This is a genomic window from Plastoroseomonas hellenica (assembly GCF_018129085.1).
Lineage (GTDB): Bacteria > Pseudomonadota > Alphaproteobacteria > Acetobacterales > Acetobacteraceae > Plastoroseomonas > Plastoroseomonas hellenica.
Window position 1 is genome coordinate 1 of sequence record NZ_JAAGBB010000009.1, and the last position, 56,950, is coordinate 56,950.

Annotated in this window: 50 protein-coding genes (1 of these 50 cut by a window edge); 34 read left to right on the forward strand and 16 right to left on the reverse strand. The window is 70.2% G+C overall.

Annotated features, from left to right (window positions below):
- Positions 1-1,218 precede the first annotated feature (1,218 nt).
- Positions 1,219-1,836, reverse strand: coding sequence for a DedA family protein (locus GXW71_RS09020; protein WP_211852161.1), 618 nt, complete (start codon positions 1,834-1,836; stop codon positions 1,219-1,221).
- A 165-nt stretch (positions 1,837-2,001) separates the two neighbouring features.
- Positions 2,002-3,684: an ArnT family glycosyltransferase gene (locus tag GXW71_RS09025; protein ID WP_211852162.1), complete on the reverse strand. Its 1,683-nt coding sequence runs from the start codon at positions 3,682-3,684 to the stop codon at positions 2,002-2,004.
- A gap of 103 nt (positions 3,685-3,787) precedes the next feature.
- Between GXW71_RS09025 and GXW71_RS09030 the strand changes: the two genes are divergently transcribed.
- Positions 3,788-5,053 carry an RsmB/NOP family class I SAM-dependent RNA methyltransferase gene (locus GXW71_RS09030; protein WP_211852163.1) on the forward strand — a complete coding sequence of 422 codons (1,266 nt, stop codon included), beginning with the start codon at positions 3,788-3,790 and terminating at the stop codon, positions 5,051-5,053.
- A 9-nt stretch (positions 5,054-5,062) separates the two neighbouring features.
- Here GXW71_RS09030 and GXW71_RS09035 read toward each other — a convergent pair whose 3' ends face one another.
- Genes GXW71_RS09035 through GXW71_RS09050 form a run of 4 tightly spaced genes read right to left on the reverse strand, consistent with a single transcriptional unit; the run spans position 5,063 to position 10,182 of the window.
- Positions 5,063-5,422, reverse strand: a complete 360-nt coding sequence (locus tag GXW71_RS09035) for a hypothetical protein (protein WP_211852164.1) — start codon at positions 5,420-5,422, stop codon at positions 5,063-5,065.
- Positions 5,423-5,459: 37 nt separating this feature from the next.
- Positions 5,460-7,400 carry an acetyl/propionyl/methylcrotonyl-CoA carboxylase subunit alpha gene (locus tag GXW71_RS09040; RefSeq protein WP_211852165.1) on the reverse strand — a complete coding sequence of 647 codons (1,941 nt, stop codon included), beginning with the start codon at positions 7,398-7,400 and terminating at the stop codon, positions 5,460-5,462.
- Positions 7,401-7,414: 14 nt separating this feature from the next.
- Positions 7,415-9,022, reverse strand: coding sequence for a carboxyl transferase domain-containing protein (locus GXW71_RS09045; RefSeq protein ID WP_211852166.1), 1,608 nt, complete (start codon positions 9,020-9,022; stop codon positions 7,415-7,417).
- Positions 9,022-10,182 (reverse strand): isovaleryl-CoA dehydrogenase, encoded by a 1,161-nt coding sequence (locus GXW71_RS09050; RefSeq protein ID WP_211882407.1) that lies wholly within the window; start codon positions 10,180-10,182, stop codon positions 9,022-9,024. The genes GXW71_RS09045 and GXW71_RS09050 overlap by 1 nt, the downstream gene beginning before the upstream one ends.
- Positions 10,183-10,343: 161 nt before the next feature.
- On the opposite strand from GXW71_RS09050, the gene GXW71_RS09055 reads away from it, so the two are divergent.
- The 4 genes from GXW71_RS09055 (at position 10,344) to GXW71_RS09070 (ending at position 14,788) form a co-directional block, all read left to right on the forward strand.
- On the forward strand, positions 10,344-11,516 hold the full coding sequence (locus tag GXW71_RS09055) for a M20 aminoacylase family protein (RefSeq protein WP_211852168.1): 1,173 nt from the start codon (positions 10,344-10,346) through the stop codon (positions 11,514-11,516).
- Positions 11,517-11,612: 96 nt separating this feature from the next.
- Positions 11,613-13,409: a hypothetical protein gene (locus GXW71_RS09060; protein WP_211852169.1), complete on the forward strand. Its 1,797-nt coding sequence runs from the start codon at positions 11,613-11,615 to the stop codon at positions 13,407-13,409.
- A 121-nt stretch (positions 13,410-13,530) separates the two neighbouring features.
- Positions 13,531-13,770: a hypothetical protein gene (locus GXW71_RS09065; RefSeq protein ID WP_211852170.1), complete on the forward strand. Its 240-nt coding sequence runs from the start codon at positions 13,531-13,533 to the stop codon at positions 13,768-13,770.
- A 139-nt stretch (positions 13,771-13,909) separates the two neighbouring features.
- Entirely contained in the window at positions 13,910-14,788 is an 879-nt protein-coding gene (locus GXW71_RS09070; protein ID WP_211852171.1) for an MBL fold metallo-hydrolase, read from the forward strand.
- Positions 14,789-14,923: 135 nt separating this feature from the next.
- Here the strand turns inward: GXW71_RS09070 and GXW71_RS09075 are convergent, their stop codons facing one another.
- Together GXW71_RS09075 and GXW71_RS09080 are read right to left on the reverse strand one after the other, a co-directional pair.
- Complete coding sequence (locus GXW71_RS09075) at positions 14,924-15,310, reverse strand: DUF3597 domain-containing protein (protein ID WP_211852172.1); 387 nt, start codon at positions 15,308-15,310, stop codon at positions 14,924-14,926.
- 244 nt (positions 15,311-15,554) lie between these two features.
- A complete protein-coding gene (locus tag GXW71_RS09080; protein ID WP_211852173.1) occupies positions 15,555-16,574 on the reverse strand; it encodes a tripartite tricarboxylate transporter substrate binding protein in 1,020 nt (339 codons plus the stop codon).
- A 113-nt stretch (positions 16,575-16,687) separates the two neighbouring features.
- On the opposite strand from GXW71_RS09080, the gene GXW71_RS09085 reads away from it, so the two are divergent.
- The 15 genes from GXW71_RS09085 (at position 16,688) to GXW71_RS09155 (ending at position 32,096) form a co-directional block, all read left to right on the forward strand.
- Complete coding sequence (locus GXW71_RS09085) at positions 16,688-17,158, forward strand: Lrp/AsnC family transcriptional regulator (protein WP_211852174.1); 471 nt, start codon at positions 16,688-16,690, stop codon at positions 17,156-17,158.
- 39 nt (positions 17,159-17,197) lie between these two features.
- Entirely contained in the window at positions 17,198-17,851 is a 654-nt protein-coding gene (gene rpe, locus GXW71_RS09090) for a ribulose-phosphate 3-epimerase (RefSeq protein ID WP_211852175.1), read from the forward strand.
- The gene (locus tag GXW71_RS09095; protein ID WP_211852176.1) at positions 17,848-19,509 is read left to right on the forward strand and encodes a heparinase II/III family protein; all 1,662 of its coding nucleotides are present in this window, start codon (positions 17,848-17,850) and stop codon (positions 19,507-19,509) included. Before rpe ends, GXW71_RS09095 begins: the two co-directional genes overlap by 4 nt.
- The gene (locus GXW71_RS09100; protein ID WP_211852177.1) at positions 19,506-20,615 is read left to right on the forward strand and encodes a glycosyltransferase family 4 protein; all 1,110 of its coding nucleotides are present in this window, start codon (positions 19,506-19,508) and stop codon (positions 20,613-20,615) included. Before GXW71_RS09095 ends, GXW71_RS09100 begins: the two co-directional genes overlap by 4 nt.
- A 21-nt stretch (positions 20,616-20,636) precedes the next feature.
- Positions 20,637-21,572, forward strand: a complete 936-nt coding sequence (locus tag GXW71_RS09105) for a polysaccharide deacetylase family protein (protein WP_211852178.1) — start codon at positions 20,637-20,639, stop codon at positions 21,570-21,572.
- Between the two features lie 10 nt (positions 21,573-21,582).
- Positions 21,583-23,163 (forward strand): bifunctional phosphoribosylaminoimidazolecarboxamide formyltransferase/IMP cyclohydrolase, encoded by a 1,581-nt coding sequence (gene purH, locus GXW71_RS09110; protein WP_211852179.1) that lies wholly within the window; start codon positions 21,583-21,585, stop codon positions 23,161-23,163.
- A gap of 37 nt (positions 23,164-23,200) precedes the next feature.
- A complete protein-coding gene (gene rmuC / locus GXW71_RS09115) occupies positions 23,201-24,616 on the forward strand; it encodes a DNA recombination protein RmuC (RefSeq protein WP_246526413.1) in 1,416 nt (471 codons plus the stop codon).
- Entirely contained in the window at positions 24,613-25,857 is a 1,245-nt protein-coding gene (locus GXW71_RS09120; RefSeq protein ID WP_211852180.1) for a NupC/NupG family nucleoside CNT transporter, read from the forward strand. Before rmuC ends, GXW71_RS09120 begins: the two co-directional genes overlap by 4 nt.
- Before the next feature lie 69 nt (positions 25,858-25,926).
- On the forward strand, positions 25,927-26,319 hold the full coding sequence (locus GXW71_RS09125; protein WP_211852181.1) for a hypothetical protein: 393 nt from the start codon (positions 25,927-25,929) through the stop codon (positions 26,317-26,319).
- Between the two features lie 43 nt (positions 26,320-26,362).
- Positions 26,363-27,193, forward strand: coding sequence for a MurR/RpiR family transcriptional regulator (locus tag GXW71_RS09130; RefSeq protein WP_211852182.1), 831 nt, complete (start codon positions 26,363-26,365; stop codon positions 27,191-27,193).
- Positions 27,190-28,521, forward strand: coding sequence for an aspartate aminotransferase family protein (locus tag GXW71_RS09135; RefSeq protein ID WP_211852183.1), 1,332 nt, complete (start codon positions 27,190-27,192; stop codon positions 28,519-28,521). The genes GXW71_RS09130 and GXW71_RS09135 overlap by 4 nt, the downstream gene beginning before the upstream one ends.
- 13 nt (positions 28,522-28,534) lie before the next feature.
- Positions 28,535-29,557, forward strand: a complete 1,023-nt coding sequence (locus GXW71_RS09140; RefSeq protein WP_211852184.1) for an amino acid ABC transporter substrate-binding protein — start codon at positions 28,535-28,537, stop codon at positions 29,555-29,557.
- A gap of 228 nt (positions 29,558-29,785) precedes the next feature.
- Positions 29,786-30,409, forward strand: a complete 624-nt coding sequence (locus tag GXW71_RS09145; protein WP_211852185.1) for a HupE/UreJ family protein — start codon at positions 29,786-29,788, stop codon at positions 30,407-30,409.
- An 87-nt stretch (positions 30,410-30,496) separates the two neighbouring features.
- Positions 30,497-30,880, forward strand: a complete 384-nt coding sequence (locus GXW71_RS09150; RefSeq protein WP_211852186.1) for a c-type cytochrome — start codon at positions 30,497-30,499, stop codon at positions 30,878-30,880.
- Between the two features lie 19 nt (positions 30,881-30,899).
- Complete coding sequence (locus tag GXW71_RS09155; RefSeq protein WP_211852187.1) at positions 30,900-32,096, forward strand: CaiB/BaiF CoA transferase family protein; 1,197 nt, start codon at positions 30,900-30,902, stop codon at positions 32,094-32,096.
- Positions 32,097-32,135: 39 nt separating this feature from the next.
- On the opposite strand, the gene kdpC is transcribed toward GXW71_RS09155, so the two are convergent.
- The 4 genes from kdpC to kdpF all read right to left on the reverse strand — a co-directional run bounded on the left by kdpC (position 32,136) and on the right by kdpF (position 36,641).
- Positions 32,136-32,723: a potassium-transporting ATPase subunit KdpC gene (gene kdpC, locus GXW71_RS09160; RefSeq protein WP_211852188.1), complete on the reverse strand. Its 588-nt coding sequence runs from the start codon at positions 32,721-32,723 to the stop codon at positions 32,136-32,138.
- 2 nt (positions 32,724-32,725) lie between these two features.
- Positions 32,726-34,771, reverse strand: coding sequence for a potassium-transporting ATPase subunit KdpB (gene kdpB, locus GXW71_RS09165; protein ID WP_246526414.1), 2,046 nt, complete (start codon positions 34,769-34,771; stop codon positions 32,726-32,728).
- Positions 34,772-34,852: 81 nt separating this feature from the next.
- Entirely contained in the window at positions 34,853-36,550 is a 1,698-nt protein-coding gene (kdpA, locus tag GXW71_RS09170) for a potassium-transporting ATPase subunit KdpA (protein WP_211852190.1), read from the reverse strand.
- Positions 36,551-36,554: 4 nt separating this feature from the next.
- Entirely contained in the window at positions 36,555-36,641 is an 87-nt protein-coding gene (gene kdpF / locus GXW71_RS35400; RefSeq protein WP_211852313.1) for a K(+)-transporting ATPase subunit F, read from the reverse strand.
- Between the two features lie 240 nt (positions 36,642-36,881).
- Here kdpF and GXW71_RS09180 point away from each other — a divergent pair, with 240 nt between their 5' ends.
- The 14 genes from GXW71_RS09180 (at position 36,882) to GXW71_RS09245 (ending at position 53,024) form a co-directional block, all read left to right on the forward strand.
- Positions 36,882-37,772 carry a LysR family transcriptional regulator gene (locus tag GXW71_RS09180; RefSeq protein WP_211852191.1) on the forward strand — a complete coding sequence of 297 codons (891 nt, stop codon included), beginning with the start codon at positions 36,882-36,884 and terminating at the stop codon, positions 37,770-37,772.
- A gap of 96 nt (positions 37,773-37,868) precedes the next feature.
- On the forward strand, positions 37,869-38,672 hold the full coding sequence (locus GXW71_RS09185) for a class II aldolase/adducin family protein (protein ID WP_211852192.1): 804 nt from the start codon (positions 37,869-37,871) through the stop codon (positions 38,670-38,672).
- Positions 38,673-38,696: 24 nt separating this feature from the next.
- Positions 38,697-39,686: a Bug family tripartite tricarboxylate transporter substrate binding protein gene (locus GXW71_RS09190; RefSeq protein ID WP_211852193.1), complete on the forward strand. Its 990-nt coding sequence runs from the start codon at positions 38,697-38,699 to the stop codon at positions 39,684-39,686.
- A gap of 109 nt (positions 39,687-39,795) precedes the next feature.
- Positions 39,796-41,838 carry a hydantoinase/oxoprolinase family protein gene (locus tag GXW71_RS09195; RefSeq protein ID WP_211852194.1) on the forward strand — a complete coding sequence of 681 codons (2,043 nt, stop codon included), beginning with the start codon at positions 39,796-39,798 and terminating at the stop codon, positions 41,836-41,838.
- Complete coding sequence (locus GXW71_RS09200; protein ID WP_211852195.1) at positions 41,838-43,574, forward strand: hydantoinase B/oxoprolinase family protein; 1,737 nt, start codon at positions 41,838-41,840, stop codon at positions 43,572-43,574. Before GXW71_RS09195 ends, GXW71_RS09200 begins: the two co-directional genes overlap by 1 nt.
- Complete coding sequence (locus GXW71_RS09205; protein ID WP_211852196.1) at positions 43,567-44,718, forward strand: CaiB/BaiF CoA transferase family protein; 1,152 nt, start codon at positions 43,567-43,569, stop codon at positions 44,716-44,718. The genes GXW71_RS09200 and GXW71_RS09205 overlap by 8 nt, the downstream gene beginning before the upstream one ends.
- Positions 44,715-45,515 carry an enoyl-CoA hydratase-related protein gene (locus GXW71_RS09210; protein WP_211852197.1) on the forward strand — a complete coding sequence of 267 codons (801 nt, stop codon included), beginning with the start codon at positions 44,715-44,717 and terminating at the stop codon, positions 45,513-45,515. The genes GXW71_RS09205 and GXW71_RS09210 overlap by 4 nt, the downstream gene beginning before the upstream one ends.
- A 69-nt stretch (positions 45,516-45,584) precedes the next feature.
- On the forward strand, positions 45,585-46,574 hold the full coding sequence (locus tag GXW71_RS09215) for a tripartite tricarboxylate transporter substrate binding protein (protein ID WP_211852198.1): 990 nt from the start codon (positions 45,585-45,587) through the stop codon (positions 46,572-46,574).
- An 89-nt stretch (positions 46,575-46,663) separates the two neighbouring features.
- Positions 46,664-47,704: a LacI family DNA-binding transcriptional regulator gene (locus tag GXW71_RS09220; protein WP_211852199.1), complete on the forward strand. Its 1,041-nt coding sequence runs from the start codon at positions 46,664-46,666 to the stop codon at positions 47,702-47,704.
- 25 nt (positions 47,705-47,729) lie between these two features.
- Positions 47,730-48,875, forward strand: coding sequence for an iron-containing alcohol dehydrogenase (locus GXW71_RS09225; RefSeq protein WP_211852200.1), 1,146 nt, complete (start codon positions 47,730-47,732; stop codon positions 48,873-48,875).
- A gap of 8 nt (positions 48,876-48,883) precedes the next feature.
- The gene (gene leuC / locus GXW71_RS09230) at positions 48,884-50,314 is read left to right on the forward strand and encodes a 3-isopropylmalate dehydratase large subunit (protein WP_211852201.1); all 1,431 of its coding nucleotides are present in this window, start codon (positions 48,884-48,886) and stop codon (positions 50,312-50,314) included.
- A 4-nt stretch (positions 50,315-50,318) separates the two neighbouring features.
- Positions 50,319-50,918 (forward strand): 3-isopropylmalate dehydratase small subunit, encoded by a 600-nt coding sequence (leuD, locus tag GXW71_RS09235; protein ID WP_211852202.1) that lies wholly within the window; start codon positions 50,319-50,321, stop codon positions 50,916-50,918.
- Between the two features lie 14 nt (positions 50,919-50,932).
- Positions 50,933-52,009, forward strand: coding sequence for a 3-isopropylmalate dehydrogenase (leuB, locus tag GXW71_RS09240; RefSeq protein WP_211852203.1), 1,077 nt, complete (start codon positions 50,933-50,935; stop codon positions 52,007-52,009).
- A gap of 31 nt (positions 52,010-52,040) precedes the next feature.
- Positions 52,041-53,024: a Bug family tripartite tricarboxylate transporter substrate binding protein gene (locus GXW71_RS09245; protein ID WP_211852204.1), complete on the forward strand. Its 984-nt coding sequence runs from the start codon at positions 52,041-52,043 to the stop codon at positions 53,022-53,024.
- Between the two features lie 110 nt (positions 53,025-53,134).
- Here the strand turns inward: GXW71_RS09245 and GXW71_RS09250 are convergent, their stop codons facing one another.
- The 4 genes in view from GXW71_RS09250 to GXW71_RS09260 are tightly spaced (at most 39 nt apart) and all read right to left on the reverse strand, a layout consistent with a single transcriptional unit that may run on beyond the window.
- Positions 53,135-53,821 (reverse strand): response regulator, encoded by a 687-nt coding sequence (locus tag GXW71_RS09250; protein ID WP_211852205.1) that lies wholly within the window; start codon positions 53,819-53,821, stop codon positions 53,135-53,137.
- Complete coding sequence (locus tag GXW71_RS09255) at positions 53,818-56,460, reverse strand: sensor histidine kinase (RefSeq protein ID WP_211852206.1); 2,643 nt, start codon at positions 56,458-56,460, stop codon at positions 53,818-53,820. Before GXW71_RS09255 ends, GXW71_RS09250 begins: the two co-directional genes overlap by 4 nt.
- 31 nt (positions 56,461-56,491) lie before the next feature.
- Entirely contained in the window at positions 56,492-56,629 is a 138-nt protein-coding gene (locus GXW71_RS35605) for an AtuA-related protein (protein ID WP_456315984.1), read from the reverse strand.
- A gap of 39 nt (positions 56,630-56,668) precedes the next feature.
- Positions 56,669-56,950, reverse strand: the 3' portion of a protein-coding gene (locus GXW71_RS09260; protein ID WP_211852207.1) for a Bug family tripartite tricarboxylate transporter substrate binding protein. 696 nt of this gene lie beyond the right edge of the window; only the last 282 of its 978 coding nucleotides appear in the window; its start codon lies off the right edge, out of view — the gene reads right to left on this strand; the stop codon is at positions 56,669-56,671.

Consider the following 56,950-nt stretch of genomic DNA (forward strand, 5'->3'; position numbering starts at 1 on the left):
CAGGGCGCAGCACCCGGCGGCAGGCCGGGGCCCTTCGCGCCGGCGCCGGGCGTTCGGCTGCAGCCCGGCGCGCCGGTGCCGCAGCAGCAACGCCCGGGGCAGACGCCACAGCCGGGTGTCACGCCGGGTCAGCAGATCCCCGGGCGGCCCGGTGGCTTCGTGCCGGGTGCAGGCCCGGGCCAGCCGGGCGGCGTACCGCCGCAGGGGAGCTTCGGCCGCCCCGGTCAGCCTCCGGGCGGGCCGAACGCCTCCCTGCCCGGCCAGCCCGGTCCTGGGCGACAGGGGTTCGAGTCAGGACAGCGCCCAGGCTTCGGCGCCAATACGCCTGGCGCCGTGCAGACACCGCAGGCACCCGGCCGCCCCGGCTTCGAGCCAGGGCAGCGCCCAGGCTTCGGCACCAATACGCCTGGCGCCGTGCAGACGCCGCAAGCACCCGGCCGCCCCGGCTTCGAGCCAGGGCAGCGCCCAGGCTTCGGCGCCAATACGCCTGGCGCCGCGCAGACACCGCAAGCACCCGGCCGCCCCGGCTTCGAGCCAGGGCAGCGCCCAGGCTTCGGCACCAATACGCCTGGCGCCGTTCAGACACCGCAGGCGCCCGGCCGCCCCGGCTTCGAGCCGGGACAGCGACCGGGCCCAGGCAGCGCCACGCCGGGTGCCATCCAGACACCGCAAGCGCCCGGCCGCCCCAGCTTCGAGCCGGGACAACGACCGGGCCCAGGCGGTGCCACGCCGGGTGCCATCCAGCCACCGCAAGCACCCAGCCGTCCCGGCTTCGAGCCGGGACAGCGACCGGGCGCCGCCTCGCCAGGCGCCGTGCAGACGCCCCAGGCACCCAGCCGCCCCGGCTTCGAGCCAGGGCAGCGGCCGGGCTTCGGGGGTACGGCACCAGGCGGTCAGGGCTTCCGGCAACCGGCGCCGCAGCCGCAACCCCAGCGGCCAATGGCGCCGGCCGCACCACCGCCTGCAGCCCGACCATCGCCACCACCACCGGCACCGATCGCTCGGCCCTCACCGCCACCGGCGCCTATCGCGCGGCCATCACCACCACCGGCACCCGTCGCACGGCCTTCGCCGCCACCGGCCGCGCACCCCAGCCCGCCGCCACGGGCGAGCGCCCCGCCGCCGCAGAACCAGCGGCCGCAGCGGCGCCCTGAGGATCAGCGCTGAACGGAAGCCCGCCCGGCCGCGCAGGCGGCCGGGCGGCTGCCGTTCCCCACCTCAGCCTTGCGAGCGTGCCCGGCTGCGCCGCCAGGCCCGCAGCAGGTGCAGCGCGTAGCCGCCGACCACCAGCGCCACCACCACATAGCCGAGCGGCTCCACATAGCTGTCCACTTCGGCGTAGTGGTCTTCCAGCAGCAGGCCGAGGCTGGCCAGGAAGACCAGCCAGACGGCCGTGCCCAGGGCAGTCCAGAAGTAAAAGACCGGGCGCGGGATATGCACGAGACCGGCGGGCACCGAGATCAGCGTGCGGATCCCGGGCAACAACCGGCCGAAGCTGAGCGCGACCGGGCCGTATTTCCGCAGCACCTGCTCGGCCTCCCGCATGTCCTCCCCGGTGATCGCGAACCACTTGCCGTAGCGTTCGACCAGTGGACGGATGCGGTCGGCGCCGATCCGGCGCGCCAGCTCGTACCAGACCGCGTTGCCGACGAGGGTCCCCAGCACGCCGGCCACGACCGCGCCTACAAAGGACATCTTGCCCTGCGCGGAGGCGAAGCCGGCCAGCGGCATGATCACCTCCGAGGGGATCGGTGGGAACAGGTTCTCCAGGAACATCAGGAAGAAGACGCCAGGCAGGCCGAAATCGCCGACCGTGCGGATCACCCAATCGACCATCTCAGAGTCCGTTTGGGAATGGGGTGGAGGTGGTCTGGCGAGGCATTTTTCGCTCCTGTCGTGTCGGCTGACGTAGCCGATGCTGGTGGCATCGGCGAGGAGGCCGGCGCGGCGGGGGCGGAAAAGGACCGCCAGAGCGCCCCACAGCCATTCCCAAACGGACTCTCAATCCACCCTGTAGAGCTGCAGCGTGAGCCAGCGCCCGCGCGAGTAGTTGATGCCGGTGACCAGCCCCAGCTCACGCGGGGTGATGCCGCGGGCGGCGGCTTCCTCGCGGAAGCGCGCCTCGTCGCGGTTGCCGACGGCGACGATACGGCCCGGCGCCTCTGCCAGGAAATCCGCCGCCGCCGTGCCATCCCGCAGCAGGCGCGTGGCGCCGCCGGTCGCGAAGAGCAACGAGGGCTCGTGGAAGCCGGCGATCCCGAAGCGATCTGGCGGCACCGGGATCGGCAGGTCGGGTGCAGCGCCCGCGAGCGCCGCGGCGACGCGCGGTGCGATCCAGACCGGATCCAGCCGCGGCAGCACGCCGCCGAGAATGGCCGCGAAGAAGGGAATAGCGAGGATCGGCGCTGCCAGCGCCGCCCGCCCTTCATGGCCACCGCGCATGTACTGGGTGACCGCGAGCGCGAGCGCGATGCCGGCGGCGAGCGCCAGCAGCGCGAAGGGATCGATCTTTCCCGCCTCCAGGTAGTAGACGAGCCCGACGACCGCCAGCGGCAGCCCCAGCGCCACGCCCCAGAGCGCCGCCATGGCCAGCCAGCGCAGCCAGCGGCCCGGCTGCGGCGCCAGCGGATCGAGCACCCAGCGCGCCGCCAGCAGCGTCAGCGCCGGAAAGACCGGCAGGGTGTAGTGCGGCAGCTTGGTCGCCACTGCCTCGAACAGCAGCCAGACAGGCACCACCCAAGCGAGCAGGAAGCGCACGGAGGGCTGCAGCCGGGCATTCCAGGCGGCGGGCAGTGCCCGCAGCACGAAGAAGGCGGCCGGGAAGGCGGTGATGCCGAAGATCAGCGTATAGAGGCCGGGCGGCCCCCAGTGCTGCTCGCCCCCCGAACCGACCTTGCCCAGCATGTCGTCGCCGACCGCCTGGGTGAAGAAGCGGCCCTCGGTCGCGATGCCGATGGCGATGAACCAGGGCAAGGCGCAGGCGATCATCAGCGGGACGCCCCAGGCGGGGCGCAGCGCCCTGAGCCAGGGGGCGCCGGTCCGCCAGGAACGGTCGGCGGCGGCCAGCGTCAGCCCCGCCAGCAGCGGCACCATAGGCGCGATCGGGCCCTTGAGCAGCACGCCGATGCCGAGCGAAAGCCAGAACCCCGCGGCCTGCCGGGCGGTGAACGTCTCGGGTGCCAGATAGGCGCGGCCCATCAGCCCCATCGCCGCGGTGATGGCGGCAAGCAGGGCGGCATCGGTCTTGGCGATATGGGTTTCGACCACCAGCACCAGGCAGGAGGCGAGCAGCGCCGCGGCCACGAAGGCCTGGCGTCGCCCGACCAGCGCCCGGCCCCAGTGGAAACTCGCCAGCACCGCCAGCAGGGCGCCGATCAGGCTGGCGCCGCGATAGGCCCAGATATCGGATCGCGAGCCGAGACGCGTCGCTTCCAGCGCATGCACGATGGCGGCCTGGGCCCAGTGGATGCCGACCGGCTTCTTGTTCCGCTCCTCCTCGCCCAGGCGGATGCGGACATAGTCGCCGGTGTCGAGCATCTGGCGCGAGGCCTGGGCGAAGCGGCTTTCGTCCCGGTCGCCTGGTGGGATGGAGAAGAAGCCGGGCAGCCAGAGCGCCAGGCACAGCAATGCCAGCCAGAGACGCGGCCGCCGCGTATCCGGGAGCCGGTCGAGGAAGGTATCCACCGCTTGCCGCATGGCTGGCGGTGGTAGAGCAGATGGGGGGAAAGCGCGAGAGGGCGCTGCCCTTGCCTCTGGCGCTCCCTTCCTCGTCGCGTTAGGGGGCGCCATGTCCCGTGCCCCGAATGCTTCCGGCCTGCCGACGCGGCGAGCCGCCCTGGCGCTTCTCGATGCCGTGCTGGAGCGCCGCCGGCCGCTGGAGGAAGCGCTGGAAGCGCTGCCGCCATCGCTCGAGGCGCGCGACCGCGCGGCCGCGCACCGGATCGCGGCGGCCGTGCTGCGGCGCATGGGGTCGCTCGATGCGGTGCTGGAAGCCTTCCTGACCCGCAATCCGCCGCCGGTGGTACGGACGGCGCTGCGCATGGGGGCGGCCGAGCTGCTGCTGCTGGAGACGCCGCCGCATGCGGCGGTCGCCAGCACCGTGGGCGCGGTGCCGCGCCCCTTCGCGGGGCTGGTGAACGCGGTGCTGCGCAAGGTGGCGGCCGCCGGACCGGCGGCGCTGGAAGGGCTGGACGCTGCCAGGCTCGACACGCCCCCCTGGCTCTGGAGCGCCTGGCACACGGCCTATGGTGCGGCGGGAGCACGAGCGATCGCGGAAGCGCATGGGGCACCGGCACCGCTCGACCTTTCCCATCAGGGCGCCGCGGCGCTGCCGGAGGGCGCGGTGGCACTGCCGACCGGAAGCTGGCGGATGCCGGCAGGGACCCGAATCACCGAACTGCCGGGCTTCGCGGAGGGGCTGATCTGGGCGCAGGACGCCGCGGCGGCGCTGCCGGTGCGGCTGCTCGACCCGAAACCCGGGGAGCAGATCGCCGATCTCTGCGCGGCGCCAGGCGGCAAGACGGCGCAGCTCGCGGCGGCCGGGGCGCAGGTGGTCGCGGTGGAGCGCGACCCGCGCCGGGCGGCCCGTCTGCGGGAGAACCTGGCGCGGCTGCAACTGACGGCGGAGGTGGTGGAGGCGGACGCGGCAGCCTGGCGGCCGGATAGCCTCTTCGACGCGGTGCTGCTGGACGCGCCCTGCACCGCCACGGGAACCATCCGGCGGCACCCGGACGTCGCGCACCTCAAGCGAGCCAAGGACGTGGCGAGCGCCGCGGACCTCCAGCGGCGGCTGATCGCGGCCGCGGCGGCCCTGCTGAAGCCGGGCGGCCGGCTGGTCTTCGCCACCTGCTCCCTGCAATGGGAGGAGGGCGAGGCTCAAGCCGAGAGGGAACTAGCCGGCCTCGCCCCCCGGCCCTTTCCGGCAGACGCGCTGCCCGGCTTGCCGGGCGCCATCACACCGGAAGGGCATCTGCGCACCCGCCCCGATCTGATGGCGGAAGCGGGCGGCATGGATGGTTTCTTCGCCGCACGGTTCGAGCGCCGCCCGGGTTGAGCACCCGTTTCAGGCGCGCGCCGCCTCGCGCTCGAGCATGGTGCGGATCCGGCTCCGGTCGCCGCTCTGCACGCGAAGCTTGAGCACGACGCCGGCCGGGGCGGCTTCGATCGTCATGTGCTCGCGCGGCAGTGGTCCCTCCCGCGCCAGTGCCTCGAGCGCCAGCTTTGCCGCCTCGGCACTGGCGAAGGGCGCGGACAGTGTTGCCGCCCCGTCAGGTTCCGGAGCCGGGCCGGGCTTCATGTCCTCGACCGGCACGGCACGCGCGCCCTTGGAAGCCGGGTTCGCCGGCGGGTCGCTCGCGGGGAAGCTGTCGCGGATCGCGTCGTCGCGCTTCGGCTCAGCATGACTGGGCTTCTTCTGGGTCATGCGAGGGCAACGCGCCGCCATCGCGGTCGTTGCCCGCTCAATCGGGTGTGAGGACGATGAGTTCCTTGCCCTCATCGACGAGGGTGCCGAGCGGGGCATGCATTGCGGCCACGGTGCCGGCCGCGGGGGCGCGGAGCGTGAGCTCCATCTTCATGGCCTCGAGGACGAGAAGCGGCGCCCCCGCTTCGACGCGGTCGCCCACCGCGACCAGCACGCGGGTGACGCGGGCGGGGATGGGCGACGCGATGCGCGCGCCACCGGCGGCAGCGCCTTCCGGAGGCGCGAGCGGATCTTCGATCTGCAGCCGGTGCGGCACGCCGTCCAGGAGGATGGTGAGCATCTGCCCCTGGCGCAGGATCTTCGCCCGCCGGGTGACGGCGCCAAGCGTGAGCGCGCCATCATGGAGATGGGCCTCGGCGGAACCGGTGGGCAGATCGAGCCGGGCCCCGGCGGCCTGCGGGTGGATGCGGAGCGTGATGGCGTCGCCGCCGGGCAGGCGGAAATGCAGGTCCTGATAGGGCTCGGCGTTCACCCGCCAGCTATCGGCGGCCGACCAGGGATCGGCATCGGTGGCCGCACGCGCCGCCGCCAGCAGATGCAGGGCCGCGGCGGCGAGGAGCCAGTCCGCCGGCGCCTCCTCCGGCGCCAGCAGCGTTGCGGCGCGGGTGGCGATGAAGCCGGTGTCGACCCCGCCGGCGGCGAAATCCGGATGGCTGATGATGCGGCGCAGCAGGCCGAGATTGGTCGCGGGACCGGCGATCTCGTAGCCGCCGAGCGCGGTGTCGAGGCGACGCAGCGCCTCCGCACGATCGGCGCCATGGACGATCAGCTTGGCGATCATGCTGTCGTAGTAGGGCGTGATGGCATCGCCCTGGCGCACGCCGGTGTCGATGCGGGCGCCTTCGGGCTCGCGGAGATGCTGGATGGTGCCGGTCGCCGGCAGGAAGTCCCGCGCCGGATCCTCCGCGCAGATGCGGACCTCGATGGCATGGCCCTGCGGCGCCACGGGGGCTGCGGGCAGCGCTTCGCCGGCCGCGACGCGGAGTTGCCACTCCACCAGGTCGAGGCCGGTGACGCATTCGGTGACCGGATGCTCCACCTGCAGGCGGGTGTTCATCTCCATGAAGTAGAAGCGGCCGTGCTCGGCGATGAACTCGACGGTGCCGGCGCCGACATAGCCGACGGCGCGCGCGGCGGCGACCGCAGCCTCCCCCATCGCGGCGCGCTCAGCGGCATCGAGGCCCGGCGCCGGCGCTTCCTCGACCACCTTCTGGTGCCGGCGCTGGATGGAACAATCGCGTTCGAACAGCGAGACGGTCTTGCCGTGGCTGTCCGCGAAGACCTGGATCTCGATATGGCGCGGCCGCGCCAGGTATTTCTCGACCAGCACGCGGTCATCGCCGAAGGCGGCCCCGGCCTCGCGCTGCGCGGCCGCCAGAGCCTCGGGGAAGGCCGCGGCATCCGCGACCACGCGCATGCCGCGGCCGCCACCGCCGGCACTTGCCTTGATGAGCACGGGGAAGCCGATCGCGGCTGCTTCGGCGGCGAGATGCGCGGCATCCTGGTCCTCCCCATGATAGCCGGGGACAAGGGGCACGCCGGCGCGCTCCATCAGCGCCTTGGCGGCGGATTTGGAACCCATGGCGCGGATCGCACTCGGTGGCGGTCCAATGAAGACGATGCCGGCGGCGGCGCAGGCCTCGGCGAAATCGGCATTCTCGGACAGGAAGCCGTAGCCGGGGTGGATCGCCTCGGCACCCGCGCGGCGCGCCGCGTCGATGATGGCGTCGATGCGGAGATAGCTCTCGCGCGGGGGCGCGGGGCCGATGGCGTAGGCGGCGTCGGCCATGCGCACATGCAGCGCCGCCGCATCGGCATCGGAATGCACGGCGACGGCCGCGATGCCGAGGCGCCGGGCGGTGCGGATGACGCGGCAGGCGATCTCGCCGCGATTGGCGATCAGGATGCGGCGGAACATGCTAGGCTCCTCATCTACATCCGGAACAGGCCGAAGCGGGTCGGCTCGATCGGCGCGTTGAGCGCGGCGGAAAGGCCGAGCGCCAGGACGCGGCGGGTGTCACGGGGGTCGATGATGCCGTCATCCCAGAGCCGGGCACTGGCATAGGTGGGATGGCCCTGGGTCTCGTACTGGCTGCGGATCGGGGCCTTGAACGCTTCCTCCTCCTCGGCCGGCCACTGGCCACCGCGCGCCTCGATGCCGTCGCGGCGGATGGTGGCGAGGACGGAGGCGGCCTGTTCGCCGCCCATCACGCTGATCCGGGCATTGGGCCACATCCAGAGGAAGCGCGGCGCATAGGCGCGGCCGCACATGCCGTAATTCCCGGCGCCGAAGCTGCCGCCGAGGATGACGGTGAATTTCGGCACCGCGGCGGTGGCGACGGCAGTGACCATCTTGGCGCCGTCCTTGGCGATGCCGCCGGCTTCGTATTTGCGGCCGACCATGAAGCCGGTGATGTTCTGCAGGAAGACCAGAGGAATGCCGCGCTGGGCGCAGAGCTCGATGAAATGGGCGCCCTTCTGCGCGCTCTCGCTGAACAGCACGCCGTTGTTGGCGACGATGCCGACCGGAAAGCCCCAGATCCGGGCGAAGCCGGTGACGAGCGTCGATCCGTAGCGCGGCTTGAACTCATCGAACTCGGAGGCGTCGGCGATGCGGGCGATCACCTCCCGCACATCATAGGGGGTGCGGGTGTTCTCGGGGATGATGCCGAGCAGGTCTTCGGCGTCATGCAGCGGCGCCACCGGGGGACGGAGGTCGAGTGCCGGGCGCTTCACCGTGTTCAGCCGCGCGACCGCGGCGCGGGCGAGCGCCAGCGCATGCCCGTCATTCTCCGCGAACTGGTCGGCGACGCCGGAGATGCGGGTGTGGACATCGGCGCCGCCGAGATCCTCAGCGCTCACCACCTCCCCCGTCGCTGCCTTCACCAAAGGCGGACCGGCCAGGAAGATGGTGCCCTGGTCGCGCACAATGATCGCCTCATCCGACATCGCCGGCACATAGGCGCCGCCGGCGGTGCAGGACCCCATGACGACAGCGATCTGCGGGATGCCCTTGGCGGACATATTGGCCTGGTTGAAGAAGATGCGGCCGAAATGGTCGCGATCGGGAAAGACATCGTCCTGGTTCGGCAGGTTGGCGCCGCCGGAATCGACCAGATAGAGGCAGGGCAGCCGGTTCTGCTCGGCGATCTCCTGCGCGCGCAGGTGCTTCTTCACGGTCAGCGGAAAATAGGTGCCGCCCTTCACCGTCGCGTCGTTGACGACGATCATGCATTCGCGGCCCTCGACCCGGCCGATGCCCGTGATAATGCCGGCGGACGGCACCTCCCCGCCATACATCCCCTCTGCCGCGAAGAGGCCGACCTCGAGAAAGGGCGAGAAGGGATCGAGCAGCGCGCGGATGCGGTCGCGCGGCAGCAGCTTGCCGCGCGCCAGGTGCTTCTCCCGTGCCGCCGTGCCGCCACCTTCGCGGATGCGGCCGGATTGTGCGCACAGGTCCTCGATCAGCGCGCGCATCGCCGCCGCATTGGCCTCGGCCTCCGGCGCGCGCGGATCGTGCAGGCTCGGCAGCACCGGCATCAGGCGGTCTCGGTGAAGAGTTCGCGGCCGATCAGCATGCGGCGGACCTCGCTGGTGCCGGCGCCGATCTCGTAGAGCTTCGCGTCGCGCAACAGGCGTCCGGTCGGGTAATCATTGATGTAGCCGTTGCCGCCGAGCGCCTGGATCGCCTCCAGCGCCATCCAGGTGGCCTTCTCCGCGGCGTAGAGGATTGCGCCCGCGGCGTCCTTCCGCGTGGTACGGCCGGCATCGCAGGCCCGCGCCACCGCGTAGACATAGGCGCGGCAGGCATTCATCGTCGTGTACATGTCGGCGATCTTGCCCTGCATGAGCTGGAATTCGCCGATCGGCTGGCCGAACTGCCTGCGCTCATGCACGTAGGGCATCACCACATCCATGCAGGCCTGCATGATGCCGATCGGCCCGGCGGCGAGCACCACGCGTTCATAGTCGAGGCCGCTCATCAGCACGTTGACGCCGCGGCCGACGGCGCCGAGCACATTCTCCTCCGGCACCTCGCAATCCCTAAAGACCAGCTCGCAGGTGTTGGAGCCGCGCATGCCGAGCTTGTCGAGCTTCTGCGCCGTGGAGAAGCCGGCGAAGCCCTTCTCAACCAGGAAGGCGGTGATGCCGCGCGGGCCGGCGGCAGGATCGGTCTTGGCATAGACCACCAGCACATCGGCGTCGGGGCCGTTGGTGATCCACATCTTGTTGCCGTTCAGCACATAGCGGTCGCCGCGCTTCTCGGCCCGCAGCCGCATGGAGACCACGTCGCTGCCGGCACCGGGTTCGGACATCGCCAACGCGCCGACATGGCTGCCGTCGATCAGCTTCGGCAGGTAGCGGCGCTTCTGCGCCTGGTTGCCATTGCGGCGGATCTGATTGACGCAGAGATTGGAATGCGCGCCATAGGAGAGGCCGACCGAAGCCGAGGCCCGGCTGATCTCCTCCATCGCGACGCAATGCTCGAGATAGCCGAGGCCGACGCCGCCATATTCCTCCTCGGCGGTCACGCCGAGCAGGCCGAGGGCGCCCATCTTCGGCCAGAGATCCATCGGGAAGTCGTTGCTGGCGTCGATCGCCGCAGCGCGCGGCGCGATCTCGGCGGCAGCGAAGCCGGCGACCTGATCCCGCAACGCATCGGCGACCTCGCCCAGGCCGAAATCAAGCCCCTGTCCCATGTCGGCCATGCCGCGCGCCTCCTGCCCTGGCGGGAATCATAGGGGGCTGGACAGGGCGGTTGCAAACCCGTCGCGCAGATTGCGCCAGGACAACAGGCAGGCTTGCGCGCCGGGACGGCCCGGTGGAGCATCCGCGCCTTCATCGGGAGCCGCCGACACTCATGCCTGTGCACAACCGGATCGCCGACCTGCTGCCGGACATGACCGCATGGCGGCGCGACATCCATGCGAATCCCGAACTTGGATTCGAGGAGCATCGCACCAGCGCCATCGTCGCCGAGAAGCTGGAAAGCTGGGGCATCGAGGTGCATCGCGGCATCGCCGGCACCGGCGTGGTGGGCGTGCTACGCAACGGCACCTCCGATAAAGGCATTGGTCTGCGCGCGGACATGGATTGCCTGCCGATGACCGAGACCAACGGCCTGCCGCATGCGTCCACGGTCCCGGGGCGGATGCATGCCTGCGGGCATGACGGACACACCGCGACGCTGCTTGGCGCCGCGAAGTACCTCGCTGAATCCCGGAACTTCGATGGCGTGGTGCATTTCATCTTCCAGCCGGCGGAGGAGGGCGGCGGCGGCGGCCGGGTGATGGTCGAGGAAGGGCTGTTCGACCGCTTCCCTTGCGATTCGGTCTTCGCCCTTCACAACGATCCGGCGCTGAAGGTGGGCGAGGCCTCGGTCGTCGCGGGCACCGTGCTGGCAGCCTCCGACCGGTTCTGGATCACGGTGGACGGCGTCGGCGGCCATGCCTCGCGCCCCCATCAATGCGTCGATCCGCTGTTCGTGGGCTCGCAGATCGTGGTCGCCCTGCAGTCGCTGGTGGCGCGAGCGGTGGATCCGCTGCGCAGCGCGGTGGTGAGCGTGACGCAGTTCCACGCGGGTTCCGCCATGAACGTGATCGCGGAGACGGCGGAGCTGCGCGGCACGGTGCGCACTCTGCTGCCCGAGGAGCGGGACCTGGTCGAGGCCGGCATGACCCGCATCGTGGAAGGCATCGCATCGGCGCATGGCGCCACCGCGACGATCCGCTATCAGCGCGGCTACCCGCCGACGATGAACGACGCGGCGCAGACCGAGCGCGCGGCGCTGGCCGCCGCCCGCGTGCTGGGCGAGCGCCACGTGATCCGGGAGCGGCCGCCGATGATGGGCGCCGAGGATTTCTCCTACATGCTGCTCCAGCGCCCCGGTTGCTTCGTGCGGCTGGGCCAGGCGGGCGCGGACAAGGGGAGCGTGCCGGTGCACAACCCGAAATACGACTTCAACGACGACATCCTGCCCCTCGGTGCCAGCTTCTTCGCGAGCATCGTCGAGCAGGAATTGCCGCGGGGATGAGGTTGCAGGAACTGCCGCGGGGATAAGATTGCAGAAGGCGCGGGAAGGCGGAGCCCTCTGGCGCGCGCCGGCCTGCCCTGGCACCGTCCCTTCCCTATGCCCCGCCGCAACGATTCGCCGGACGGCCCGACGCCGCTGCTGCCCATCGCGCTGCTCCTGGCGCTGGTCTTCCTCCATTGGCGCATCGCGGCGGCGCCGGACGGCTTCCTCACCACCGGCGAGATGGCCGATCCCGATGCCTGGACGCGGTCGCTTCGCGTGCTGGCGCTGTATCTGGGCGCCGCGTGGCAGGATCCGATATTATCAGCGCTTTCGGCGCCGGACGGGCTGTCGCTGCATTGGACGCGGCCGCTCGACATCCTGATCCTGGCGCCGGCCTGGCTCGCCATGCGCCTCGGGGTCGATCCTCGGGACGCCATCCTATGGTCGGGCGCCTGGGTATCCCCGGTGCTGCACGCGGTGGCGCTCCTGCTCAGCGCCTGGGCGGCGCGCCCCCTCTGGCCCGGCATCGGCGCCTGGATCACCTGCGTTCTGCTGATGAGCAGCTGGGCCGTGCTTGGCTACAGCATGCCCGGGCGGGCCGATCACCACACCTTGCTGCTGGTCGCGGCCCTGCTGACGCTCGGCGCCGGCATGCGTGCCGCGGTGGACGAGCATCGCGGCCAACAGGCCTGGCTGGCCGGGATCGCCGGCGGCTTCGGCGTCTGGGTGAGCCCGGAAGCGATGCTGACGGTAGCGCCGCTTCTGGCCGGCTTAGGCTTGGCCTGGCTGATCGCCTGGGACGGCAAGCGGCTGGCATTGCAGGGCGCGCGGGTCGCCCTGGGACTGGCGCTCATGCTGGCGCTGGCGATCGCGACGGAGCGGCCGATCGCCGAATGGGGGCTGGCGGAGCCGGACAAGGTCTCCGTGCAGCACCTCGCCATCGCCGGCGCAGCCGCGGCCTGCTTCCTGCTGGCGGCACCGCTTGGGCGCCTGGTGCCCTGGGCCCGCGTCCCGGCCGGGCTGCTGCTGGCGGGGGCGGCCGGCTATGCACTGCTGCGGCTATGGCCGGACCTGCTGCGCGGGTCGTTGGGCGGCGCCGATGCGGGGGCGGTGGCGCTGCTGTTGCCGAACGTGCAGGAGATGCAGCCGGTCCGCTTCGGAACCAGGGAGCAGATCGGCGATGCGCTCTGGGTAATGGGGACGGTGCCCTTCGCGGTGCTGACGCTGCTGCTGGGCCTGGAATTCGCCGGCTGGGCACGCAGCGGGCGATGGCGCGCGGCGCTGATCGTGGCACTGGCGCTGGTCGCGGGAACCGGGGCGTCGCTGATGGCCCGGCGCTTCGCGCTCGATCTCGCACCGCCGGCGGCGATCGGGGCGGCCGGGCTGCTGATCCTCCTCGGACGGCTGCTGATGGGTGCGGCGCGCCTGATAATTTGTGCGGTCTTCGCCGCAATGCTGTTCGGATTGCCCTTCGTGGCGCCACTGCTGACGACGTCCGAGGCCGTATCGGCGCGCGGTTGCCCGGTGCCCGCGCTCGCGCGCTTCCTGTCGGCGGCCCCGCCCGCACCCCCGGGGTCGGTGATGCTGTCCGACAGCTTGAATATCGGGCCCGAACTCGCCTGGCGCACGCCCTTCCGGCAGGTGGCCGCGCCCTATCATCGCGGGGGCGCGGCGCTGCTCGACCTCAGCGCCGTCTTCGCGGCGACGGATGACGCGGAGGCCATGCGCGTGCTGGCGCGGCGGCAGGTGCGGCTGGTGCTGCTCTGCCGGGACACGCCGCCGCTCGGCTCCCCCTGGCCGGAGGAGTCGCTGCGCCGGCGGCTGCTGGCCGGGGAGCGGCCCGATGGCTGGACCGAGCTTCCATTGCCATCGGAAGTCTCGTCATCTTACCTTTTGTTTATACTGAATTGATGCAGTGCAGCATGGACGGGTTTTCATGTAACGGAATGCTGCAGGTGACCTGATTTCGGCGAAGATGCCCCAGGCGGCCTGCCCATCCTGGGACGGGTCGTTGCCAGGGGATTTGCCGATCATGCGCAAGCTGTTTCTCGCGTCGCTGGGCCTGCTGGGCCTGGCCGCCGTTTCGGGTGTGTCCACGCCCGCCGCCGCCGCTTCCTTCACCAATGGCCTGCTGCTGCCGGTCGCGGCCCCCGCGCCGATGGTCGAGCATGCCGCGCCGGTGCGGGACCAGATGACCGTCGCGCAGGACCAGTCCGATGCGCGCCGCCATCGCCGCCCGCGCCGCCATGTGCGCCGGATCGTGCGCCGCTGAGGCGAGCGGCATCGCGCCACACGAAGGGGCGGTGGCCGGGGGAGGCCGCCGCCCCTTCGCTTTTTTCGGCCCTCGTTAGGCGAGTAACTTTGCCTCTTCAGTGATGCCACCGGAGCAGGATCTGCTCTAGGATCGGCGCATGACCGACGCTGCCACCCCACGCCCCGAGGTCACCGCCTTCTTTGACCAGGCCACCAACACGGTGAGCTATGTCGTGAAGGACCCCGCCTCCTCCGCCTGCGCCATCGTGGATCCGGTGCTCGATATCGACTACGCGGCCGGGCGCCTCACCTATGAGAGCGCCGAACGCCTCATCGCCTTCGTGCGCGCGCATGGCCTGCAACTCGAGTGGCTGATCGAGACGCATGTGCATGCGGACCACCTCTCCGCCGCGCCCTATATCCAGGACCGGCTGGGCGGGCTGATCGGCATCGGCGCCGAGATCACCGTGGTGCAGGAGGTGTTCGGCAAGGTCTTCAACGAAGGCACCGAGTTCCGCCGCGACGGCAGCCAGTTCGACCGGCTATTCCTGGATGGCGACCGCTACATGATCGGCGGCATGGAAGCGACGACGCTGCACACGCCCGGGCATACGCCGGCCTGCATGACGCATGTGGTGGGCGATGCGGCCTTCGTGGGCGATACGCTGTTCATGCCGGATGGCGGCACCGCGCGCGCCGATTTCCCGGGCGGCGACGCGCATGCGTTGTACCACTCGATCCGCCGCATCCTGGCCCTACCGGACGCGACGCGGCTCTTCATGTGCCACGACTACGCGCCCGGCGGGCGCGAGTTCCGCTGGGAGACGACGGTCGCCGAGGAACGGGCGAACAACATCCATGTCCGCGACGGCGTCACCGAGGAGGAATTCGTGACGCTGCGCATGGCGCGCGACGCGTCGCTCTCGGCACCGAAGCTCATCATCCCGTCCATTCAGGTGAACATGCGGGCGGGAGAGCTGCCGCCGCCCGATGCCGACGGGCGACGGTTCCTCAAGGTACCCCTGCAGGGGCTGTAGCGCGTGACGACTTGAGGCGGATACGCCGAAAAATCTGCGTCACGCGATCAGACAACGAGCCAGGGCATGATGCGTGAGCGCTTGCGAGCGCATCATGCCCTGGGACGGTTTCCTCTGGAACGGTTTCCCCGCCGCTCAGTCCTTCAGCTCGGTCGGAACCTGGCCGCCATTCTCGGCGAGCTTGGTCATGACCTGGCGGTGCAGCCAGATGTTCATCGCGGCGCTGTCGTTCATGTCGCCGCTGAAGTGCAGCTCCTGCGCCAGCGCCTTGCGGTTCTCGAGTGCGCTGTCGAGGCCGAGGAGCTTCATCAGGTCGACGATGGAATGGCGCCAGTCGAGCTTCTGCCCGGCCTTCGACGCCAGCCCATCGAGAATCGCGGCGACATCCACCGGCGCGCCGGCCGGAGCTGCCGCTGGAGCCGCAGCCGGCGCTGCCGCCGGGGCCCCTGCGGCAGCGGGCGTTACGGCGGCAGCTTCGCGGGTACCGAAAATGCGGGAAACGATCGAACCGAAGATGCTCATGGGACTGCTCCTGCCGATCCGGGACCCGGGAATCGGATGCGCCGGCAATACACGCCACGGGCCGATCAGACATCGGACAATCGCGACGCGGTGCCGGCAAACTAGGAGGAGCGTCGCGTTGCTGTCGACGTGAACCGGCGCCGAAACGGGTTTTGCCGCAGTTCTTTCACGATTGTGACCTGATCGCGCCGGCGCGCCGTCTCACCCAAGGTCATCTCGCAGGCTGATGCCTTCGAGCCCTTTCCTACTCCACCCGCACCGCGGCCGCCCGCACCAGCGCCGGCCAACGGGCCGCTTCGCGGCGGACATGGGTGCCGAATTCGGCCGGGCCATGGCCGGTCACTTCGAAGCCCTGGCGGATCAGGCCATCGCGCACCTCGGACGTCGCCAGCGCCTTGGCGGTCTCCTCTGCGAGACGGGCGACGATGGCCTCCGGCGTATGGGCCGGCACCAGCAGGCCCTGCCAGGTGACCACGTCGAAGCCGGGATAGCCACTCTCGGCGACGGTCGGAATCTCGGGCAGGGCGGTGCTGCGGGTGGCGCCGGTCATCGCGACGGCGCGCAGGCGGCCGCTGCGGATGTGCTCGATGGCGGCCGGCAAGGTGACGAAGAGGGCATCCACATGTCCGGCGACGACATCGAGCACGGCGGGGCCGCCGCCGCGATAAGGCACATGGGTGTAGGTGACCCCGGCTTCGCGGGCGAAGAGGGCGCCGGCGAGATGCCCGATCGAACCATTGCCCTGGGAGGCGACGGTGAGCGCGCCATTCGCCGCGCGCGCGGCGGCGACGAAGCCGGCGACGTCCCGCACGGGGCTCGCGGGGTTCACGACCAGCACCTGCGGCGCACGCACCAGCTCGATCACCGCGGTGAAGTCCTGCACGGGATCGAAGCCGACGCGCGGGTAGAGGGATGGGTTGATGGTCAGCGGGTCGGAGCCGACGAGGATGGTCAGCCCATCCGGCCGGGCGCGGGCCACCAGCTCGAAGGCGATGTTGCTGCCGGCGCCGGTATGGTTCTCGGCGACCACCGGCTGGCCGAGCGCGGGCTGGATGGCCCGGGCGATGGTGCGGCCCAGAATGTCGAGGCTGCCGCCCGGCGCCACCGGCACGATGACCCTGACGGCGCGCTCCGGCGCCCAGGCATGAGCGGCGGCAGAGGGAAGAATGCCGGCCTGTGCGGCGCCCTGGGCGCGGGCGGCGGCAGGGACAAGCAGGGTGGCGGCGGCGCCCAGCAGGGCGCGGCGGCGGAGAACAGCGGTCACGAGAAGGGATTCCCAGCGAGAGTCTTGGAATATCCTTCTTTCAGATCGGAAAAATCGTGCAAGAGAAAGATTTTCTTGCCATTCTTGGCGCCAGACTTGGAGAATCAACCCCCATGCCGCCAGCCGCGGAGCTTGACCATATCGACCGCGCGATCCTGCGCCTGATCCAACGCGACGCCTCGCTCTCGCTGGCCGAGATCGCGAAGGAGGTCAGGCTGACGCCCACGCCCTGCTGGAAACGGATCCGGCGCATGGAACAGGCGGGCGTCGTCACCGGCCGTGTCGCGCTGGTGGAGCCGGCGGCAGTCGGGCTCGACGTCTCGGTCTTCGTCGCGATCGAGACGGGTGACCATTCCGCGGATTGGATCGATCGCTTCGCCGCGACGGTTGCGAAGATGCCCCAGGTGCTCGCCTGCTGGCGGCTCGGCGGCGATGTGGACTACCTGCTGCATGTCGTGGTGTCCGACATGGCGGCCTTCGATGCCTTCTATCGCCGCCTGACCGCGGAGGTGCCAAGCCTGCGCAAGGTGACCAGCCGTTTCGCCATGGAGCGGGTCAAGGACACGACAGCGCTACCGATTTGACTCTGTTGGCGGCGCGATGGGGGCGTTAGAATCAGCACTGTGTCCAAATCTGTGCGAATCGCCCCATCCCTGCTCGCCGCCGACTTCACCCGTTTGGGAGAGGAGGTCGCCGCGATCGCGGCTGCCGGCGCCGACTGGCTGCATCTCGACATCATGGACGGCCATTTCGTGCCGAACATCAGCTTCGGTCCCACGATCGTGAAGGCGCTGCGGCCGAAGAGTGCACTGCCCTTCGACGTGCATCTGATGATCGCGCCCGCCGATCCCTACCTTGCCGCTTTCGCCGAAGCAGGCGCCGACTGGATCAGCCTGCATCCGGAAGCCGGGCCGCATCTGCACCGCTCCTTGCAGACGATTCGGGCACTCGGCAAGAAGGCGGGCGTCGTGCTGAACCCGGCGACGCCGATCGAGGCCGTGTCGCAGGTGCTGGACCTGACGGACCTGATCCTGGTGATGTCGGTCAACCCGGGCTTCGGTGGACAAGGCTTCATTCGCAGCCAGCTCACGAAGATCGCGGCGTTGCGGGGCATGATCGATGCCTCCGGCCATGAGATCCGGCTGCAGGTCGATGGCGGCGTGACGGCGGAGACGGCGCCGCTCTGCATCCAGGCCGGCGCCGATGTGCTCGTCGCGGGGACGGCGGTGTTCGGCAGGCCCGACTACGCCACCGCCATCGCAGGGCTCCGGGGATGATCGAAGGCTTTTTCCGCAACGCCCGGCGGAATTTGGCGCGGCTGCGCCCGGTGCGCGTGTTGGAAGCGCCTTCCCGCCCCTTTCGGGACCTCTGGCCAGGCGATGCCGCGCGCGGCGCGCGGCTGATGCGCGGTGAGTTCGAGTGGGCCGGCACCGCGCGGCCGTTGCTGCCATCGGAGGATGACGGCACGCCGGGCACCGGCTGGGAGGATCAGGCGGGCACGCCACTCTGGCGCGCCGCGGCGCATGGCTTCCTGTGGCTGCGCGACCTGCGCACCCTCGGCACCGACGCGGCACGCATCCGCGCCCGCCTGCTGGCGGCCGACTGGCTCGCGGCCGGCGCCTCGGAGCCGGTGGCCAGCGCGCCGGAAGTGATGGGCGCCCGCATCTCCTCCTGGCTCGGCAACTGGGATTTCTTCGCGGCGACCGCGGAAGACGCCTTCCGCCACGCGATCATGCAGCGCCTGGCACAGGATGCGCGGGCGCTGGTCTCGGCGCTGCCGGCGGAAGCCCAGCATCGCGGCGCGCTGGTCGCGCTGAAGGGCGCGCTGGCGGCCGCCGTCGCCCTCGACGAGGAAAGCTTCCTCCAGCGCTGCGTGCGCTTCCTGCCCGCGGAGCTGGAGCGGCAGTTCCACCCGGATGGCGGCCATGTCGAGCGCAGCCCGGCGCAGCAACTCGAGGCGCTGAAGGACCTGATCGAGATCCGCAACCTGCTGCACGGCGTCGAGGTCGAGGCACCGCCGCACCTGACCGTGGCGCTGGACCGCGCGGCGCCGGCGCTGCGCAGCCTGCGGCATGGCGATGGCGGCCTGGCGCTGTTCAACGGCACGCGGGAGGAAAGCTCCTCCATGGTCGACCTGGTGCTGACCCAGGGCCAGGCGCGCAGCCGGACGCCCTTGTCGCTGCCGGAGACCGGCTTCCAGCGGCTGCAGGCCGGGCGCACGCTGGTGATCGTGGACTGCGGCGCGCCGCCCGGCGGGCGCGCGGGCAATATCGGCCCGGGCGGGGTGCCGCGCGGCGCCGACCGGTTGGCCCATGCCGGGACGCTCGCCTTCGAGATGTCGGTCGGGCGCGACCGCATGATCATCAATTGCGGCGCCGCGCCGGCGGCCGAAAGCGGCTGGTGCGATGCGCTGCGCGCGACCGCGGCGCATTCGACGCTGGTGCTCTCGGACACCAACAGCGCGGAGCTGCGCGATGGCGGGCTCGGCCGCCGGCCGGAGGTGGTGGAGGCCGACCGGCAGGAGGCGTCCGGCGCGCAATGGCTCGAGATGAGCCATGACGGCTATGCCAAGGCCTTCGGCGCGATCCACCGGCGGCGCCTCTACCTCTCGGAGTCCGGGGACGACCTCCGCGGGGAGGATGCGGTGGAGCTCGCCGAAGGCAAGCCGCTGCCCGGCTTCGCGGTGCGCTTCCACCTGCATCCCGGTGTCACCGCCAATGCCCAGCAGGACGAGACCGCGGTGCTGCTGCGCCTCGCTTCCGGCATGGGCTGGCGGCTGCGCGCCAAGGGTGCCCGGGTCGCGATCGAGGAGAGCGTCCATCTCGGCGGCGATGCCCGGCGCAGCCAGCAGATCGCGCTCTACGCCGATGAGAACGCCGCTTCCGTGCAATGGGCGATCAGCCGGGTGAGCCTGCCGCCGCCGCCCGAAGCGTGAAGGTCATCCAGGTCACCAACGTCGATTTCGCGCTCCGGCACTTCCTGTTGCCGCTGATGCGTGGTGCGCGGCTGCGCGGGCATGAGGTGATCGGTGCCGCGGCAGAGGGGCCGTTGCTCGAGGTGCCGCGCGCGGAAGGGTTCCGCATCGTGGCGCCGCCGATGGCGCGCAGCCTGAACCCGCTGGCGCAGTGGCGCGCCTATCGCGCGCTGCTGGCGCTGTTCCGCGTCGAGAAGCCGGATCTGGTGCATGCGCATATGCCGATCTCCGGCCTGATCGCACGGGCGGCGGCGAAACGCGCCGGCGTACCGCGCATCGCCTATACCTGCCACGGCTTCCTGTTCAACCAGCCCGGCCCGCTGTGGCGGCGCGGGCTGTCGTTGGCGCTGGAATGGCTCGGCGGGCGGATGACCGACCGCTTCTTCACCGTGAGCGCGGAGGAGGCGCAGGACGCACGCCGCCTGCACATCCATGCGCAGGCGACGGCGGTGCTGAACGGGCGCGATCCAGCCGTCTTCCACCCCGACGCCGACGCCCGGGCGGCCCTTCGCGCCGAGTTCGGCGCGGCGGAGGATGATTGCGTCGTCGTCGTCGTCTCCCGCCTGGTGCGCCACAAGGGCCACCCAGAACTGCTGCGGGCGATGGAACGGGTGCCGGGCGCGGTGCTCTGGGTGGTGGGGGAACGCCTGCCCTCCGACCATGGCGAGGATCTGGAGCCGCATTTCGCACGGGCGGAGGCGATGCTCGGGCGGCGGCTGGTGCGGCTCGGCTATCGGCACGATGTCGCGCGCATCCTGGCGGCGGCGGATGTCTTCGCCCTGCCCTCCCACTTCGAGGGGCTGCCGATGTCGATCATCGAGGCGATGCTGACCGGGCTGCCGGTGGTCGCGACCGATGTGCGCGGCCCGCGCGAGCAGGTGGTGCCGGAAGCAACCGGGCTGCTGGTGCCGCCGGCGGAGGATGGGCCGCTGGCCGAGGCGCTTGCCCGCCTGGCGGGCGATCCGGCGCTGCGGCTGCGCATGGGGGAGGCAGGACGCGCCCGGGCGCTTGATCTCTTCGACGAATCCCGGGTGGTCGGACGCACACTGGACCTTCTCGGCCTCTGAGCCGCACGGCAGGATCGAGGCATGACGCAGCTCCTGCCCGGCGGCATGCCGCCCGCCTCCCGCGACCTGCTCGGCCATGCCGGCCGCCCGCCGCATCCACGCTGGCCTGGGGATGCGCGGCTCGCGATCTCCTTCGTCGTGAATGTGGAGGAAGGCGCGGAGCTGTCGCTCGGCTCCGGCGACGAGCGGAACGAGCCGGTCCACGAGGTAAACCGGATCCTGGAAGGCGCGCCCGACCTCTGCATGGAAAGCCATTTCGCCTATGGCGCGCGGGTCGGCATCTGGCGGGTGCTGGACGCCTTCGATGCCTTCGGCCGCAAGGCGACTTTCTCCTCCTGCGGGCGCTGCATCGCGGCGACGCCGATCCTGGCCGCGGAGCCGGCGCGGCGCGGGCATGAGGTCAGCGCCCATGGCTGGCGTTGGGAAAGCCATGCCGGGATGGAGGAAGCGCTGGAACGCGCGGTGATCGCGGCGACCGTCGCTGCGATCGAGCGCGCCTCAGGCCAGCGCCCGGTCGGCTGGCACACCAAGAGCAGCGCTTCGGTGAACACCCGCCGGCTGCTCTGGGAGCATGGCGGCTTCCTCTATGACAGCGACGCCTATGACGACGACCTGCCGCGCATCCTGCCCGGCGCGCCGCCCGGGCATGTGCTGCTGCCTTATGCCTTCGACACCAACGACATGCGGTTCAGCCCGGGCGGCGGCTTTGTGCAGGCCCGGGATTTCTCGGATTACTGCATTGGCGCGATCGAGCGGCTGCTCAAGGAAGGCTCGGCCGGATCGCCGAAGATGCTCTCGATCGGCCTGCATCTGCGCTTCATCGGCCGTCCCGCGCGGATCGGAGGGCTGGAGGCGATCCTGGAACACATCGCGAACCGGCCGGAGATCTGGGTCGCCCGGCGGCGTGATATCGCCGAGCATTGGCTGACGGTTGCGGGCGCCGGCGGGCGGGCGTAATCCCCGCCGCATGAGCGATACCCCTCTGCCCCTCCGCCGCGCCCTGATCTCGGTCTCCGACAAGACGGGGCTCATCGAATTCGGCCGCTTCCTCGCCGCGCGCGGGGTCGAGGTGCTGTCCACCGGCGGCACCGCCAAGGCGCTGCGCGAGGCCGGCGTGCCGGTGAAGGATGTCTCGGAGCACAGCGGCTTCCCGGAGATCCTGGACGGGCGGGTGAAGACGCTGGTGCCGCAGGTGCATGGCGGCATCCTCGGCCGGCGCGACCTGGCGGACCACCTGGCGCAGATGGACCAGCACGGCATCGCGCCGATCGACCTGGTGGCGGTGAACCTCTACCCCTTCGAGGCGACGGTCGCGAAGGGCGCCGGCTTCGAGGAGTGCATCGAGAACATCGATATCGGCGGTCCCGCGATGATCCGGAGCGCCGCCAAGAACCACGCCCATGTCGCGGTGCTGACGGAGCCCCAGCATTTCGCGGAGGTACAGGCCGAGATCGAGGCCAAGGGCGGCACCACCCTCGCCACCCGCCGGCGGCTGGCCGCCGCCGCCTATGCGCGGACCGCGGCCTATGACGCGGCGATCAGCTTCTGGTTCGCGAAGCAGGAAGGGCAGGATTTCCCGCCCCGCCTCGCGGTCGCGGGCGTGCTGAAGCAGACGCTGCGCTATGGCGAGAACCCGCACCAGAGTGCCGGCTTCTACCTGGACGGCAGCGCCCGCCCGGGCATCGCGACAGCGGTGCAGGTGCAGGGCAAGGAGCTCTCCTACAACAACCTGAACGACACCGATGCGGCCTATGAGTGCGTGGCCGAGTTCGCGGAACCCGCGATCACCATCGTGAAGCACGCCAATCCCTGCGGTGTGGCGGTGGCAGGCGACCTCGCGACCGCCTGGGACCGGGCGCTGCTCTGCGACCCGGTTTCGGCCTTCGGCGGCATCGTCGCGGCGAACCGGGTGCTGGATGCGGCGGCGGCCGAGAAGATCACCGCGATCTTCACCGAAGTGGTCATCGCACCGGATGCGGACGAGGCGGCCCGCGCGATCTTCGCGAAGAAGAAGAACCTTCGCCTGCTGCTGACCGGCGGCCTGCCGGACCCGGCGGCGGCGGGCATGGTCTTCAAATCGGTCTCCGGGGGCTTCCTGGCGCAGTCGCGCGACGCCGGCCGGGTGGCCGAGGCGGGACTGAAGGTGGTGACCAGGCGCGTCCCGAGCGCCGAGGAGCTGGCCGACCTGATCTTCGCCTTCCGCGTCTGCAAGCATGTGAAATCCAACGCCATCATCTATGCCAAGGGGCTGGCGACCGTCGGCATCGGCGCCGGGCAGATGAACCGGGTGGAGAGCAGCCGCATCGCCGCCTGGAAGTCCGAAGCGGCGGCCAAGGCGGCCGGCCTGCCGGAGCCGCTCGCCAAGGGCAGCGTCGTCGCCTCCGACGCCTTCTTCCCCTTCGCCGATGGGCTGGAAACGGCGGCGGCGGCCGGGGCCACGGCGGTGATCCAGCCGGGCGGGTCGATGCGCGATGCCGAGGTGATCGCGGCGGCGGACGCGGCGGGCCTCGCCATGGTGTTCACGGGGATGCGACACTTCCGGCATTGAGGGTGCGAGTCGCGCGCCCCATCGCGAGGGAGTGCGGATGCCGCTGGAAAGCCTGCTGATCCTGGGGGTGCTGGCGCTGCTGGTGGTGCTGGTCGCGCTGCTGCTGATGCGGCGGCCGGCGCCCGACCCGGCGATCGGCGCGATGCAGGCGGCGCTCGATCGCCAGGCGGAGCGGATCGGCGCGATCCAGGGCGAACTCCGCAACGACATCCTGCGCGGCACTGCCGACATCGGCGAGAAGACTGCCGCCTTCACGCTCGATCAATCGAAGGCGGCGAATGAGGGCCAAGCCGCGACGCGCGCCGCGCTGGTGCAGCAGAAGGTCGAGCTGCTGGACCAGATCGGCCTGCTGAAGCGCGACCTGACCCAGGCCAATGGCGACCTCCGCACCGCGCTCGCCGAGGGCCTGGCGAAGCAGCAGAAGGCGCTGGCCGAGGAGATGGTCGCAGCGCGCAACCTGATCGACCGCAAGGCGGAGGAGAGCCGCGCCGCTGTCGAAGCGCGGCTGAAGGAGATGCGGGAGGCGAATGACGCCCGCCTCGCCGACATCCAGAAGAGCGTGAACGAGCAGCTGCAGAGCGCCGTCGAGAAGCAGATGACGGAGAGCTTCACCCGCGTCATCGACCAGTTCAACGCGATCCAGGCGATGATGGGGAATGTGCAGTCCGTTGCGTCGCAGGTGGGTGACCTCAAGCGGCTGTTCGGCAATGTGAAGACCCGCGGCGGCTGGGGCGAGACCCAGGTGAAGGCGCTGCTCGACGACATCCTGCCGGCCGGTTCCTATGAGACCAATGTGAAGCTGCGGGACGACAGCGCCGATGCGGTGGAGTTCGCGGTGCTGATGCCGACCACCGGCGAGCAGCGCGTCTTCCTCGCCGTCGACGCGAAATTCCCGGTCGAGGATTACGAGCGGCTGCTGGCCGCCTGGGACGCCGCTGACCCCATCGCCGAAGCCCAGGCCCGACGCGGGCTTGAGGTGCGGGTGCGCGGCGAGGCCGCGAAGATCGGTGCCAAGTACATCTGCCCGCCGCGCACCGTCGAATTCGGCATCATGTATCTGCCGACCGAGGGCCTCTATGCCGAGATCGCGCGGATCCCCGGCCTGATCGACGATATCGGGCGCACGCATCGGGTGATGATCCTCGGGCCGTCGCTGCTGCCGGCGATGCTGCGCACCATCCAGCTCGGCCATGTGACGCTCGCACTGTCGAAGAACGCCGAGGGCGTGCGCGACCTGCTGGCCGCGACCAAGGCCGAGATGGGCAAGATGGACCAGGTGCTGGGGAGCCTCGGCAAGCAGGTGGGCACCGTCTCCAACACCATCGGCCGCGCGCAGACCCGCACCCGCGCGATCGCGCGCAAGCTGCGTGGCGTGGAGGCGATGCCGGGCGAGAGGGCGGAGGAATTGCTGGAGATCGGCATCGACGCCGATGAGGAGGACGAGGCGCCGTGAGCCTCCTCCAGCTCCAGTCGGGCATCGGGCTGCTGCTGCTCGCCTTGCTCGCCTGGGTGCTGGGCGGTTGCCGGCGGGGCGTCTCCTGGCGGGTGGTGGTGGCCGGGCTCGCGGTGCAGGTGGCGCTCGGCGCCGCCCTGCTGCACGTGCCGGTGCTGCGCGCCGGCTTCGCGTTGGCGGGGGATGCGGTATCGGCGCTGCAGCGCGCGACGGTCGCCGGCACCACGCTGGTCTTCGGCTATCTCGGCGGCGGCCCGCTGCCCTATGCGGAAGTCACGCCGGGCGCCAGCTTCATCATCTTCTTCCAGGCGCTGCCCCTGGTGCTGGTGGTCGGCGCGCTCTCCGCACTGTTCTATCACTGGCGGGTGTTGCCGGTGGTGGTGCGCGCCATGGCCGGGCTGCTGCAGCGGAGCTTCGGCCTCGGCGGTGCCGCGGGCTTCTCGGTCGCGGCCAATGTCTTCGTCGGCATGGTGGAAGCGCCGCTGCTGATCCGACCCTGGCTGGGGCGGCTCACCCGGTCCGAGCTCTTCGTGGTGATGGTGGCCGGGCTCGCGACCATCAGCGGCAATACGCTCGTGATCTATGCGGCGGTGATCGCGCCGGTGGTGCCGGATGCGGCGGGGCAATTGCTGACCGCCTCCGTCATATCAGCTCCGGCGGCGGTGCTGGCGGGACTGCTGATGGTGCCGCCCCGCGCCGGGGATGTGGCGACGGAGGCGGAAGGCGTGGCGCCGCGGCTCTACTCCTCCTCCATGGAAGCGATCGTCGCGGGCACCACGGACGGGCTGCAGCTCCTGCTCGGCATCATGGCGTCGCTCATCGTCTTCGTGGCGCTGGCCACCCTCTTGAACCAGATGCTGGAGCCGCTGACCGGGCTGACCCTGCAAGTGATCGCCGGCTGGCTCTTCCGGCCGCTCGCCTTCGCCATGGGCGTCGGCACGGAAGAAGCCGCGGCGGTCGCGCGGTCGCTCGGGGTGAAGGTCATCATCAATGAGTTCGTGTCCTATCTGGATCTCGCTGCGCATGGCGGCGGGCTCGCGGAACGGACACGGCTGATCCTGACCTATGCGCTCTGCGGCTTCACCAATCTGGGCTCGGTCGGGATCATGGTCGCGGGCATGAGCGCGATGTGCCCGGAACGGCGGGCGGATATCGTGCGGCTCGGCCTGCCTTCGCTGGTGGCAGCCTCGATCGCCTGCTGCATGACCGGCGCGGTGGTGGGGCTGCTGACAGCGCCCTAGGTTGGAGGGCGTAATTCACGTCTCCGGCTCAGGGAGCCTGCGACAATCACGCCCTGAACGGAGATGGCCATGAAGCTGAACCATGTCGCGAACCGGCTGGCGACCGAGCATTTCGAGACAGTGGTCACGATGCTGGCCGAATGCCTCGGCTTCGTGGAGCTGCGGCGGACCGAGCGCGCGATCTGGCTGCGCCAGCCCGGCGCCAATGTCGACCTGCAGTTCAGCCGCAGCCCGACCGCGAACCGGGACGCGGACAAGCTGCGTTCGCAGGTCTCCTTCCTCAGCGACACGCCGCAGGCCGATCTGGAGCGCCTCGCCGACTGGGCCCGGGCGCGCGGGCTGGAGGCCAGCGTCGGCGCCTATTCGGACCGGGAATTCTACCTCGACCTGCCTGCGGCGCTGGTCGATTTCGTGATCGAGGCGATGCTGCCGGAGTTGGCGGAATACGGCGTCGATACCTGAGACGATTGTTGCATTGTCCCGGCGAATGTGAAACACATGTTTCATGCTCGCCGACCGGATCCGCCGCGCGCTGTCGGACCTGCCCCCGCAATTGCGGGCGGCGGCGGAGCATCTGGCGGCGCATCCCTTCGAAGCCGCGACCCGCTCGATGCGCGCCATGGCCGCGGAATGCGGCGCATCGCCGGCAAGCTTCAGCCGGCTGGCGCAGGCGCTGGGCTTCGCGGGCTGGGATGCGCTACGCGAGGCCGCCATCGCGGAAAGCCGCCACGCCGCCCCCTATTCCTCCCGCGCCGCGCGGACCGTGCCGCGTGGCGGCGCCGTCGCCGAGGCCGACCAGGCCAATCTCGTCGCACTGGCGGCCTTGCCCGCGGAGGCGATCGAGGATGCCGCCGCGACCCTGCACCGGGCGCGGCGCATCCATGTCGCCGGCTTCCGGTCCTGCCGTGCGGTCGCGGTGCTGCTGCACTACCAGTTGAGCCTGTTCCGTGCCGAGGTGTCGCTGGTGGGCGATGCCGCGCTCGACCTCGACCTCGGCGCCATGCGGCGTGGCGAGGCCCTGGTGCTGACCGGCTTCAAGCCCTATTCGCGCGCCAGCCTCGCCGCCATGGGGGCAGCCCGCGCCGCGGGGCTGGAGACGGTGGTGCTGGCCGATGACGCCACGGCACCGATCGCGCTCGGCGCCACCCATCTGCTGCTCTTCCCGATCGCGACGCCCGCATTCTTCCCGAGCCTGACCGCCGCCGTGGCGCTCGCCCAATCCCTCGCCGCCGCGGCCTTCACCCGCGGCGGCCGCACCGCGCTTGCCCGATTGCGCGCGAGCGAGGCCCGGCTCGACGCCCTTGCCGCCTATCTCCCGGAACCGGAGGAACCATGAGCCATCTCGTCCATCGCAGCCTGCGCAGCAACCCGCCGCTCGCGGTGTCTGGCCAGGGGATCTATGTCCGTGACGCCGCGGGGCACACGATCATCGACGGGTCGGGCGGTGCCGCCGTCGCCTGTCTCGGGCATGGCCACCCCAGGGTCATCGCCGCGATGAAGGCGCAGATCGACACGCTCTGCTACGCCCATACCAGCCTCTTCTCCTGCGAGAGCGCGGAGAAGCTCGCGGACAAGCTGGTGGGGCATGCACCGGGCGGCCTGACCCATGCCTATTTCTGCTCCTCCGGCAGCGAAGGCAATGAGGCGGCGCTGAAGATGGCGCGGCAGTATTTCCTCGAGATCGGGCAACCGCAGCGGCGGCATTTCATCGCGCGGCGTCAGAGCTATCACGGCAATACCCTCGGCGCGCTGGCTGCCGGCGGCAATGCGATGCGGCGCGCGCCCTATGCGCCGATCCTCTCGGACGCCTTCAGCCATGTCTCGCCCTGCTATGCCTATCGCGACCGCGCGGATAGCGAGAGCGACGCGGATTATGTCGCACGTCTCGCCGCCGAGCTGGAGGCGGAGTTCCAGCGTCTCGGCCCCGACACCGTCATCGCCTTCATCGCGGAGACGGTGGTCGGCGCGACGCTCGGCTGCGTCGCCGGCGTGCCGGGCTATTTCGAGGCGATGCGCGCGGTCTGCGATCACCATGGCGCGCTGCTGATCCTGGACGAGGTCATGAGCGGCGTCGGCCGCTGCGGCACCATGCACGCCTGGGAACAGGAGGGCATCCGCCCGGATATCCAGGTGATCGCGAAGGGGCTCGGCGGCGGCTACCAGCCGATCGGCGGCATCCTGGTGCATGGCCGGGTGATCGAGGGGCTCAACGGTGGCTCCGGCAGCTTCATGCACGGCCACACCTACCAGGCACATCCGGTCGCCTGCGCCGCGGCGCTCGCGGTGCAGGAGGTGATCGAGCAGGACGGGCTGATCGCCAATGTGCAGGCGATGGGCCGCCTGCTGGAACAGCGGCTGACCGAGCGGCTCGGCAATCACCGCAACATCGGCGACATCCGCGGCCGCGGGCTGTTCTGGGCGGTGGAGTTCGTGACCGACCGAGCCACCAGGACGCCCTTCGACCCGGCGCTGAAGCTGAACGAGCGCGTGAAGCGTGAGGCCTTCGACCGGGGCCTCGCCTGCTATCCAATGGGCGGCACCATCGACGGCAGGCTGGGCGATCATGCCATCCTGGCGCCGCCCTACATCGTGGACGCGGCCCAGATCGAGATGATCGTGGAGCGCTTCGGCGACGCGATCGACGCCGCCATCGCCAGCATCTGAGGGAGGACACATAATGCAGTCACTGATCCGGGTCGCGGCCTTCGCGGCCTTCGCGGCCTTCGCCCTCGGGGTGGTCTCCGCCTCGGCGCAGACGCTCAACACCGTGCGCCAGCGCGGCACGCTGATCTGCGGGGTCTCGCAGGGCTTCGCCGGCTTCTCGGTGCCGGACAGCCGGGGCGAGATGCGCGGCATCGATGCCGATTATTGCCGTGCCGTCGCGGCGGCCGTGCTCGGCGATGCGACCAAGGTGCGCTTCGTGCCGCTGACCGCGCAGGCGCGCTTCACGGCGCTGCAGGCGGGCGAGATCGACGTGCTGTTCCGCAACAGCACCCAGACCTTCCTGCGCGACACCTCGCTCGGGCTGAACCAGGGACCGGTGAACTTCTTTGACGGCCAGGGCTTTGCGGTCCGCCGCGACGCCAATGTGACACGCGTGCAGCAGCTCGATGGCGCGACCATCTGCGTGGCGCAGGGCACGACGCATGAGCTAAACCTCTCCGATACCTTCAGGGCACGCAACATCCGCTTCCAGCCGGTGGTCTTCGAACGCATCGACACGATGTACCAGGCCTTCTTCGCTGGCCGCTGCGATGCGATGACGCAGGATGCCTCGGCGCTCGCCGGCGCGATCAGCGTCGCACCGAATCCGGCGGATTACAGCGTGATCGCGGAGACGATCAGCAAGGAGCCGCTCGGCCCCTTCACCCGCAATGGCGATGACCAGTGGGCGAACATCATCCTCTGGCTGCACTACGCGCTGGTCGAGGCCGAGGAATACGGCGTCACCGCCGCCAATGCGGCGGAGCGGGCGCGCGGTACCGATTCGACCGTGCAGCGCCTGCTGGGCACGACGGGTGAGTTCGGGTCACGGATCGGCCTCGACAATGCCTGGGCGCTGAACGCCATCCGCGCGGTCGGCAATTACGGCGAGATCTTCGAGCGCAATGTCGGCCAGGCCAGCCCGCTGCGGCTGCAGCGTGGCATCAACGCGCTCTGGACCGCCGGTGGGCTAATGTACGCGATCCCGTTCCGCTGAGAGCCTGTTTGGGAATGGCTGCGGGTCGGCCTGTCGGGTCTTTTCCGCCCCTGGCGCGCCGGCCTCCTCGCCGATGCAACCAGCATCGGCTGCGTCGACCGGCACACCAGGGACGAAAAATCCCTCGCCAGTCCTCCGCCGCCCCATTCTCAAACAGGCTCTGAGGCGTTTGCCTTCGCAGGGAATCCGCGACAGGCTGTTCCCCTGGGATACTCCAAGGGAACAGCCATGCTGCCGAAGCGCCGGCGGATCGCCGCCATCATCCTGACTGCCTTGCCGGGTCCGGCGCTGGCCCATCACGGCATGGATGACGCCACGCCCGGGACGCTCGGCGAAGGCATCATGTCCGGCTTCGCGCATCCGGTGCTGGGTCTGGACCACCTGGCCTTCCTGCTGGCCGCCGGGCTGCTGGCCTCGGCGGCACCCCGCCTGGGGTACAGGGCGCTGGCGGCGTTCCTGACGGCGGGGATCGCGGGGGCGCTGCTGCACCGGGCGGCGATCGGACTCGGCCCGGTGGAGATCGGGGTCGCGGTGTCGGTGCTCGCAGCCGGCGGGCTGCTGCTCGCGCTCGGACGCAGGACAGCGATCATCGCCTCGGCGCTGGCGGTGCCAGGCTTCGCGTTGGCGGGGCTGTTCCACGGCCATGCCTTTGCGGAAGCGGTCGCCGAAAGCCCGGCCGCCGTCTTTATCGCGCATCTTGCCGCCCTGACCCTCGCTCAGGCGATGATCACGGGCGCCGCGCTGCTGGCCGCGCGCGCGGTGGCCGGCTTCGGCAACCTGCCCTTCCGCGCCGCCGGGCTCGGCGCCACCGCGGTCGGCGCCTTCGCGCTGGTGACGGCGATCGGCGGCTGACCGCGCGGCCCGCGTCACGACCCGGTGCCGGCCTCTGGACGATCCGCGGTTTTTGGATTGCCATGGCGGCTCAACGGGAGAGATTGCATGCTCAATCGTATTGCCGCCGCTGCCGCCCTCATCGGTCTCGCGCTGCCTGCCGCGGCGCAGGATGCGGATGCCGGTCAGCGCGTCTTCAACCAGTGCCGGGCCTGCCACACCGTGGAGCAGGGCGGGCGCAACGGCGTCGGGCCGAACCTCTATGGCGTCTTCGGCCGCCGCGCCGCCGGCGTCGAAGGCTTCCGCTACTCCGCCGCGATGCGGGCCAAGGGGGAGGAAGGGCTGGTGTGGCAGGACGCGACGCTGCGCCCCTATCTGGAGGCGCCGCGCACCGTCGTGCCGGGCGGCTCCATGACCTTCGCCGGCCTCCGCAACGAGCAGCAGATGAACGACCTGATCGCCTATTTGCGCCGGGCTACTGGTGCGCAATGACAGCAAAGAGGAACCTCCGATGACCGAACCCGTGCCCCAGGCATCCACTGCCCTCGCCGGCATCACCGTGCTGGACCTGACCCGGGTGCGTGCTGGCCCGACCTGCGCGCGGCAGCTCGCGGACTGGGGCGCCGATGTGATCAAGATCGAGATGCCGGCGGCGCTCGACTCAGGTGACCCGATGGGCGGACCGCGCAACGGCCCGGACTTCCAGAACCTGCACCGCAATAAGCGGGCGATGACCATCAACCTCAAGGCGCCCGAGGGTGTGGCGCTCTTGAAGAAGCTCGCGGCCAAGGCCGATGTGGTGGTGGAGAATTTCCGCCCCGACGTGAAGACGCGGCTCGGCATCGATTACGAGGCGCTGTCGGCGGTGAACCCGCGGCTGATCTACGCCTCGATCTCCGGCTTCGGGCAGGACGGCCCCTATGCCAACCGTCCCGGCTTCGACCAGATCGCGCAGGGGCTCGGCGGGCTGATGTCGATCACCGGGCTGCCGGGCCAGGGGCCGGTGCGCGTCGGCATTCCGATCGCCGATCTCTGCGCCGGCATCTTCGCCGCCCAGGGCGTGCTGGTCGCCCTTCTGGAGCGGGAGAAGAGCGGCCGCGGCCAATGGGTGCACAGCAGCCTGCTGCAGGCACAGCTCTTCATGCTCGACTTCCAGGGCGCGCGCTGGGTGATGAACGGGGAGATCCCGAAGCAGGCGGGCAACAACCACCCGACTGGGATTCCGACCGGCGTCTTCCCGACCAGGGACGGGCACATCAACATCGCAGCCACCGGCAAGGCGATCTTCGAGCGCTTCAGCCGCACCCTCGGCCGCCCGGACTGGCTGACCGACGAGCGGTTCTCGACCGCGACGGCGCGCAGCGCCAACCGGGATGCGATGAATGCCGAGATCGCCGAGATCACCGCAACCCGCACCAGCACGGAATGGGTGGACGCGCTGAACGAGGCCGGCGTGCCCTGCGGCCCGATCAACAACATCGCCGAGGCCTTCGAGGACGAGCAGACCAAGCATCTCGGCGTCGTCCAGACGCTGGAGCGCGATGGCAAGCCGGTCGGCTATATCGGCCAGCCGGTCGTGCTCTCCCGCACGCCGAGCCATGTCGTGAGCCATCCGCCGGCGCAGAGCGAGCACACCGATGCGATCCTGGCTGGGCTCGGCTATGACGCGGCCGCGATCGCCGACCTGCACGCACGGCAGATCGTCTGAGTTCATCGAGGGCGCCGCTGTCGCGGCGTCCTCGATATTTCAACGCAGATCATCCAGCGCGAGGTTCAGCCGCAACACGTTCACATGCGGCTCGCCGAGCAGACCGAGCTCGCGGCCTTCGATGTATTGCGCGAGCAGGGCGCGCACCCGCTCCTCCGGGATGCCGCGCGCCGTGGCGACGCGGGGGATCTGGCGGGCGGCATTCTCGGGCGAGATGTGCGGATCGAGGCCGGAGCCGGAGGCGGTGACCGCATCGGCCGGCACCGGCGTAAGGCCGGCCTCCGCCACCCGCGTCCGGATGGCTTCGAGCAGCGCGGCGCTGGTCGGCCCCTGCTGCGAGGCGGCCGAGGAGGCGGCATTGTAGGGCGCCGCACGGGTGCTGCCCTCGTTCTCCGGATCGGGTTCGGTGGTCGCCGAGGGGCGCGGATGGAAATAGCGCGGCTCGGCAAAATTCTGGCCGATCAGCGCGGAGCCGATGACCTGACCATTGCGCTCGATCAGGCTGCCGCCGGCCTGGCTCGGGAAGACGACCTGGGCGACACCGGTCATGGCGAGCGGCGCCGCAACCCCGAGCAGCAAGGTCAGCAGCAGCACGAGCGTGAGGGCGGGACGGAACAGGGTGTTCATGATCAGGCGATCCCCAGCAGGGTGAGCAACATGTCGATCAGCTTGATGCCGATGAACGGCGCGGCGATGCCGCCGACGCCATAGATCAGCAGGTTCCGGCGCAGCAGCGCGGCGGCGCCGATCGGCGCGTAGCGGACGCCGCGCAGCGACAGCGGCACCAGCGCCACGATAATCAGCGCATTGAAGATGACGGCCGAGAGGATGGCGCTCTCGGGGCTCTTCAGGCCCATGATGTTCAGCGCCATCAGCTCCGGATAGCTGGCGACGAAGATCGCCGGCAGGATGGCGAAGTACTTGGCCACGTCGTTCGCGATCGAGAAGGTGGTCAGCGCGCCACGGGTGATCAGCAACTGCTTGCCGATCTCCACCACCTCGATGAGCTTGGTCGGGTCGCTGTCGAGATCGACCATGTTGCCGGCCTCGCGCGCCGCCTGGGTGCCGGTCTGCATGGCGAGGCCGACATCGGCCTGGGCCAAGGCCGGGGCGTCATTGGTGCCGTCGCCGGCCATGGCGACCAGGCGGCCTTCGGCCTGGGCCTTGCGGATGTAGCCGAGCTTGTCCTCCGGCGTCGCTTCCGCGATGAAGTCGTCGACGCCCGCCTCGGTCGCGATGGCGGCGGCGGTCAGGCGATTGTCGCCGGTGACCATCACCGTGCGGATGCCCATGCCGCGCAGCGCCTGGAAGCGCTCCCGGATGCCGGGCTTCACGATGTCTTTCAGTTCGATGGCGCCGAGGATCACGCCATCCCTGGCGACGGCGAGCGGCGTCGCGCCCTGGCGCGCGATCCGCTCCACCGCGGCCGCGAGCGTCGGCGGCACCGGCACGCCGAGGCTCTTCGCCAGCGCATCCACCGCGCCCTTGCGGAAGCTGCCCTGTCCCGGCAGGTCGAGTCCGGATATCCGGGTCTGCGCCGTGAAGGGCACGGAGCGCGCATCGGCCGGCAGCACCGGTGCGGTGATGCCGTGCCGGTCACGTGCGAAGGTCAGGATGGAGCGGCCCTCCGGCGTCTCGTCGGCGAGGCTGGCGAGCATGGCGGCTTCCGCCACCGCGCGCTCCTCGACGCCCGGCGCCGGGATGAAGCCGGCCGCCTGGCGGTTGCCGAAGGTGATGGTGCCGGTCTTGTCGAGCAGCAGCACATCGACATCGCCGGCCGCTTCGACCGCGCGGCCGCTGGTCGCCAGCACGTTGAAGCGTACCAGCCGGTCCATGCCTGCGATGCCGATCGCCGAGAGCAAGCCGCCGATCGTGGTCGGGATCAGCGTCACCAGCAACGCGGCGAGCACGGGCACCGAGGGCGGGGTGCCGTTCCAGGAGGCGAAGCCGACCAGGCTCGCGACCGCGATCAGGAAGATGATCGTCATGCCCGCGAGCAGGATGTCGAGCGCGATCTCGTTCGGCGTCTTCTGACGCGAGGCGCCTTCGACCAGCGCGATCATCCGGTCGAGAAAGGTGCGACCGGAGGCGGCGGTGATGCGCACCACCAGCCAGTCGGAGACCACCAGCGTGCCGCCGGTGACCGCGCTGCGGTCGCCGCCGGATTCGCGGATCACCGGCGCGCTTTCGCCGGTGATCGCCGCCTCGTTCACGCTGGCGATACCCTGCATCACCTCACCGTCGGAGGGGATGAGGTCGCCGGCTTCGACCAGCACGATCTCCCCTTCGCGGAGCTCGGTGGCGTCGCGGACCTGGAACAGGCTGCGATCATCGGCGCGCAACAGCACCTTGGCGCGGGCCTCGCTGCGCGAGCGGCGCAGGCTGTCGGCCTGGGCGCGGCCGCGGCCTTCGGCGACGGCTTCCGCGAAGGTCGCGAAGAGCACGGTCAGCCAGAGCCAGAGCGCGATGCCAGCCTGGAAACTCCAGGGCAGGCCCTGCATGGCGGCGCGGCCGGCCAGCAGGGTGACGAGCAGGGCCACGACCTCGGTGACGAAGATCACGGGGTTGCGGATCAGCGTGGTGGGATCGAGCTTGCGGAAGGCGTCCAGCGCCGCGCGGCGCAGCAAGGCGGGGTCGCCGAAGCTGGCGCCGGCGCGGCGGGTGGTGGGGGACATGACGTTCATGGGGAATGGGCCTTGTCAGTGGCGCGTCCGATTCAGACCTCCGGGCGCTTGGGCCCTCCGGTCATCGGACGCTCAGAAGGTCTTGCCAGCGAGCATGGAGAAGTGCTCGGCGAGCGGGCTCAGCGCGATGGACGGCATGTATTGCAGGCCACCGAGGATCAGGATCACGCCCGCCATGAGCCCGACGAAGAGCGGGCCATGGGTCGGGAAGGTGCCCGCGCTTTCCGGTGCACGCGGCTTGAGTGCGAGGGAGCCGGCGATCGCCAGTACCGGCACGACATAGGCGAAGCGACCGAGCAGCATCGAAATGCCGAGCGTCGTGTTCAGCCAGGGGGTGTCGGCGGTGAGGCCGCCGAAGGCCGAGCCATTGTTGCCCGCCGCCGAGGTATAGGCATAGAGCATCTCGGAAAGGCCGTGCGGCCCGGCATTGGCCAGCGAGGACACCGCGAAGGGCAGCACCATCGAGAGCGACGCGAAGCCGAGGATGACCGCCGGCAACACCAGCACCGCCAGCATGGCGAGCTTCATCTCCCGCGCCTGGATCTTCTTGCCGAGATATTCGGGCGTGCGGCCGACCATCAGGCCGGCCACGAAGACCGAGAGCAGCGCGAAGACCAGCATGCCGTAGAGACCCGAGCCGACGCCGCCCGGCAGCACTTCGCCAAGATGGATCAGGAACATCGGCACCACGCCGCCGAGCGGCATGAAGCTGTCGAACATCGCATTCACCGCGCCGCAGGACGCGCCGGTGGTGGTGGCGGTGAACAGCGCGACCAGCGCCTGGCCGAAGCGGATGTCCTTGCCTTCCATATTGCCCTGAAGGGCATCCACACCGGCCGCGATGTGCAGCGGATTGCCGCCGGCCTCGGCCGAATAGATGATCGCGGTCGCGGCGACGACGAAGATCAGCATCACCGCGAGCAGTGCGCGGCCCTGGCGGACATCGCCCACCATGCGCCCGAAGGTCAGCGCCAGACCGAAGGGGATGATGGCCTGGGCGATGATCTGCAGCGAGGTCGCGATGGCGTCCGGTCCCTCGAAGGGGTGCAGCGAGTTCACGCCGAAGAAGCCGCCGCCATTGGTGCCGAGATGCTTGATCGCGATCTGGAAGGCTGCCGGCCCAAGCGGAATGGTCTGGGTGACGCCTTCGAGGGTCGTCGCCTGGACGTAGGAGGCGAGGGTCTGCGGCATACCGAGCGCCACGAAGGCGAGGCCGAGTACGATCGCCAGCGGCAGCAGGACATACAGCGTCATGCGCACCAGGTCGGCCCAGAAATTGCCGAGCTCCTTCACGCCGCCGGCCACGAAGGCGCGCGTCACGGCGAGCGCCAGCGCGATGCCGGTGGCGGCGGAGAGGAAGTTCTGCACCGCGAGGCCGGCCATCTGGCTGAGGTAGCTCGCCGCCGCCTCGCCGTTATAGGCCTGCCAATTGGTGTTGGTGACGAAGGAGACCGCCGTGTTGAAGGCGAGCCAGGGCGACATGCCGTCGAAACCCTGCGGGTTCAGCGGCAGCATGCCCTGCAGGCGCAGCAGCAAATAGAGCAGCACGAAGCCCGCGGCATTGGTCGCGAGCATGGCGAGCGCATAGCCCTTCCAGCTCATGCCGCGCGCGGGATCTATGCCGCCGGCGGCATAGAGCAGGCGCTCGACCGGGCGGAGGAAGGTGACGCGGCCACCAGCGACGGCCGCCATGTAGTGCCCGAGCGGGATCGCAATCGCGATCGCCAACCCGAGCACGAGCGCGATCTGCGCCCATCCGATCAGGGTCATGGTGTCAGAGGTCCTCGGGGCGCAGCAGCGCCCACAGCAGGTAGACGAGCAGGCCGGCGGCGGTGGCCCCGGCCAAGATCAGGTCGAACATGGGGGGACCTCAGATGCGGCCGCAGCCAAGGGCATAAGCGGCCATCAGGCCGAACAGGCCAAGGCCGAGGGCGAACAGCAGGATGTCGAGCATGGGGGTTCCTTCCATGCGGTTGATGCTCCCGCCATGCGCAAAGCCTCCATGGGCGATCGTGGCCGGGCGCATAAAGAACGCGTAAAGGCCGGGGGCGCCTTCGGCAGAGGGGCGCCCTATGCTCGGGAGCGGGAGGACGGGCACGGCATGAACCTGCGACAGCTCGAGGTGTTCCACGCCATCATGCGCACGGGGTCGGTGACCGGGGCGGCGCGTCTGCTGAACGTGACGCAGCCTTCGGTCAGCACGGTGCTGAAGCATTGCGAGGCGCAGCTTCGTTTCAGGCTGTTCAACCGGGTCGGCGGACGGCTGCAGCCGACGCCGGAGGCCGAGGCGATCCTGCCCGACATCGAGGCGATCTTCGGTCGCCTCGATGCCGTGGAGCGGCTGATGCAGGACCTGGCGGGCGGCTGGCTCGGCACCCTCTCGGTCGCCGGCGCCTTCCCGATCGCCAATGGCTACCTGGCCAAGGCGGTGGCCGGCTTCCTGGCGGATCGGCCCAAGGTGCGGGTCGCGCTGGAATCCCTCACCTCTCCCCAGGTGGTGGAGCGGGTCGCGAGCCGGGTGGTCGAGCTCGGCTTCGTGCATGAGCCGGTGGCGAGCACGGAGGTGGACAGCGAGCTGCTGGTGCATGCCTCCATCACCTGCGTGGTGCCGAAGACGCATGCCCTGGCGCGGCAGGAAACGGTGGCGGTGCGCGACCTCGCGGAGCATCCGATCATCACCTACACGCCGCAGAACCTGTTTCGCAGCTATGTGGACCGCGCGCTGGCCGAGGCCGGGATCGCACCACGGATCACGGCGCAGGTCAGCGTCTCGCTCACCGGCATCATGCTGGCGCATCACGGCACCGGGGTGGCGCTGGTCGAGCCGTCGATGCTGGAGGCGATACCCTTCGCCGGGTTGGTCGCGCGGCCGCTGCGGCCGGCAATCACCTTCAAGACCCTTCTGCTGCGCCCGCGCGCGGCGCCGCGATCGGCATTGTCGGAGCAGTTCGTGCGGCATCTCAGGACCATGCTGGCGGCGGATCGCCATTAGCCGCGTCAATACAGGCTATAAACCTTGCTATTGGACGCGGAGGAGGCCGACCTGGGATTCTGCCACCCAGGAAACCTCCAGCCGGAGCGCGCGCCGATGGGCAACACGCCAGTCCAGTACCACACCGAATGGCCATCGATCCGCGACCAGGTCAGCGCCGAGGAATGGCAGGCGCGCCTCGATCTCGCGGCCTGCTACCGGCTGATCGATGCCTTCGGCATGGCCGACATGATCTACAACCACATCACCTTGCGCATCCCCGGCACCGACCACCTGCTGATCAACCTCTACGGGTTGCTCTACAAGGAGATCACCGCGACCAGCCTCGCGAAGATCGATGCCGAGGGGAACATCCTCTGGAAGCCCGACACCGATTACGGGATCAACAAGTCCGGCTATGTGATCCACGGCGCGATCCATAAGGCACGCCCGGACGTGGCGGCGGTGATCCACACCCATACGCGCGCTGGCATGGCAGTCGCCTCCATGACCTGCGGCGTGCTGCCGCTGACCCAGACTTCCATGCGCTTCGTCGGCCATATCGGCTACCATGGCTATGAGGGCCCGGCGATCGATCTGTCCGAGCGCGAGCGCATCGTCGCCGATCTCGGCCCGCACGACGCGCTGGTGATGAACAACCACGGGCTGCTGACCTGTGGTGCCACGCTGCCACAGGCCTTCAACACCATGTACCAGCTCGAGCTCGCCTGCCGCGCGCAGGTGGATGCGATGGCGGCGCGCACCGAGCTTGCGGTGCCGTCCGACGAGACCTTGGCGAAGACCGCGCATCTCTATCAGCCGGGCGCGCGCCGCCCCTATGGCGTGCTGGAATGGCACGCGCTGCTGCGCATGCTGGCGGCCGAGCAGAAGAATTCAGGCTATCCGCCCTATTGGGTCTGATCGCGGCGCGAGGGGAGGAAACCAATGATCCGATCGGAAGCCGGCCGTCGCCGGCTGTTGTTGCTGGGCACTGCCCTGCCGCTGCTGACCGCGCAGGCGGAGGCGCGCTGGCCGGCACGGCCACTGCGCTTCATCGTGCCCTTTGCCGCCGGCGGCAATTCCGACGTGACGGCGCGGCTGTTTGCCGCGCGCATCACCGGGCGGCTCGGCCAGCCGATCGTCGTCGAGAACCGCAGCGGCGCGACCGGCGCGATCGGCAGCGAGGCCGTCGCGCGATCGCGGCCGGACGGCTACACGCTGCTGATCGGCAGCCCCGGCTCCATCGTCAACGGACCGCTGCTGACGGCGCAGCCGCGCTACGACCCGATGGCGGATTTCACGCCCGTGGCGCTGCTCGGCCGGGTGCCGATGGTGATCATCGTGCGGCCGGGCCTGCCGGCGACCACGCTCGCGGAGCTGGTCGCCCTGTCGAAGAGCCGGCCGGAGGGGGTGACCGTCGGCACCTCAGGCACCGGTGGCGCCAACCACCTGCCGCTGGAGCTGTTCAAGGCGGCGACCGGCGCCAACCTGGTGCACGTGCCTTACCGCGGCGGCGGATCGACCCTGCCCGATCTGCTCTCCGGCAATGTCGACGGGGTGCTGATCGAGCTGCCGAGCGTGCTGGAGATCCATCGCGAAGGACGCGGCCGCATCCTCGGCGTGACGTCCGCCCGGCGCTCCTCGCTGGTGCCGGAGATCCCGACCTTCATCGAGTTCGGGCTGCCGGGCTTCCTGGCGGAATCCTTCGTCGGCCTCTTCGCGCCGACCGGAACGCCGGAGCCGATCGTCCGCACCTTGCAGGCGGCGATCACGGAGGCCGCGACCGACCCGGAGGTTCTGGCCCGCCTCGCCTCCTTCGGCGCCGAGCCGCCGGTGGGCGACGATCTGAGCACGCCAGGGATCGTGGCCTATCTCCAGGGCGAGATGACCAAGGCCCGGCGGGCGATCGCAATCGCCGGTCTGCACCCCGAATAAAATTCCGCCGGGCGGTTCATCGTCGCCCGGTTTGACGGCTGGTTGGAAACGTTTCACCATCCTGGCCGCGGGCTGTCCCTGATGGTCCGGAACAAGGGAGAGAAATGGCGTGAAGCGTGTCGGCATCGATGTCGGGGGGACCTTCACGGACGTCGTCCTGATCGAGGAGGACGGGCGCGTCCACACCACCAAGGTGCCCACCACCCCGGCCGATCGCGTGCAGGGCGCGGTGGCGGGGTTCCGGCGCATCCTGGAGGTTGCTGGCGCGCGGGCGGAAGAAGTCGGCTTCATCGGCCATGGCTCCACCATGGCGACCAACATGGTGGTGGAGCATACCGGTGCGCCGACCGCGTTGGTTGCGACGAAAGGCTTCCGCGACCTGTTGGAGCTGCGCCGCATCGCGCGCCACGACCGCGCCGATCTCTATGACCTGTTGTTCGACAACCCCGCGCCACTGGTGCCGCGCCGCCACCGCTTCGAGGTGCCGGAGCGGCTGGACTGGCGCGGCCATGTCGAACACCCCCTCGACATGGCGGCGCTGGAAGAGGTCGCGGCGCGAATCGCGCGCAGCGATGTGGAGGCGGTCGCCGTCTGCTTCCTCCACGCCTTCATGAATCCCGTGCATGAGCAGGCAGCAGCGACATTCCTGGCGGAGCGTCTGCCTGGCCGCTTCGTCACCGCTTCCCATGAGGTGAACCCGCAGCTCGGTGAATACGAGCGCACCAGCACCACCGTGATGAACGCGATGCTGGGCCCGGTCTGCGCGCGCTACATCCGCACCCTTGGCACCGGGCTGGCAGGTGCCGGCTTCGGCGGCGAGCTGCTGTTCATGACCTCCAATGGCGGCCTGGCGCATGCGGAGCTGGTGGCGGCGCGGCCGGTGCTGTTGCTGGAGTCAGGACCGGCCGGTGGCGTCAGCGCCGCGATCCGGCTGGCCGAGCGGACCGGCTACCGGGACGCGATCCTGGGCGACATGGGCGGCACCACCTTCGACGTGTCGCTGATCCGCGACGCCCGGGCGGAGCTGCGCACGACCAGCCTGCTGCACAGCTACACGGTGCGGGCGCCCAGCATCGACATTGATTCCATCGGCGCCGGCGGCGGCTCCATCGCCTGGGTGGATGCAGGCGGCGGCGTCCGCATCGGGCCGCAGAGCGCCGGCGCCGATCCTGGTCCTGCCTGCTACGGACGCGGCGGCACCCGGCCGACCGTCACCGACTGCAACCTGCTGCTCGGCCATATCGATCCGGAGACCTTCCTCGATGGTGGCTTCCGCCTGGATGTCGGCGCCGCCGAGCGCGCGGTCGCCGAGCATGTGTCCGGGCCGCTCGGCATTTCGGTCATGGAGGCGGCGCATACCGTACGCGCGGTCGCCAATGCACTGATGGCGCAGGCGATGCGGCTGATGACGGTGGAGCGCGGACATGACCCGCGCGAATACACCTATCTCTGCTACGGCGGTGCGGGACCGGTGCATGCGCTGGACCTGGCGCGGGAGCTGGAGATGACGCGCGTGGTCGTGCCACCGGCACCGGGCCTCTTCTCCGCTCTCGGCATGGTGCTGGCCGACCGCCAGGTCGACCGCCAGGCCGCAATCGAAGCCGAGCTTGACAGCCTCGACACCGCGGCACTCCAGGCGCGTTTCGCGGCACTGGAAGAACAGGCGACAGCCGCGCTCTCCGAGGGCGGTGCGGCGGGCGTGGAGCTGCGGCGGCGGCTCGACTGCCGCTATGCGGGTCAGCCGGACTCGATCCTGTTTGACTGGCCGGGCAGCGATGCTACGGCGATCCGCCAGGCCTTCGAAGAGGAGCACCGACGCCTCTGGAATTTCGACAAGCCGGACCAGGTGGCGATCGTGAACAATATCCGCATCGAAGGCCGGGCACCGAGCGGCTGGCGTGGCACGCTGCGCTTCGCCGATGCGGTCGATGCACCGGCGCCCTGGCGGCGCCGGGCGGTGCGGCTGGGTAACACGGCACAGGACCTGCCGGTCTGGCGCCGACGCGACCTGCCGCCGGGCTTCGCCGTGCAGGGGCCGGCGGTGATCGAAGAGCAGAGCAGCAGCATCGTGCTCGGTGCCGACGACACCGCACGCGTGGATGATGCCTTCATGCTGGTCATCGATCTTGGCCCCGAGGGAGGGCGCGCCTGATGGACATCGTCACCTACGAGATCCTGCGCAACGGGCTCTACGCGACCGCGCGGGAGATGAAGCTCGCGATGATGCGCACCGCCGGCAGCCCGATCGTGCATTCAGGGGGCGATGCCTCGGCGGCCGTCTTCGACGCCGAGATGCAGCTCGTCGCGCAGGGCAACGACATTCCGACCATGCTCGGCTCCGCCGTCATCTCGACCAAGGTCTCGGTCGAGGCGATCGGGCGGGAGAACCTGCGACCCGGTGATGTCATCATCAGCAACGACGTCTATCTCGGTGGCGGCAACCACCAGCCGGATGTGCAGTTCACCCGGCCGGTCTTCGCCGATGGCGAGATCGTCGCCTTCGTGATGACGCGCGGACACTGGACGGATATCGGCGGCCAGGCACCCGGCAGCTACACGGCGATGACCTGGGACGTCTTCGCCGAAGGCATCCGGATCCCACCGATCCTGCTCTACCGCGAGGACAAGGTGGTTGCCGATGTGCTGAACCTGATCGTGCAGAATACGCGCGACCCGTCCGTCCGGCTGCTCGACATCCAGGCGCAATACGCCGGCTGCTTCGTGGGTGATCGCCGCGTCGCGGCGATGGTGCGGAAGTATGGCAAGGATGCGTTGCGCGATGCGATGGCGCGCGCGCTCGATCACTCCGAGCGGCTGATGCGGGAAGCGATCCGCGCCATCCCGGACGGTGTCTATGAGGCTGAGGACGAGATCGAGCCGGTGCGCGGTCCGGCCGGGTGGCCGACGGCGCCGATCCCGATCCGGGTCAAGGTGACGAAGCAGGGCGACGGCATCCATTTCGACTATGCCGGCAGCGGCCCGCAGACGCGGGGCGGCATCAACTGTCCGTTCTCCGTCACCTGCAACAGCACCTGGTTCACGGTGAAGGCGATCACCGATGTCGCAATCCCGATCAATCAGGGCTGCTACCGTCCGGTCAGCATCAGTGCGCCGGACGCCAGCGTGGTGAACTGCGCCTTCCCCGCCTCCGTCGTCGCCGGCAACACCGAGACCTCGCCCCGCATCATCGACCTGCTGCTGAAGGCGCTGGCGCCGGCGGTGCCGAAGCGGGTGGTGGGGCAGAGCAATTGCGGCGCCTTCTCCGGCATCTTCGGTGGCATGGATCCGGATGAGGCGCGGGTGCGCCGCACCGGTCGCCGCTTCGTCGGCATGATCGATCCGCATGCCGGCGGCATGGGCGCGCGGGCCACCAAGGACGGCGTGAATGGCGTACGCGTCTATGTCGGCAATGCCGGCAGCACCGCGGTCGAGACCATCGAGCAGACCGCACCGCTTCTGGTCCAGGAATGGTCACTGGTCCCGGACACCGGCGGCGCCGGGGAATGGCGCGGCGGCCTTGCCTCCCGCCGCGTCTATCGCGTGCGCTACGAGGAAGCGACCTTCACCGCCTGTGGCGAACGCGGCATCCATCCGCCGCTCGGCCAGTTCGGTGGCGGTGCTGGCGGACTGTTCCAGTGCGAGATCCGCCGCGGCGACAGCGTGACGCGGGTGCCAGCCAAGGCGGGGCACGAGATCGTCCAGCGCGACGACGTCGTGCTGCTGCAGCCGGCCGGCAGCGGCGGCTACGGCCCGCCAGAAAGGCGCGACCGGGCGCGTCTGTTGGATGATCTGCGCGACGGCTACATCACACCGGAAGCGCTGGAGCGCGATTACGGGCTGACTGCAGCGGATGCCGCGGCGCTGCGCGCGGAGGCGGCCGATGCCTGATCCCTTGCCGCTCGCGGGACACTTCGCGGTCGAGATCGGGCACAGCCTGGCCGGGCCTTTCTGCGGCGCCATCCTCGCTGATCTCGGCGCGACTGTGCTGAAGGTGGAAAGTGCCGGCAAGGGTGATCATGCCCGCGACTGGGGGCCACCCTTCATCGAAGGTGCCGCCGCGCTGTTCCATGCGGTCAATCGCGGCAAGCTCTCCGTCACCGCCGACCTGCGCGATCCTGCGACCGCAGAGGCGCTGCGCTGGATCATCCTGGAACGCACCGACATCCTGCTGCAGAACCTGAAGGTCGGCACGCTGGAGGAGGCGGGCCTGGGCGCGGAGGGATTGCTCGCGGCGAAGCCGTCGCTGGTGATCTGCAATATCGGCGCCTTCGGTCGCAACGGCCCGAAGCGCAGCGCGCCAGGCTATGATCCGCTGATCCAGGCAGCCTCCGGCCTGATGTCCATGAACGGCCATCCGGGAGCGCCGCCGGCGCGGCTGCCGGTCGCGGTCAATGATGTCGGCACCGGCATCTGGGGGGCGCTCGGCATTCTCGCGGCACTGTTGCGACGCACGACGACCGGCCGCGGCGGCGTGGTGGATGTGTCGCTCTATGAGACGGCCCTGAACTGGATGGGCGTGCCGATCGCCGACCATCTCGCGAGCGGGGCGCTGCCGAAGCGCTATGGCTCCGGCGTCGGCAATATCGTGCCCTACCAAGTCTTCGACTGCGCCGATGGCGAGTTGCTGATCGCGGCCGGAAACGATCTGCTGTTCGGCAAGCTCTGCGGCGTGCTGGGTCTTGATGCGCTGGCGACCGATCCGCGCTTCGCCACCAATGGCGGCCGGGTCGAGAACCGCGATGCGCTGATCCCCGCGCTGATGGAGGCGACCCGGGGCTGGCCGGTGGCGATGCTGACGGCGGCGCTTGAGAAAGCACGCATCCCCTGCGGCCCGGTGCAGGATGTGGCGACGGCGCTGGCCGATCCGCAGACCGAGGCGCTCGGCATCATCGCCGCGACACCAGGCGATGGCGTACGCACCGTGGCGCTGCCGCTCTCCTTCGACGGCAAACGCCCGCCGCTCTCCGGCCGCGCACCGCGGCTCGGCGAGCATCAGAGCATTCTCGACAAGGCCAAGGACCGCCGCCGATGACCATTCCCACCCGTTTCGAGACCTTGCTCGTCGAGGAGCGCGAGCCTGGCCTGCTGCTGGTCACGCTGAACCGCCCGCAGCGCGCTAATGCGATGAACACCAGGATGGGTGAGGAGATCATCGCGCTGTTCGGCGCGCTGGAATCCGCGCCCGACGCCCATCGCTGCGTCATCCTGACCGGCACCGGCGACCGCGCCTTCTGCGCCGGTGCGGATCTGAAGGAGCGCGACGGCATGGATGACGCCGCCTTCGCGCGCCAGCATTACATGTTCGAGCGCATGATGCGGGCCCTGCTCGCCTGCCCGCCACCACTGATCGGCGCGCTGAACGGCGCCGCCTTCGCCGGCGGGCTCGAGATCGCGATGTCCTGCGACTTCTGCTACGCGGCGGAAGGGGCGCGCTTCGCGTTGACTGAGGTGACGCGCGGCATCATGCCGGGCGGCGGCGGCACCCAGCACCTGCCGCGCGCGATCGGCGCCCGCCGTGCCAAGGAAGCGATCTTCACCGGCGAGCCCTTCTCGGCCGAGGAGGCGCTGGCCTGGGGCATCGTCAACCGCATCTGCGCCCCCGGCCGCGTGCTGGAGGAAGCACTCGCGACCGCGCGGCGCATCGCGGCGAATGCACCGATCTCCATCCGCCAGGCGAAGAAGTCGATCGACCATGGTCTGCAGATGGATCTGCGCACCGGCATGCATTTCGAGATCGAGGCCTATTACCAGCTCATCCCGACCGAGGACCGGCGGGAGGGCATCGCCGCCTACAACGAGAAACGCGTTCCGCAATTTCGGGGCCGCTGACGCAGTTTCGCGGCCGCCGACGCGGCAAGCAATTCCGCGGCCGCTGCGCCGCATCGGGGGGAGGTAACAATGAAGCATCGGACCACCATGACGCGACGCGCGCTGTTCGGCGCCGCGGCCGCGCTCGGCGCTGCGCCGCTGGCGCGGCCGGCGCTGACCCAGGCACCCTGGCGGCCGAACCGCCCGGTGCGCGTCGTCGTCCCCTTCCCGCCGGGCGGCGCCACGGACATGTTGGCCCGCCTGATCGGGACCGGGCTCGGCGACCGGCTCGGCCAGCCGCTGGTCATCGAGAACCGCCCTGGCGGCAGTGGCGTGGTCGCCACCCAGAACCTGCTGACCTCCCCCGCCGATGGCCACAGCATCATCCTGGCCACCGCGGACACGCATACGGTCATGCCGCTCGCGAACAACCGCCTGCCCTATCGCGTCTCCGAATTCGTGCCGGTCAGCGGCATCGCGAGCGTCGTCTTCTCGCTGGTGACGCGGCCGGGGCTGCCCGTACAGGATCTGCAGGGCTTCCTGCGCCACGCCCGCGCCGCGAATCCGCCCTTGAATTATGCCTCCTACGGCTATGCCAGCGTGTCGCATGCGGCCGGCGAGTTGCTGAAGATCGCGGCCGGCTTCGACATGACGCATGTGCCCTTCCAGGGTGCGGGGCCGGGCGTGCTCGCGATCACCGCCGATCAGGTCGATGCCATGATGGTGCCGGTCGCGGTGGCGCAGCCGCAGCGGTCGCGGCTGAAGATGCTGGCGGTCGCCAATGCCGAGCGCTTCGCCATGGTGCCGGACGTGCCGACCCTGAAGGAGCAGGGCCTGGATGTCACCGCCGATGCCTGGATCGGCCTGCTCGCCGCACCGCATACCCCGCCGGCCATCGCCGAGGCGCTGCACGCGGCGGTGCGCTCGGTGCAGGACACCCCTGCCTTCCAGGAGACGCTGCGCAGTAACGGGTTCAGCAACCGCGGCTATGGCCCGCGCGAGTTCGCGACCTACCTCTCCGCCGAGGCGGAACGCTGGGGCCAGGTGGTGCGCACCGCCCATATCTCCATCGAGGGCTGAGATGCGTTGCCTCCCGCGCCGCCGGGCTCTACTGACGGGGCAGGACGCGCGGCCCGGGGTCGCGCGCGGCGCCATGGGGGGGCGCATGCATGGCGAAGGCGCCGGGCCGTCGGCAGGAGAAGCCGCCGCTGCCCACCATCCGCGATGTGGCGGAAGCGGCGGAGGTCAGTCTCGGCACCGTCTCCCGCGTCATCAATGCGCGGCCCAATGTCAGCCCGGCGCTGCGGGAGAAGGTGGAAACCGCGATCCGCAAGCTCGGCTTCGCGCCGGACGCCGCGGCCCAGAGCCTGCGCAGCCGGCAGTCGCGCATCTTCGCCTGCGTGGTGCGCGACCTGACGGTACCGGTGCTGGCAAGCTTCGCCGACCAGATGCAGCGGGAGCTGGACAAGGAAGGTTACGGGCTGCTCGTCGCCTCCTCCTACCACGCCTTCCAGCGCGAGAAGGATCTGCTGGCGAGCTTCGCACGCCGGCGCGTCGACGGACTGGTGATCGCGACCTCCTCGGAGCGCGATTCGCGGCTGTCGAAGCTGCTGCGCGAAGCGCGGATGCCGATCACGCTGCTCGACCGCGCCTGCCCGCAGGCGTTGGACAATGTGCGGGTGGATCACGCGACCGGCACGAGGGCGGCGATCGCGCATCTGCTGGCACTCGGCCATCGGCGCATTGCGGTGATCTCGGGCGAGCCGGTGGTCAGCCCGGTGCGGGAACGCCTGCGCGGCGTGGAAGAAGCCTATGCGGCGATTGGGCTGAAGCTCGATCCCGCGCTGCAGCGGCTCGGCTCCTTCTCGACCGAATTCGCGGCGCAGGAGGCGGCGCGGCTACTGGACGCGCCAGAGCCGCCGACCGCCTTCTTCGTCGCCGGCACCGCCTTGTTGCCGGGGCTGCTGCGGGCCCTGCAGGAACGGGGGCTGTCGATCCCGCGCCATGTCTCGGTAGTGGCGGGTGCGGAAAGCGAGCTGGCCGAGTTCCATTCGCCGCCCATCTCCGTGGTCCGCTGGGACCATGGCGCGCTGGGCGCCGCCGCGGCGCGCTTCCTGCTGCGCCGGATCGAGGCGCCCGGGCTGGCACCGCAGCGCGCCAGCGGGCCGACCGAATATGTGCCGCGGGGGTCCTGCGCGCCACCGCCTTAGGCCAGTCCATCCCGGAGGCGCCGCCATGGCGCTGATGGTCTATCTGAACCGGGTGCAGTTCGCGCATGGCGCGATCGCGATGCTTACGGAGGAGCTGGCGCTCGCCGGCATAACCCGGCCGCTGGTGGTAACGGATACCGGCATCCGGGCCGCGGGGATCTGGGGCAAGGTGCAGGCCATGCTCCCGGCCGGCATGGCCGCCGCGCTGTTCGATGCGGTGCCGCCTAATCCGACCGAAGCGGCGGTGCGTGCAGCGGTCGCTGTCTACCGGGCGCACGGCGCGGATGGGGTCATCGGCCTAGGCGGCGGATCGCCGCTGGATCTCGCCAAGGCGGTCGCACTGCTGGCGACGCATAGCGGCGGGGCGCTGGCGCCCTTTGCGGTGATCGAGGGCGGGTTGGCGCGCATCACCGCGCAGGCGGCACCGGTGGTCGCGATCCCGACCACCTCCGGCACTGGCAGCGAGGTGAGCCGGGGTGCCCTGATCGTGCTGGATGACGGACGCAAGGTGTCGATCGGCAGCCCGCACCTGATCCCGCGCGCCGCCATCTGCGATCCGGACCTGACATTCGGCCTGCCACCACTGCTGACCGCCGGCACCGGCATGGATGCACTGGCGCATTGCGTGGAGACACTGTGCTCGCCACGCGAGAATCCGGTGGCCGATGCCATCGCCCGGGACGGGCTGGCGCGGGCCTGGCGGTTCCTGCCACTCGCGGTCGCGGATGGTGCCGATGCGGCCGCACGGCACGCCATGATGCTGGCCTCCATGCAGGGGGCGCTGGCCTTCCAGAAGGGACTGGGCGCGGTGCATGCCCTGTCGCATCCGCTCGGCGGACTGCCGGGCGCGCTGCACCATGGCACCTTGAACGCCGTGCTGCTGCCGCATGTGCTGCGCTTCAACGCACCCGCCATCGGTGCGGTGCTGCCGGCATTGGCCGAGGCCATCGGCCTGCCGGGTGCAGATGCCACGGTCGTGGCCGATGCGATCGCCGCGCTCTCGCGCCGTATCGGCCTGCCGGCGACGCTCGCGGAGATGGGCGTACCGGCGGCGGCGCTGCCGGCCATTGCTGCGGCAGGCACCCGGGATCACCATCATCTGACAAACCCGCGACGCGCGAGCGAGGACGACTACCTCGCCCTGTTGAGCGCCGCGCATACCGGAGGATAGCCGCCGCCATGCCCGGAAGCGAGGCGCCCGAAGCGCGCACAATGTTCGAGAAGATCTGGTCCCGCCACCGTGTGCTGGAGCGGGATGATGGCCAGACGTTGCTCTATGTGGACCGCCATCTGGTACATGACGGTTCGGCGCCGGCCTTCGAGATGCTGCGCAGCCGCGGCATCGCGCCACGTGCGCCGGACCGCATCTTCGCGACACCCGATCATTATGTGCCGACCGATCCGCGCACCCGCCAGGCCATCCCGAACGATGAGCATCGCGGGATGGTCGAAGCGCTCGAGCGCAATGCGGCCGTATCTGGCTTCCGCCTTTTCGGGTTGACGGATGGCAATCAGGGCATCGTGCATGTGGTGGGGCCGGAGGCCGGGCTCAGCCAGCCGGGCATGCTGATCGTCTGCGGCGACAGCCACACCTCGACCCACGGTGCGCTTGGGGCGTTGGCCTTCGGGATCGGCTCGACGGAAGTGGCGCATGTGCTGGCGACGCAGTCTCTGTGGCAGCGCAAGCCCGCGACAATGCGCATCACGGTGGATGGCAAGCTCGGCTTCGGGGTGACGGGCAAGGACGTTATCCTGGCGATCATTGCCCAGATCGGCGCGGCCGGTGCGACCGGGCATGTGATCGAATATGCGGGCAGCGCCATCCGCGGGCTGTCGATGGAAGGGCGCCTCACGCTCTGCAACATGTCGATCGAAGGCGGCGGGCGCGCGGGCATGGTGGCGCCCGACGACACCACCTTCCAGTATATCGCCGGCCGCCCTTTCGCACCGCAGGGCCATGACTGGGATGCGGCACTGATGCGCTGGCGCGCTCTGCCCTCCGATCCGGAGGCGCGTTTCGACACCGAGGTGACGCTGGACGGCGATGCCGTCGCACCCATGGTGACCTGGGGCAACAGCCCGGAGGATGCGCTGCCGATCGACGCCCGCATCCCTGATCCGGCGATGGAGCCGGATGCCGAGCGCCGCGCCATCATGGCCGGGACCTTCGCCTATATGGGGCTGATACCGGGGACGCCTTTGGAGGAGGTCGCGGTAAATCGCGTCTTCATCGGCTCCTGCACCAATGGCCGCATCGAGGATCTGCGGGCCGCCGCCGCGGTCGCGCGTGGCCGCCGTGTGGCGGAGGGCGTCACCGCCTGGGTGGTGCCAGGCTCCGCGCCGGTGAAGCGGCAGGCGGAGGCGGAAGGGCTCGACCGCATCTTCACGGAAGCGGGGTTCGAGTGGCGCGAGGCCGGATGTTCCATGTGTCTTGGCACCAATGGCGAGATCGCAGCGCCTGGCGAGCGCGTCGCCTCCACCTCCAACCGCAATTTCCGTGGCCGGCAAGGACCGGGCGCGCGCACCCACCTGATGGGTCCGGCAATGGCCGCCGCAGCGGCGGTGACCGGGCACCTCGCCGATGTGCGGCGCCTGATGGTGGGGGGCTGAGGCGATGGAACCCTTTGTCGCGCTACGTTCCGCTGCCGTGCCCTTCGCACGACCGAACATCGACACCGACCAGATCCTGCCGGCGCGCTACCTGTCGCGCCCGCGCGACGACAATCACGGCGCATACTTGTTTCGCGACCTGCGGCTGGCGACTGACGGCAGCGAGGTGCCGGATTTTCCGCTCAACCAGCCGCATTGGCGGGATGCGCGCATCGCACTCGGTGGACGCAACTTCGCCTGCGGCTCCTCGCGTGAGAACGCGGTCTGGGCCTTCTACGACCACGGGGTGCGCGCGGTGATCGCGCCGTCCTTTGGCGACATCTTCGCGAACAACGCGGTGAAGAACGGCATGCTGGCGGTGACGCTGCCGGCGGCGGACGTGGCGACGCTGATCGCGCAGGTGCAGGCCGATCCTGCTGCCGAGATCGCGGTCGATCTGCCGTCGCAGACCGTTACCGGACCGGACGGCGCCACCTACCGCTTCGAGATCGATCCCTTCGCCAAGAAGTGCCTGCTCGAAGGTCTCGACGAGATCGCCTTCACCCTGAACCACGCCGAGGAAATCGCAGCCTTCGAGCGGCGCCTCGGCCGCGACAATTATTGAACGGAGACGCCCATATGCATATCGCGGTTCTCGGTGGGGACGGCATCGGTCCGGAGGTAACGGCTGAGGCCGTAAAGGCATTGCGTGCCGTCGCCGCCAACGGCCCGCAATTCGAGATGACCGAGGGCAAGATCGGCGACGCCGCCTACGATACCACCGGCGACCCGCTGCCGGAGGCAACGGTGGTGCTGGCCGAACGCGCGGATGCCGTGCTGTTCGGTGCTGCCGGCACTTATGAGAGCGACCTGCGGCCACCCGAAGCCCGCGGCGGGCATGGGCTGCTGCGGCTGCGCAAACGGCTGGACCTCTTCGCCAATTTCCGGCCGGTGCGAGCGATCCCGGAGCTCGCGGGCGCTTCCACCCTGCGGCGCGAGGTGCTGGAGGGTGTCGACCTGGTGGTGCTGCGCGAGCTGACCAGCGACATCTATTTCGGCACTCCCCGCGGCTTCAGCACCGCAGGCGGCGAGCGCAGCGCCTTCAACACCATGCGCTACACGGAAAGCGAGATCCGCCGCGTCGCGCATGCCGGCTTCAAGGCGGCGCAGGCGCGCCGTGGCAAGCTCTGCTCCGTCGACAAGGCGAATGTGCTGGAGACGATGCAGCTCTGGCGCACGGTGGTGACCGAGGTCGGGCGCGAATACCCGGATGTGGAGCTCACGCATCTCTACGTGGACGCGGCGGCGATGCACCTGATCCGCCGTCCCCGCGACTTCGACGTGATCGTCACTGGCAATATCTTCGGCGACATCCTGTCGGACGCGGCGGCGATGCTGACGGGATCGCTTGGCATGCTGCCCTCCGCCTCCTTGAACGCCGAGGGACGCGGGCTCTATGAGCCGGTGCACGGATCGGCACCGGACATCGCGGGGCGCGACATCGCGAACCCGCTCGCCTCGATCCTGTCGGCCGCGATGATGCTGCGCCTGTCCCTCGGCAAGCCCGAGATGGCGATGCGGGTGGAGACGGCGGTGCGGCGCGTACTGGCCGAGGGCCTGCGGACCGCTGATATCATGGAAGAAGGCGCCACCTTGGTCGGCACCCAGGCCATGGGCGACGCGGTGGCGCGGGAGATCGCACGCTTGCCGGACTGACCCGCATGAAAACACAGGGAGGAAACCAAGAATGACCATCACCACGCACCGCCGGGCGCTGCTCGGCGGCGCACTTACGGCGCCATTCCTCGCCCGCGCCGTACAGGCGCAGGGGGACTGGCGGCCGGACCGGCCGATCCGCTTCATCGTGGCCTTCGCGGCCGGTGGCGCCGCCGATACCGCGGCACGCTCGATCGCGGCCGACATGCAGGAAGCGCTCGGTCAGAACATCGTCATCGAGAACCGTACCGGCGGCAATGCCGTGGTCGCGGCGGCCGCGACGCTGCAGTCACCGCGCGACGGCTACACCTTCCTGGTCGATGCGGCCAATCAGCTCACCAATCCGGCGCTGATGCGCGACCTGCCCTTCGACTACCGCACCGCCTTCATTCCGGTAACGCAGATCTCCTCCTTTCCCCAGGTCGTCGCGGTGAAGGATGACTTCCCGGCGCGGACCCTCCAGGAATTCATCGCCGCCGCGAAGGCGCGGCCGTCCACCATCAGCATCGGCACGCCGCCGGCGGCCGGCATGGCGCATCTGGCGCTGGCCGCGCTGGAGCAGAAGGCGGGCATCCAGCTGCTGCACTCGCCCTATCGCGGCGGCGCCGATGCGGCGCGCGACATCATGTCCGGCAGCATCGACGCGGTGCTGATCACCACTTCCTCCGTCCGCCCGCCCGTGCAGGCTGGCAAGGCACGGGTTCTGGCGGTGACCAGCCTGGAGCGCATCCCCTCCCTGCCCAATGTGCCGACCATCGCGGAATCGGGCTTTCCCGGCTACGACATGAACGACTGGAACGGCCTCTTCGCTGGCGCCGGCACGCCACGCGCCGCGATCGAGCGGATCGCGGCGGTCGCCGCGGTTTCCGCGCGTGCCCCTGCGGTGCGGGCGCGCATGGATCCGGCCGGCGCGATCATGATCGGCAATTCGCCGGCGGCCTTCGCCACCTGGCTCGACCAACAGCGGAGCGTCGCGGTGCAGGTCATCCGTGACGCCGGGATCACACTGGGATGAGGCGGCGCTAGAGCATGATGCGCTTGTAAGTGCTCACGCATCATGCTCCAGCCCTTGTTTGATCGCGTGATTCAGATTTTTCGGCCGGACCGGCCTCAAGTCATCACGCTCTACTCCGCGACACCGAAGCGATAGCCGACGCCCGGCTCGGTGCGGATCAGCCCCGCCGCCGCCCCGAGCTTCTGCCTGAGATGGCCGATATGGACGCGCAGATACTGCGCGTCCTCCACATGTGCCGGCCCCCAGATTGCGGTCAGCAACTGACGCTGCGTCACCACCCTGCCTTCGCCGGCGCGCGCCAGGGCGACCAGGAGATCCCATTCGCGCGGCGTCAGGCGCAATGGCTCCTCGCCATCCAGCCGCGCGATGCGGCGCGGCAAGTCGATCTCGAGCGGGCCGGCGCGCAGCACGGCCGGCGGAGCGGCAGCCTCTCCCGCGGCGCGGCGCAGCGCCACCCGCACCCGCGCCAGCAGCTCCGCCAGGGCGAAGGGCTTCTCGACGTAGTCGTCGGCGCCGGCATCGAGTGCCGCCACCTTCTCCTGCTCGCGGTCACGGGCGGAGAGGATGATGATCGGAACCGCCGTGAAGGCCCGCAGGCGGGGGATCGCCTGCTGCCCGTCCATGTCCGGCAGGCCGAGATCGAGCAGGATCAGCGCCGGCGCACCGGTGGCGGCCTGACGCAGGCCGTCGGCGGCGGTGTCGGCGCGTAGCGCTGCATAGCCGGCGGCCTCCAGCGCGGGGCCCAGGAAGCGATGGATCTGCGGCTCGTCGTCCACCACCAGGATGCGCGGCGTCATGTCGGGAACCTCACTGTGACACGCGCCCCGCGGCCTTGCGCGATCGGGCTCTCGGCTGCGATGCGGCCGCCCATGGCATGAGCGAGGCCACGGCTGATCGCCAAGCCGAGCCCGGTACCCGCGGCGACACGGTCGGTGCGGGTGGCGCGGAAGAAGGGGTCGAAGACGCGATGCAGGTCGCCGGGCGGAATGCCAGGGCCGTCATCCTCGACGGCGATCGCGACCTCCGGTCCTTCGCGCCGTGCGCTGATCGCGACCTTGCCGTCGGGCCCGGAGAACTTCACCGCATTGTCGATGAGGTTGCCGAGAATCTGGTCGAGCAGCACGGGATCAAGGCGCGGCGGCGGCAAGCCGGGCGCGATGTCGCGCAGAATGGCGCGGCCACCGACCCGGGCGACGGCCGCCTCGATGGCCGCGGCGACGTCAGTCGGCTCCCGGCGCGGCTCCACCTGGCCGCCCTCCAGACGCACGATGTCGAGGATATTGGCGATGTAACGGCCGAGCCGCGCCGCCTCCTCGCTGGCGGCGGCCACCAGGTCATCGCGCGTCGCGGGCGGGAGGTTCGGGGTGGCCAGCGTCTCCAGCGCACCGCGGATCGAGGTGAGCGGCGTCTTCAGATCATGCCCGAGAGAGGTGAGCAGCGCGGTACGAAGCTGCTCCGTCTCCGCACGCGCCGCGCCGCGTGCCCTCTCCTCGACGAGCTGCGCACGTTCCAGTGCGACCGAGGCCTGGTCGATCAACGCGGTGAGGGTGGCGCTGGCCTCGGTGCCGAGCGGCTCGTTCGGGCGCAGTCCGAGCAGGCCGAGCACCGCCGCGCCTTCGCCTTGCACGGTGCGCAGCGGGCGGAACTGCCAGGCGGCGGCAGGCAGCGTATCCGTGCCCTGCCCGGTCGCGCGGCCCTGCGCCATGGCCCAGCGGGCAGCCGCCATGGATGCCTCGTCCGGCTCGGCGTCGAGGGGGGCGGAAGCACGCAGCACCGGTTCCGGCGCCGTCTCACCGGGGGCGGGCGGCAATGGCATCAGCATGCAGGCGGGACAGCCGGCGATGCGCGCCGCTTCCTGCGCGATGGCATCGAGCAGGTCACCGCTGCCGGCGGTGGCGCCAAGGCGGCGGCTGAACTCCACCAGCCGTCGCAGGCCGGCAAGCCGTGCGCGAGCGGCGCGGACCGAGCGGCCAAGGCCACCGGTGGTACCGCCGAGCAGCAGCGCGACCAGCGCGAAGACGACGACACCGACCACATCCTGCGGTCCGCCGATCGTGAAGGTGTAGCGTGGCGGCAGAAACAGGAAGTTCCAGGCCAGGAAGGCGAGCACGGCGGTGGCGAGGCCGTGCAGCGGCCCGAAACCGACGGCGGCGGCGACGATCGGCACCAGATAGACCATGCCGATGCCGGCATCCGGCACCAGGCCATCGAGCGAAAGGCCGACCAGCGTCGCGGCGGCAACCAGCAGCGGTGGCGTCACCCAGGGCAGCCAGGCCGGCAATGGCCGGATCGCCGGCGGCGGCGGCCGCGGCCCCGTCGCAGGATCGGGCACCAGGTGCAGCGCGAAATCGGAACCCTCCCGCAGCAGCGCCGCGGAGAGCGTGCGCCCGAGCAGCCGCCGCCAGGCCGGCGGGCGCCCGCGGCCGACCACCAGATGGGTGACGTTCCGCGTCCGGGCCGTGTCGAGGATGGCACTCGGCAAATCGGTCGCAACCACCACCACGATCGCGGCGCCGAGCTGTTCTGCCAGGCGTAGTGCCGCGCCGGCATCCCCTGCTGAATCGGGTCGCTCGACATGCAATGCGACCAGCGGCGCCTTCAGCGCATCGGCGATGCGGCGCGCGGCGCGCACCACGCCTTCGGCGGCCGCGTCGGTGCCGATCAGCGCCATGACGCGATCGCCGCTCGGCCACGGTCCTTCGATGGCATGGGCGCGCATATAGCCGGTGACATCGGCATCGACATGTTCGGCGGTGCGGCGCAGCGCCAGCTCCCGCAGCGCGGCCAGGTTGCCCTCGCGGAAAAAGCCTTGGAGCGCGCGCTCCGCCTGGTCGGCGCGATAGACCTTGCCCTGGCGCATCCGCTCCAGGAGCTCGGCGGGCGGGATGTCGATCAGCTCCACCGCATCGGCGCTGCTGAGCACCTGGTCGGGCACCGTTTCGGCGACGCGCACCCCGGTGATCCGCGCGACCGCCTCCGCCGCGCTTTCCAGGTGCTGGACGTTCATCGTCGCCCAGACCTCGATGTTGGCGGCCCGCAACTCCTCGACATCCTGCCAGCGCTTCGGGTGGCGGCTGCCGGGAGCATTGCTGTGCGCCAACTCGTCCAGCAGCAGGATGGCGGGGCGACGGGCCAAGGCAGCGTCGAGGTCGAACTCCTCCAGCACCTGGCCGCGATGCTCCAGCCGGGCACGCGGCAGCACGGGAAGATCGCCGATGCGGGCGGTGGTCTCGGCGCGGCCATGGGTCTCGACGATGCCGATCACCACATCGTCGCCCGCGGCGTAGCGGCGCTCGGCCTCGGCCAGCATCTCGAAGGTCTTGCCGACGCCGGGGGCGGCGCCGAGGAAAATCTTGAAACGGCCGCGCCCTTCCCTCGCGGCGCGGGCGAGCAATGCGTCCGGGTCCGGGCGGCCGGGATCTGGGCGGGGTGACATGGGAGAGATATAGCCCAGACCGCCGTCCCGGCTAATCAGGCAGAGGAATTCCCAGCAAGATGTTGCCCAGGCCCTTGCCGTGGATGTCCTGGGCGAGGGAGATCGTGAAGCCGTCGCCGACCGCGCGCCCGATCACGACATTGAAGGCCTTGAGGCTGCGATCTCGCAGCGCCGCACACCGCCACCGGTACGGATGCTGTCGCGCGTCCTATTCGATCCGGACGCCGGAGGCTTCGACCACCGGCAGCCAGAGCGCGAGCTGCGCCTGCCAGAAGCTGCGGAACTCCTCGGTAGTGCTGCCGGCGGGCTCGGCGCCGCTTTCGCGGAAGCGCTGGCTGGCCGCTTCGTTCCGCACCGCGCCGCGGATCGCACCTTCCAGCCGTTGGATCACCGGCGGGGGCGTGGCGGCGGGGGCGAAGACCGACATGAAGTTCATGATCTCGAAATCGGCCAGCCCCTGCTCGATGGCCGTTGGCGTGTCGGGCAACAG

What these genes read in the sequence shown, in the direction of transcription:
- GXW71_RS09020 (WP_211852161.1), bottom strand. Translation starts at nt 1,836, where the DNA reads ATGGTCGATTGGGTGATCCGCACGGTCGGCGATTTCGGCCTGCCTGGC.
- GXW71_RS09030 (WP_211852163.1), top strand. Translation starts at nt 3,788, where the DNA reads ATGTCCCGTGCCCCGAATGCTTCCGGCCTGCCGACGCGGCGAGCCGCC.
- GXW71_RS09035 (WP_211852164.1), bottom strand. Translation starts at nt 5,422, where the DNA reads ATGACCCAGAAGAAGCCCAGTCATGCTGAGCCGAAGCGCGACGACGCG.
- GXW71_RS09040 (WP_211852165.1), bottom strand. Translation starts at nt 7,400, where the DNA reads ATGTTCCGCCGCATCCTGATCGCCAATCGCGGCGAGATCGCCTGCCGC.
- GXW71_RS09045 (WP_211852166.1), bottom strand. Translation starts at nt 9,022, where the DNA reads ATGCCGGTGCTGCCGAGCCTGCACGATCCGCGCGCGCCGGAGGCCGAG.
- GXW71_RS09050 (WP_211882407.1), bottom strand. Translation starts at nt 10,182, where the DNA reads ATGGGACAGGGGCTTGATTTCGGCCTGGGCGAGGTCGCCGATGCGTTG.
- GXW71_RS09055 (WP_211852168.1), top strand. Translation starts at nt 10,344, where the DNA reads ATGCCTGTGCACAACCGGATCGCCGACCTGCTGCCGGACATGACCGCA.
- GXW71_RS09060 (WP_211852169.1), top strand. Translation starts at nt 11,613, where the DNA reads ATGCCCCGCCGCAACGATTCGCCGGACGGCCCGACGCCGCTGCTGCCC.
- GXW71_RS09065 (WP_211852170.1), top strand. Translation starts at nt 13,531, where the DNA reads ATGCGCAAGCTGTTTCTCGCGTCGCTGGGCCTGCTGGGCCTGGCCGCC.
- GXW71_RS09070 (WP_211852171.1), top strand. Translation starts at nt 13,910, where the DNA reads ATGACCGACGCTGCCACCCCACGCCCCGAGGTCACCGCCTTCTTTGAC.
- GXW71_RS09075 (WP_211852172.1), bottom strand. Translation starts at nt 15,310, where the DNA reads ATGAGCATCTTCGGTTCGATCGTTTCCCGCATTTTCGGTACCCGCGAA.
- GXW71_RS09085 (WP_211852174.1), top strand. Translation starts at nt 16,688, where the DNA reads ATGCCGCCAGCCGCGGAGCTTGACCATATCGACCGCGCGATCCTGCGC.
- GXW71_RS09095 (WP_211852176.1), top strand. Translation starts at nt 17,848, where the DNA reads ATGATCGAAGGCTTTTTCCGCAACGCCCGGCGGAATTTGGCGCGGCTG.
- GXW71_RS09105 (WP_211852178.1), top strand. Translation starts at nt 20,637, where the DNA reads ATGACGCAGCTCCTGCCCGGCGGCATGCCGCCCGCCTCCCGCGACCTG.
- purH (WP_211852179.1), top strand. Translation starts at nt 21,583, where the DNA reads ATGAGCGATACCCCTCTGCCCCTCCGCCGCGCCCTGATCTCGGTCTCC.
- rmuC (WP_246526413.1), top strand. Translation starts at nt 23,201, where the DNA reads ATGCCGCTGGAAAGCCTGCTGATCCTGGGGGTGCTGGCGCTGCTGGTG.
- GXW71_RS09125 (WP_211852181.1), top strand. Translation starts at nt 25,927, where the DNA reads ATGAAGCTGAACCATGTCGCGAACCGGCTGGCGACCGAGCATTTCGAG.
- GXW71_RS09130 (WP_211852182.1), top strand. Translation starts at nt 26,363, where the DNA reads ATGCTCGCCGACCGGATCCGCCGCGCGCTGTCGGACCTGCCCCCGCAA.
- GXW71_RS09135 (WP_211852183.1), top strand. Translation starts at nt 27,190, where the DNA reads ATGAGCCATCTCGTCCATCGCAGCCTGCGCAGCAACCCGCCGCTCGCG.
- GXW71_RS09140 (WP_211852184.1), top strand. Translation starts at nt 28,535, where the DNA reads ATGCAGTCACTGATCCGGGTCGCGGCCTTCGCGGCCTTCGCGGCCTTC.
- GXW71_RS09145 (WP_211852185.1), top strand. Translation starts at nt 29,786, where the DNA reads ATGCTGCCGAAGCGCCGGCGGATCGCCGCCATCATCCTGACTGCCTTG.
- GXW71_RS09150 (WP_211852186.1), top strand. Translation starts at nt 30,497, where the DNA reads ATGCTCAATCGTATTGCCGCCGCTGCCGCCCTCATCGGTCTCGCGCTG.
- GXW71_RS09155 (WP_211852187.1), top strand. Translation starts at nt 30,900, where the DNA reads ATGACCGAACCCGTGCCCCAGGCATCCACTGCCCTCGCCGGCATCACC.
- kdpC (WP_211852188.1), bottom strand. Translation starts at nt 32,723, where the DNA reads ATGAACACCCTGTTCCGTCCCGCCCTCACGCTCGTGCTGCTGCTGACC.
- kdpB (WP_246526414.1), bottom strand. Translation starts at nt 34,771, where the DNA reads ATGTCCCCCACCACCCGCCGCGCCGGCGCCAGCTTCGGCGACCCCGCC.
- kdpA (WP_211852190.1), bottom strand. Translation starts at nt 36,550, where the DNA reads ATGACCCTGATCGGATGGGCGCAGATCGCGCTCGTGCTCGGGTTGGCG.
- kdpF (WP_211852313.1), bottom strand. Translation starts at nt 36,641, where the DNA reads ATGTTCGACCTGATCTTGGCCGGGGCCACCGCCGCCGGCCTGCTCGTC.
- GXW71_RS09180 (WP_211852191.1), top strand. Translation starts at nt 36,882, where the DNA reads ATGAACCTGCGACAGCTCGAGGTGTTCCACGCCATCATGCGCACGGGG.
- GXW71_RS09185 (WP_211852192.1), top strand. Translation starts at nt 37,869, where the DNA reads ATGGGCAACACGCCAGTCCAGTACCACACCGAATGGCCATCGATCCGC.
- GXW71_RS09190 (WP_211852193.1), top strand. Translation starts at nt 38,697, where the DNA reads ATGATCCGATCGGAAGCCGGCCGTCGCCGGCTGTTGTTGCTGGGCACT.
- GXW71_RS09200 (WP_211852195.1), top strand. Translation starts at nt 41,838, where the DNA reads ATGGACATCGTCACCTACGAGATCCTGCGCAACGGGCTCTACGCGACC.
- GXW71_RS09205 (WP_211852196.1), top strand. Translation starts at nt 43,567, where the DNA reads ATGCCTGATCCCTTGCCGCTCGCGGGACACTTCGCGGTCGAGATCGGG.
- GXW71_RS09210 (WP_211852197.1), top strand. Translation starts at nt 44,715, where the DNA reads ATGACCATTCCCACCCGTTTCGAGACCTTGCTCGTCGAGGAGCGCGAG.
- GXW71_RS09215 (WP_211852198.1), top strand. Translation starts at nt 45,585, where the DNA reads ATGAAGCATCGGACCACCATGACGCGACGCGCGCTGTTCGGCGCCGCG.
- GXW71_RS09220 (WP_211852199.1), top strand. Translation starts at nt 46,664, where the DNA reads ATGGCGAAGGCGCCGGGCCGTCGGCAGGAGAAGCCGCCGCTGCCCACC.
- GXW71_RS09225 (WP_211852200.1), top strand. Translation starts at nt 47,730, where the DNA reads ATGGCGCTGATGGTCTATCTGAACCGGGTGCAGTTCGCGCATGGCGCG.
- leuC (WP_211852201.1), top strand. Translation starts at nt 48,884, where the DNA reads ATGCCCGGAAGCGAGGCGCCCGAAGCGCGCACAATGTTCGAGAAGATC.
- leuD (WP_211852202.1), top strand. Translation starts at nt 50,319, where the DNA reads ATGGAACCCTTTGTCGCGCTACGTTCCGCTGCCGTGCCCTTCGCACGA.
- leuB (WP_211852203.1), top strand. Translation starts at nt 50,933, where the DNA reads ATGCATATCGCGGTTCTCGGTGGGGACGGCATCGGTCCGGAGGTAACG.
- GXW71_RS09245 (WP_211852204.1), top strand. Translation starts at nt 52,041, where the DNA reads ATGACCATCACCACGCACCGCCGGGCGCTGCTCGGCGGCGCACTTACG.
- GXW71_RS09250 (WP_211852205.1), bottom strand. Translation starts at nt 53,821, where the DNA reads ATGACGCCGCGCATCCTGGTGGTGGACGACGAGCCGCAGATCCATCGC.
- GXW71_RS09255 (WP_211852206.1), bottom strand. Translation starts at nt 56,460, where the DNA reads ATGTCACCCCGCCCAGATCCCGGCCGCCCGGACCCGGACGCATTGCTC.